General features: G+C 52.7%; 28 protein-coding genes and 1 other RNA gene (1 of these 29 running past the window's edge). 18 read left to right on the top strand and 11 right to left on the bottom strand.

From position 1 onward, the window contains the following. Positions 1–1,382, bottom strand: the 5' portion of a protein-coding gene (locus tag Q0Y46_RS03050) for an NPCBM/NEW2 domain-containing protein (RefSeq protein ID WP_295681679.1). Its footprint begins 1,153 nt before the window's first position; only the first 1,382 of its 2,535 coding nucleotides appear in the window; it begins with the start codon at positions 1,380–1,382; its stop codon lies beyond the left edge, outside the window. Between the two features lie 214 nt (positions 1,383–1,596). Between Q0Y46_RS03050 and Q0Y46_RS03045 the strand changes: the two genes are divergently transcribed. From Q0Y46_RS03045 to Q0Y46_RS03030, 4 genes are all read left to right on the top strand, one after another. Beyond that, a complete protein-coding gene (locus Q0Y46_RS03045; protein WP_297944732.1) occupies positions 1,597–3,672 on the top strand; it encodes a transketolase in 2,076 nt (691 codons plus the stop codon). 134 nt (positions 3,673–3,806) lie between these two features. After that, positions 3,807–4,619, top strand: a complete 813-nt coding sequence (locus Q0Y46_RS03040) for an FISUMP domain-containing protein (protein ID WP_297944729.1) — start codon at positions 3,807–3,809, stop codon at positions 4,617–4,619. A gap of 108 nt (positions 4,620–4,727) precedes the next feature. Further along, positions 4,728–5,171: a transcriptional regulator NrdR gene (gene nrdR / locus Q0Y46_RS03035; RefSeq protein ID WP_290960389.1), complete on the top strand. Its 444-nt coding sequence runs from the start codon at positions 4,728–4,730 to the stop codon at positions 5,169–5,171. Positions 5,172–5,301: 130 nt separating this feature from the next. Then, positions 5,302–6,273 (top strand): class I SAM-dependent methyltransferase, encoded by a 972-nt coding sequence (locus tag Q0Y46_RS03030; RefSeq protein ID WP_297944726.1) that lies wholly within the window; start codon positions 5,302–5,304, stop codon positions 6,271–6,273. A gap of 209 nt (positions 6,274–6,482) precedes the next feature. Here the strand turns inward: Q0Y46_RS03030 and Q0Y46_RS03025 are convergent, their stop codons facing one another. The 6 genes from Q0Y46_RS03025 to Q0Y46_RS03000 all read right to left on the bottom strand — a co-directional run bounded on the left by Q0Y46_RS03025 (position 6,483) and on the right by Q0Y46_RS03000 (position 30,060). Further along, positions 6,483–8,009 carry a sigma-54 dependent transcriptional regulator gene (locus tag Q0Y46_RS03025; protein WP_295681692.1) on the bottom strand — a complete coding sequence of 509 codons (1,527 nt, stop codon included), beginning with the start codon at positions 8,007–8,009 and terminating at the stop codon, positions 6,483–6,485. A gap of 6 nt (positions 8,010–8,015) precedes the next feature. Then, the gene (locus tag Q0Y46_RS03020; protein WP_295681694.1) at positions 8,016–8,387 is read right to left on the bottom strand and encodes a response regulator; all 372 of its coding nucleotides are present in this window, start codon (positions 8,385–8,387) and stop codon (positions 8,016–8,018) included. A 10-nt stretch (positions 8,388–8,397) separates the two neighbouring features. Beyond that, positions 8,398–10,710, bottom strand: a complete 2,313-nt coding sequence (locus Q0Y46_RS03015; protein WP_297944721.1) for a PAS domain-containing sensor histidine kinase — start codon at positions 10,708–10,710, stop codon at positions 8,398–8,400. 69 nt (positions 10,711–10,779) lie between these two features. Further along, on the bottom strand, positions 10,780–16,578 hold the full coding sequence (locus tag Q0Y46_RS03010; RefSeq protein ID WP_297944718.1) for a glycoside hydrolase family 9 protein: 5,799 nt from the start codon (positions 16,576–16,578) through the stop codon (positions 10,780–10,782). A 136-nt stretch (positions 16,579–16,714) separates the two neighbouring features. Continuing rightward, a complete protein-coding gene (locus Q0Y46_RS03005) occupies positions 16,715–23,173 on the bottom strand; it encodes a glycoside hydrolase family 9 protein (RefSeq protein ID WP_297944715.1) in 6,459 nt (2,152 codons plus the stop codon). Between the two features lie 305 nt (positions 23,174–23,478). Then, a complete protein-coding gene (locus Q0Y46_RS03000) occupies positions 23,479–30,060 on the bottom strand; it encodes a glycoside hydrolase family 9 protein (RefSeq protein ID WP_295681704.1) in 6,582 nt (2,193 codons plus the stop codon). 136 nt (positions 30,061–30,196) lie between these two features. On the opposite strand from Q0Y46_RS03000, the gene Q0Y46_RS02995 reads away from it, so the two are divergent. Then, positions 30,197–31,387, top strand: a complete 1,191-nt coding sequence (locus Q0Y46_RS02995; RefSeq protein ID WP_297944711.1) for a hypothetical protein — start codon at positions 30,197–30,199, stop codon at positions 31,385–31,387. Between the two features lie 201 nt (positions 31,388–31,588). On the opposite strand, the gene Q0Y46_RS02990 is transcribed toward Q0Y46_RS02995, so the two are convergent. Together Q0Y46_RS02990 and Q0Y46_RS02985 are read right to left on the bottom strand one after the other, a co-directional pair. Then, a complete protein-coding gene (locus Q0Y46_RS02990; protein ID WP_297944708.1) occupies positions 31,589–33,040 on the bottom strand; it encodes a glycoside hydrolase family 11 protein in 1,452 nt (483 codons plus the stop codon). Positions 33,041–33,318: 278 nt separating this feature from the next. Further along, positions 33,319–33,918 (bottom strand): hypothetical protein, encoded by a 600-nt coding sequence (locus tag Q0Y46_RS02985; protein ID WP_295681712.1) that lies wholly within the window; start codon positions 33,916–33,918, stop codon positions 33,319–33,321. Between the two features lie 286 nt (positions 33,919–34,204). On the opposite strand from Q0Y46_RS02985, the gene Q0Y46_RS02980 reads away from it, so the two are divergent. Genes Q0Y46_RS02980 through Q0Y46_RS02970 form a run of 3 tightly spaced genes read left to right on the top strand, consistent with a single transcriptional unit; the run spans position 34,205 to position 37,076 of the window. Continuing rightward, positions 34,205–35,842 carry a fumarate hydratase gene (locus Q0Y46_RS02980; RefSeq protein ID WP_295681715.1) on the top strand — a complete coding sequence of 546 codons (1,638 nt, stop codon included), beginning with the start codon at positions 34,205–34,207 and terminating at the stop codon, positions 35,840–35,842. Between the two features lie 9 nt (positions 35,843–35,851). Continuing rightward, positions 35,852–36,496, top strand: coding sequence for an ABC transporter permease (locus tag Q0Y46_RS02975; protein WP_295681718.1), 645 nt, complete (start codon positions 35,852–35,854; stop codon positions 36,494–36,496). A gap of 40 nt (positions 36,497–36,536) precedes the next feature. After that, complete coding sequence (locus Q0Y46_RS02970) at positions 36,537–37,076, top strand: hypothetical protein (RefSeq protein ID WP_297944704.1); 540 nt, start codon at positions 36,537–36,539, stop codon at positions 37,074–37,076. Positions 37,077–37,140: 64 nt separating this feature from the next. Here Q0Y46_RS02970 and rnpB read toward each other — a convergent pair. Beyond that, positions 37,141–37,521, bottom strand: an RNA gene (gene rnpB, locus Q0Y46_RS02965) — RNase P RNA component class A. Positions 37,522–37,585: 64 nt separating this feature from the next. Here rnpB and Q0Y46_RS02960 point away from each other — a divergent pair. From Q0Y46_RS02960 to Q0Y46_RS02920, 9 genes are all read left to right on the top strand, one after another. Beyond that, on the top strand, positions 37,586–39,331 hold the full coding sequence (locus Q0Y46_RS02960) for a hypothetical protein (RefSeq protein ID WP_297944702.1): 1,746 nt from the start codon (positions 37,586–37,588) through the stop codon (positions 39,329–39,331). A gap of 15 nt (positions 39,332–39,346) precedes the next feature. Continuing rightward, on the top strand, positions 39,347–39,673 hold the full coding sequence (locus tag Q0Y46_RS02955) for a hypothetical protein (RefSeq protein ID WP_295681726.1): 327 nt from the start codon (positions 39,347–39,349) through the stop codon (positions 39,671–39,673). 124 nt (positions 39,674–39,797) lie between these two features. Next, on the top strand, positions 39,798–40,595 hold the full coding sequence (locus Q0Y46_RS02950) for an FISUMP domain-containing protein (RefSeq protein ID WP_297944699.1): 798 nt from the start codon (positions 39,798–39,800) through the stop codon (positions 40,593–40,595). A 285-nt stretch (positions 40,596–40,880) separates the two neighbouring features. Continuing rightward, positions 40,881–52,781 carry a LamG-like jellyroll fold domain-containing protein gene (locus tag Q0Y46_RS02945; protein WP_297944696.1) on the top strand — a complete coding sequence of 3,967 codons (11,901 nt, stop codon included), beginning with the start codon at positions 40,881–40,883 and terminating at the stop codon, positions 52,779–52,781. Between the two features lie 9 nt (positions 52,782–52,790). After that, complete coding sequence (locus Q0Y46_RS02940) at positions 52,791–53,567, top strand: FISUMP domain-containing protein (protein WP_297944693.1); 777 nt, start codon at positions 52,791–52,793, stop codon at positions 53,565–53,567. A 39-nt stretch (positions 53,568–53,606) separates the two neighbouring features. After that, entirely contained in the window at positions 53,607–54,242 is a 636-nt protein-coding gene (locus Q0Y46_RS02935; RefSeq protein WP_295685179.1) for a hypothetical protein, read from the top strand. A 58-nt stretch (positions 54,243–54,300) separates the two neighbouring features. Next, positions 54,301–54,903 (top strand): FISUMP domain-containing protein, encoded by a 603-nt coding sequence (locus Q0Y46_RS02930; protein ID WP_295685182.1) that lies wholly within the window; start codon positions 54,301–54,303, stop codon positions 54,901–54,903. A 68-nt stretch (positions 54,904–54,971) separates the two neighbouring features. Next, a complete protein-coding gene (locus tag Q0Y46_RS02925) occupies positions 54,972–55,544 on the top strand; it encodes a hypothetical protein (RefSeq protein WP_295685184.1) in 573 nt (190 codons plus the stop codon). 13 nt (positions 55,545–55,557) lie between these two features. Further along, the gene (locus Q0Y46_RS02920; RefSeq protein WP_295682736.1) at positions 55,558–56,352 is read left to right on the top strand and encodes an FISUMP domain-containing protein; all 795 of its coding nucleotides are present in this window, start codon (positions 55,558–55,560) and stop codon (positions 56,350–56,352) included. A gap of 105 nt (positions 56,353–56,457) precedes the next feature. On the opposite strand, the gene Q0Y46_RS02915 is transcribed toward Q0Y46_RS02920, so the two are convergent. Next, on the bottom strand, positions 56,458–57,360 hold the full coding sequence (locus Q0Y46_RS02915) for a PD-(D/E)XK nuclease family transposase (RefSeq protein ID WP_295682734.1): 903 nt from the start codon (positions 57,358–57,360) through the stop codon (positions 56,458–56,460). Here Q0Y46_RS02915 and Q0Y46_RS02910 point away from each other — a divergent pair. After that, the coding region (locus Q0Y46_RS02910) for a hypothetical protein (protein ID WP_297944686.1) at positions 57,359–57,671 on the top strand (313 nt) is incomplete at its 3' end. The two genes, Q0Y46_RS02915 and Q0Y46_RS02910, sit on opposite strands and share 2 nt — an antisense overlap.

Raw genomic sequence — 57,671 nt, 5'->3', positions numbered from 1 at the left:
ACGGTAACGCGCCCTGCGTTCTTGGACTTGGAATCTAGGCTCGTTTTGACGATGGTTTCAACAAAGTGGGCGATGGGGAGTGCTGCGACAAATGCCATGGACGGCAGCATCACCAGGCTGTAGCGCTGGTTGATTTCGATGCCGAAGTCGCCGGAGACGTTCTCGAGAATGACATAGGTCTGCAGGTGGTAGATGACGAGGAAGGCGAGGACTTCGAGGTAGAAGAAATCCTTCTTGCGCAGGTCGTAGAATGCGCGGAACAGGAGGTAGGCCGCACCCAGCGCGAACAGGTAGTTGAAGTAGCTGAGGAACGGGTTGGAAAGTTCGCCGCTGTCGTTGAGCGGCTTCGTCATGATTTCCCAGTTCCTGAGCAAATCTTCGATGAAGTGCCCGTGTGCCTCGTATTCGCCGCCTTGGAAACCGAATCCCTGGAAGTAGCTGATAGTCAGGAGTGCGGGGACCGAGAACAGCGAGAGTGTCACGAAGAACGTGGGTGCCTTGTAGTCCTTGGTGTCGAGCAGCTTGGGCAATGCAAAGATGATGAAGGCGAACAGGCAGAATGCCGTCTCTTGGCGGGTCTGTGCGAAGAAGGCGAGGATGAGTGCGAGCAGGGCCCAATGCTTGACCGTGTTGCGGTCAAACGCCCACTTGAACACCAGGAGCGAAAGAGCAGAGAGGAATATGTAGAGCGGTTCCACCGACATGGCGCGGAACTGGAACAGGACAGTAGGTTGCAGTGCGAGCAATAGCGATGCGAAGAAGGCGAGCAGCGGTTGTCTTGTCCATGCGACGATGGCGAAGAACATCAGCAAGAACGCCAGCGGCAGCATCAGGAGTTCCATGTTGAAAATCCAGTGGAGGTCGCTGCCGAACAACGGCATGCCCAGGTAATACAGGAACGAGAGGCCCTTGGTCTTGAAACTGTTGGACTTGGAGGTGCATTCCAGCTTGCCGTCGGAGAAGAGACCTTGGTTGCAGGTGCCGCTCTCGTGGTTGTAGAACATGTTCTGCGCTACGGCCATGAACACGCTTTCGTCGCTCTGGACGCGGTGACGTGCTTCGATTTGCGTTGCGGCGAAGATGGAAACGGCGACCGCGAATACGAGTGCCATGATGCTGAATGCCTTTGCAGGGAGGATACCGCGGAACCATTCGCGGAAATCCTTGTTCAGTATGATGATCAGTACGATAGCGAGGGCGAACTGTACACAGAAGAGGGGGATGGGGAGGTTCAGGTCCAGCTGGCGGATGGTTTCCTTGTGCCCGATGTTGGGGGCGAGGTAGACCAAGAAGGGGATTGCGAGGGCGATGACCACTCCCGCGATTCCGACAGGATGGGCTAAGTTCTTGAGTATTGCCAAGATATAGTTTTTAATCTTCATGTCTCTATTCCAAAAAACAATTAAAACCGCTCCTTTAGGGGGCGATTCCGTCGTTTACGGCGACTTCGGGTCAAAATATAACTTTTTCTGAAAAACCCGATTTTTATGCAAAAAAAGGCGGGGCATAAATGACTTTTCATCTTTATGCCTTGAGAGAGTGGCGAGAAAAAACTACATTTGGCGCGTAAAAAACAACATCGAGAGAGGTTTTACCGTGCAAGATGCTCTAGTTACAAAAGCAGCCGACAACGTCCGAATTTTATCCGCTGCCATGGTGCAGAAGGCGAAGTCCGGGCATCCGGGTGGTGCGATGGGCGCCGCTGACGCCACGACGCTTTTGTTTGCGGAATTTTTGCGCTTCGATCCGGACGATCCGGAATGGATGGGCCGCGACCGTTTCTTCATGGATCCGGGCCACATGAGCCCGCTCCTGTACTCCGAGCTCGTGCTCACCGGTCGCCTCACTCTCGACGACGTGAAGAACTTCCGCCAGCTCGGTAGCCGCACTCCGGGTCACCCCGAACTGGACGTGATGCTCGGCATCGAGAACTCCTCGGGCCCGCTCGGTATCGGCCACGGCATTGCTCTTGGTGCTGCTATCGCCGAACGCTTCATGGTGGAACGTTTCGGTTCCATCCTCGAGCACAAGACGGTTTGCCTTGTTTCTGACGGCGGCCTCGAAGAAGAAATTGCCTATGGCGTTGGCCGTATCGCTGGCCACCTCAAGCTTTCGAACCTCATCTTCTTCTACGATGCGAACCAGGTGCAGCTGAGCTGCAAGACCGAAGACGTAATGAGCCACGACTTCGTCGGCCAGTACAAGGCATGGGGTTTCCGCGTTATCGAATGCGACGGTTCCAACATCGCCGAACTCCGCAAGGCATTCAAGGAAGCCTGGGCCGAGAAGGAAAAGCCGACGCTCGTGTTCGGCCACACCACGATGGCCAAGGGCGCTGTTGCCGAAGACGGCAAGAGCTACGAAGGCGAAGTTTCTACGCACGGCCAGCCGCTCAACGCTGCCGGTGCTTCCACCACCGCGACGGTCAAGAACCTCGGCGGTAACCCGGACGATCCGTTCCAGGTGTTCGACGACGTGAAGGCTGCATTCGAAGCCCGCGCAAACGAACTCCGCAAGGAAGTTGCCGAATGGAAGAAGGCCAAGGCCGCTTGGGATGCCGCGAATGCCGAAAAGTCCGCAACCCTCAATGAATGGCTCTCCGGCAAGGCTCCGGTGCTCAACCTCTCGAACCTCCCGATCAAGGAAGGTGTGGCTACTCGCGTAACGAGCGGTACGGTGCTCGGCTACCTCGCCGAAAACTTCCACAACATCATTTGCAGTTCCGCCGACCTTTCCAACTCCGATAACACGCAGGCATTCCTCAACAAGACGGGCATCTTCCGTCCGAACGATTTCAAGGGTGCGTTTGTCCAGGTGGGTGTCGCCGAATTGACGATGGGCGCCATCATGAACGGTATCGCATTGCAGAAGGGCTTGTTCCCGATCTGCGCTACGTTCTTCGTGTTCAGCGACTTCATGAAGCCCGCTATCCGCATGGCCGCCCTCATGGGCCTGCCTGTCAAGTATGTGTTCACGCACGACAGCTTCCGCGTGGGCGAAGACGGCCCGACGCACCAGCCCATCGAACACGAAACGCAGATTCGCTTGCTCGAAGACCTTACGAAGAAAAACGGCAAGGCCGAAATGCTCGTGCTCCGTCCGGCCGATGCGTTCGAAACGCTCGCCGCCTGGGAAATGGCTTTCGAAAACAACGACAGCCCGACGGCCCTCATCCTCACGCGCCAGGTGGTGAACTCTCTCCCCGGCGACAATCGCTACGAAGCAGCGAAGGCTTGCCGCAAGGGCGCCTACATCGTGAGCGACAATACCGCCGCCGGCAAGAACCCGGACCTCACTCTTGTGGCGAACGGTTCCGACGTGCTGCTGGAACACCAGGCCGCCGAACTCCTCCGTGCCGAAGGCAAGGCCGTGCGCGTCGTCTCCATGATCAGCCCGGCTCTCTTCCTCAAGCAGGACAAGGCGTACCGCGACCAGGTGCTCGTGCCCTGGACTCCGGTGTTCGCTCTCTCCAGCGGCCTCCCGGTCCTCTTCGACCGCGTGGTTGGCGGGTTCGGCAAGGCTTGCGGCCTGGAACGCTTTGGCGCTTCCGCTCCGGCTGGCGTGCTCGAGAAGGAATTCGGCTACGTGCCCGAGGCTGTGGCTGCGAAGGCCAAGGAATACCTCGCCGAGTTTGCGCAGAACGTCGCTGACTTCAAGAAGGTGAACGGGTAATTTCGCAAGGCGAAACCTGGCGATAAGATTCATAAAAAAAAACGACCGGTTGGTCGTTTTTTTTATTGTATATTTACGAGTAAAAGAAGATGGGCTTGAAGTATGCTCGAAGAATAAGTGGTTAAGGAGTGAATATGTATTCTAAAATGATTACGTCGATGGGATGTGCAACTCTCCTTTTGAGTGCGTTGACGTTCATCGCCTGCGATGCGGAATCAAGTACTTGGCAAGCGGAATGGGTTGAACCGGAACCTCCATGTAGAACGAGTTCTGAAGATAATTGTGAATATGGGACATTGGTTGATGACCGTGATGGTCAGACTTATAAGACCGTAAAAATTCGCGATCAGTGGTGGATGAAGGAAAACCTGAGATTCCGTTATGTAGAGCCTACGTCAACTTTGGATTCCAGTAGCTTTTGTTATAATGATACACTTCAGTATTGCGAAATGGACGGCCGCCTCTACTTGTGGAGCGCTGCGATGGATAGTGCGGGTGTCTATAGCGATAATGGAAAGGGGTGCGGTTATGCTTCTGAATGTAACCATGCCGATGTTGTTAGGGGTGTTTGTCCGCTTGGCTGGCATCTTCCGAGCAAAGAAGACTGGGATATTCTTATGGAATCAACGGGTATTGGTTCCTTTGGTGGGGAAAAACTGAAAGCTGTGACGAGTTGGAATCGGAATGGATCTTCCTGGAATTTGACTGGGACTGACGATTATTCTTTTTCTGCTTATCCTGTTGCTCCGATGTTTTATCTGAATGGACAATATGATTATGGCCGTAGAATTTATTATGGTAATGACGCAGTGTATTGGAGTACCGCGTCAAAAGATAGCCTGAACTCAATCGCGTTGATTCTTCGATCTGGTGATCATCATGTAAGTTTTGGGGTGTATGGTTTTGCGAAGATTAATGCGACTCCTGTCCGTTGTTTGAAGGATTAGTTTTCCCTTTAACTTGGATTTTTACAAAAAAAGCCCTTTTGCCTCACGGATAATGACGAAATCTCAAAAAAAGTGCTTTTTCCTCGCGAAAAAACTTATATTCAAGCCATGATTTGCCCTTTTTGCAAAACCGACAACGACAAGGTTGTCGATAGCCGCGTGAGCGGAACCTCTATACGCCGCCGCCGCGAATGCCTTGCCTGTGGCCGCCGCTTTACAACTCGTGAATATATCGAGTTGCAGCCGCTTACCGTTATCAAGAGGAACGGGAGCAAGGAGCCTTTCCAGCGCGAGAAACTGATGAAGGGCCTTATGGATTCTTGCAAGAAGCGCCCGGTGTCCAGGGAAGACTTGGAAAACTTGGCGACCAACGTCGAGAATTCCCTGCCGGTCAATGATAGCTTCGAGGTGACTTACGACCAGATTGGCAACATGACCATGCAGGAACTCAAAAAACTCGATCCCGTGGCTTATGTGCGTTTTGCCTCCATCTACCGTGAGTTCAAGGAAGTCGGCGAGTTCGTGGACCAAATCAAGAATTTGGACAAGTGATGCTTGACAGCTATGAGCAATGAGCGATGAGGTATGATTTTCGTAGATTCGCTACTCACTGCTGATGGCTCAAAGCTCACCGCTACTAACCCCTAGATCCTAGCCTCTAGATTCTAACCCCTAGTCATTCATGCTTTCCCTCCTCCAATCTGCTTTCGAAAAACGCTCAGCGCTGTTTGAGGTGACCGATGCTTACCGCATTGTGAATGGGGCTGCTGACGGTTTTCCGGGCCTTACGCTTGACCGTTTCGGTGATCGGTTCCAGGTGCAGTTCTTTGGGCCAGAGATGCTGTCGCGTCGCCGCGAGCTTGTCGATGCGGTGTCGCGACTGTTCAATCCTGTTTGCGTTGTGGTGAAGGAGCGTCTCTCGCGCTCGGGCAAGTCCTTGGAAAATGCTCCGATGGAAATTGCTTTTGGCTCGCGTGAGGATGCCGTGGGCGTCGTGCGCGAGGGGCGCGCGCGTTTTCATGTAGATTTGCTCGATACGGTGAATCCTGGACTGTTCCTCGACATGCGCCATGTGCGCCTCGAAGTGGAGGAACGCTTCCGCGCGATGGACGGTGAAGGCCCGCACTTCCTCAACCTCTTCAGCTACACGTGCAGTTTCTCGGTGCATGCGCGCCTGGGTGGTGCCGCTGTCGCGACGAATGCCGACATCAGCGGGAAGATTTTGGACAAGGGCCGTGAAAACTACGCACTGAATGGCCTTGACTTGCGCCCGGGAGAATTTTTCCGCGGCAATGCGCTTGAATACGTGCGCTGGGCTTGCAAGAAAGGGCTCCGCTTCGATGGTATCGTTCTCGATCCGCCGAGCTTCGCCCGCTTCAAGGGCTTCAACTTCAACGTGCGCGAACACTTGATGCCGCTTGTCGCGGAATGCGCTCAAATCCTCAACCCGCACGGGTTCATCATGGTGAGTTCCAATTACAGCGAATTTGCGCTTGACGCGTTCTCTCGCGACGTACTCGATGCCGTGAAGTCGGTACACAAGAATGCCCGCACTGCTTGGAAGCGCGGGCAGGATATTGATTTTGCGGGCAGTGGTTCCACGAAGGATTCTTGCCTTGTCGCAACGCTTGTGGAAGTAGGCAGTAGACAGTAGGACAAATGCGTAAGGCGAGCGGCGCGGTCAAGCTTGCTTGAACATGGCCGAGCCGAGCATTTGGTACTTGAGCGAAGCGAGAGTACAAGTAGGCAGTAAGCAGTGGTTAGTGGTTAGGGATGTGTCATGCCCGGCTTGACCGGGCATCTCCTTTTTTATCTCACTGCTTATCGCTCATTGCCGGCTCCTCGAACCTGGAGCCTCGAGCCTCACCCCTCGTCGCTTTCTTCCATCGCAATCTTCAACTCTTTCAGCTTGCGCCATAGAGTGGCACGGCTGATGCCGAGTCGCTTGCAGACTTCGGTGCGGTTCCCTTTGCAAATGCTGAGCGCATGCAGGATGTGCCTGCGTTCCATTTCCTCGAGCGAGAGGATTTCGTCGGAACTGCTTGCGTCCTTCTTTTCGCCAAGGGTGATTTCTGCATAGCCGTCCTGGGCCTTGCCCGGATAGGGCTCGCTTTCCGTCCCGCCGCGTTCTGCCGAACTTTCCTGCGGGGCGATTGCGCCGCCGTTATCCCAGACGGTCTCGCCGTTCGCGATGGCCGCCTGCTTCATGTGCGGGATGGCGATGGGCTTTTCGTTCGCTTCGTTCTGGACTTCTTCGGGCAGGTCTTCCAAACGGATGACTCCGTTTTCCGAAAGCACGATGGCATGCTCGATGATGTTCTCGAGTTCGCGGATGTTGCCCGGATAGCGGTAGCGGCTGAGCGCATACTGTGCTGCGGGCTCGATGTCGACAATGTCTTTGCCGTGGGCTTCTTTGTACTTGAGGATGAAGTAGCGCACGAGTGCAGGGATCACGGGCTTACGTTCGCGCAGGGGCGGGAGTTGCAAGTGGAACGTGTTCAACCTGTAGTAAAGGTCTTCGCGGAACCGGCCTTCGAGCATGGCGTCCTTGAGTTCGCGGTTTGTCGCCGCGATGACGCGTACGTCCACATAGCGACTCTCGGTTTCGCCCACGCGGCGTATCTCGTGGTTCTGCAAGAAGCGCAGGAGCTTGACCTGCGTTGCCGGGGAAAGTTCGCCGACTTCGTCGAGGAACAGTGTGCCGCCGTTAGCAGATTCGAACAGGCCCTTCTTGTCGGCGGTGGAACCGGTGTACGAACCTTTCTTGCTGCCGAAGAGTTCGCTTTCGACCAGGTTCTCCGGAATGGCGCCGCAGTTGACGGCGACGAAGGGAGCTTCGCTCCTCTTGCTGTAGCGGTGTACAATCTTGGCGAGGAACTCCTTGCCCGAGCCGGATTCGCCGGTGATGAGCACTGTGCTTGTCGTGGGGGCAATCTTGTAGACCGTCTTGAGAATCTTGCGCATTTCTGGCGTGTTGCCGAGCAGGCTATCCAGAACCTGCGATTCCATCAATTGCGCGGTAGACTTGTTCTGCTGCTGTGCCAGGGCCTTCTTGGCCACGTCCTCGAGCTGCGAAATAGAAAGCGGCTTCATGAGGAAACTGCTGGCGCCTCTAGAAATGGCGCTTGTCGCACCGGGCCAGTTCTTGTCGTTGCACAGCACGTAGATTTCGATGCCGGGGTGCCGTTCCTTCAGGTAGCTCACCATGTCCATGTTTTCGAGCATGAGGAAGGGAACCTCGATGAACGCGAGGTCCACCGGTTGGTTCTTGGCCAAAGGCATGAAGGCGTCCTTGTCGCTGCACACGACAAAATCCGTGTCCGGTATGGACCACGAATGCTGGATGTCGCTGATAAAGTTTTTATCTAAATCGGCGATCAGAATTTTCATAGGCTTTTAGTGCTTCTGGATGATTTCCTCGACCTTCGCTCGGAGTGCCTGTAGGTCTACGGGCTTGTTGAATGTCGCCGCGACGTCGAAGTGCTTCGCCGTGATGAGATAGTCGTCGGCTGCTGTACGTCCGCCACCGCTGACGGCGATAATTCTGTCACTCATTCCCATGCGGCGGAGATCAAGGATAACTTCGTAACCGTCGACGTTGGGCATGATAATGTCCGTAATGATTACATCGTAGACGTTGCTCTGGTACAGAGCCTTGGCTTCTTTTCCGTTCGATGCCGTATCGACGTCGTAGCCCTTAATGGTCAGGGCGGACTTGAGCATCAGGTTGAACTGTTCGTCATCATCAATAATCAGGATTGTGGACATGGTCCCTCCATTATTCATTCCTTTTAGGCCAATATAGATTAAATGTGGTGCCTTTGCCTAGCGTAGTTTGTACGTTGAACGACGCTTTTGCCTCTTTTAGGAGCCTTACGGCAGAAGATAGCCCTAAACCGAGGCCTTCGCCAGGTGCTTTTGTTGTAAAAAATGGTGAAAAAATGCGTTCCAGGGTGCCGGCGTCCATTCCGGTTCCCGTGTCCGAGATGCTGATTTTTGCGTAGGAACCTGCCGGAATGGGGGCCGCATAGGGGACATCCAAGGTCTCTTCTAGCGTTTCGGAATGCATCCGGATGGTGAGCTGGCCGCCTGTGGACTTCATTGCGTCGATTCCGTTTTTCACGATATTCGTGATGACGCGCTCGAACGAGGCGACCACGCCCATAATCTTGATATCCTCGTCGAGTTCGGTGGAGACGATGCGCATGCCCTTCGGGAGGCTCTGCGTGAACCGCACGACAACGTCCTTGATGATGATGTGCGGAGAGAACTCTATTGGCGGGATGGCGGCGGAGGTATTGCCGCGAATCGTGCTGAGCAACTCTTCGAGGGATTGCTTGCCGCGTTCTGCAGCCTTGCGCGCTTCGCAGATGAACATGTAGGCCGGATGGTTCTCGTCGATGGATTCCTTCGCGAGGTCGCAGAATCCGATCTGTGACCCGAGGATGTTGTTGTAGTCGTGTGCGAAGGCTCCGCACAAGGTTCCCAATTCTTCGAGGCGGGAGTGGATGTATTTTTGCTCGCGCAGCATGTCACGTTCTTTTTCGAGTTTGCGCTGCTCGGTCATGTCGATTTTCAGGCCGATGACCTTGTAGGGCGCCGACTCCGTGACAATCGGGATGAAGAGGTTGTCGAATATGAAAACTTCCTTTCCTTCGCGGAAAAGGACGTTTGCTTCGTCTTGGGTGATGATTCTTCCGCTTACCGTCTCGTAAGAAATGAACGATTTTGAGACGCCTTTGGTGCGCGCTTCGATTTCGTATTCTGTGATTTGCGATGCTTCGTCGAACGAAGAAGACTTGTTTCCGCGGTTTGCGATATCTTTCTGATTCTGCATCACGTAGACACCCTGTTCGTTCTTGGACCAGAACTGGAAGGGCAGGGCGTTAATCAAGGTGAACAAGAAGTTCCTGTTCTCGTCGGAGCGCTTTTCGGAAATGTTCAAGCGGTCTTGGTAACGGATGAGGTCTTGCTTGTATTCTACGTACTGCTCGTTCAGGTCTTTGATGCGCTGTTGGTAGTATAGCGTGTTCGTGAGGTCGCTGAACTGGATCACGAACTCGCTGGAGAGCATGTTCAGGTGGCTCTGGTAAATCTTTATGTCGAACTTGTGGATTTCGTTCTTGATGGAAATTTTTTGGCTCTTGTAATGGGATTCGCGGAAAAACTCCAGGTTCTTCGAGAAAATTTCCTGGATGTATTTTGTTTGCAACTCGTCGATGGTCGTCTGGAACATCTGCAGTGCAATCGGGTTGGCAGACTTGATGCGTCCATCTGAATGGTAGCAGATGATGCCGTCGTTGATCTGGTTGATAATTCTGGTGAGCAGCCAGTAGGAACTTTTGTTCTTGTACGTGATGGATGTGAAATATTGAATAGCGAGGAAGGCGATGAGTATGCAGCAGCACTGGTTCCAGAAAAGGAAGTGCATCTTGTCGGGCTTGAACGAGGTCGTCTGTATAATGGGCAGGATGAAGTCGAACGAATAGGCGATGAGGAATATCGTGATGAAACATGCCAAAATTTTTGTGTTGACCTTCACCATGTTCGTACTGCTTGATTGCATGCACCTCTTGAACAGCTGGTACATCGTCGCGATGATGGGCGGGACAACAAATAAAATGAAAAACGTCGAGAAAATGATGGCGATAGGGTAGTTTTTCAGGGGATAGAGCCCCATGACGCGGAACTCGGTGAGTATGCGGATGTCGAAGAGGGCGAATATGGAAACGAGCAGAACAGCGCAAATGGCAACCGTGTTCCAAACCTTTGAAAATTTTGATTCCGAGGAATCTGAATCCAGTTTGCCAATTCTATAGATTGTCGTTCCGGTCTGCACCCAGGCTAGGGCCTGGATGGTGAACAGGCCGAGCTTGATTGTTGAAGTCTGCGGCTGAAAGAGGAATAGAGAACCCGTGAGAGCGCAGAGGTTCCATACGATGTTGATATGGATGAACTTCAAGATGGGTTCGGGAAGCTTTTTCGCATAGGTCTCTTTCCAAAGCAATTTCTTGAAGCCAAGGGACAGGACTAGCGCTATTGCGGACAGCGCTATGATGTATGGCGAATGGGAGTACAAGACCTCGTGCATGCTTGTAATGAAAACTAAAAAAAAAGCTCGCACACGGCGAGCTCTTTTGGGAAAAAATACAGGGTTCTTTTATTTTATGCGCTTTAAGCCGAATTTCTTGGTCTTTTCGTAGCTGCTCTTGAACTTGAAGCGTTTCTGCGTTTCCTCGTCCGTGTTCTGGTTGGGCGTGAAACGGTTCTCGATTTCAAGCTTGTAGATGTAAGCTCCCGTGCCGGCAATGCGGCCCTTTTGCGAACGGACTCCCTTGCCGTCGAGGGTTGCCCATTCCACGAAGATCGTGACCTTGTTATCCGAAGAGAGGTACGTATTTGGGGTGATTTGGTAGCCACCTTCGATGATGTTCACGAAGGAACCGAGGTTGGTGTAGATGGGAATCCTGTACTTGACGGACATCGTGTCCCAAGCAGGAGCTTCGTCGAAGGCGGCCCCTCTCGGGATTGTCATGTCGATAGTCCAGATGGCGCCTTGCAGCGGCGTGACTGTCGTATCGATGGAGGCGACGACCTTGCCGTTTTGGATGGCGTCAAGTTTGTGCGTGGTCGGGTTGTAGACATATATGCGGAAATCCGAGTTTCCGGGGACCGGCGGCGAAACTTTCTTGGGATCGATAGTAACGACCGGGCTCTGCAGGTTGACATTGTACTTGACTTTGGGCTTGCCGTCGCCAGAGATGGTGACCCAGGGGTTCCCTGTCACGGGCCTGTTCCCGCTCTTGTCCATGAATGCGCCTTCATTGAGCGGTGCGAGGCGAATTCGGTCGCCTTCTATGACCGCTTTTTCCGATTCGTTGGAGAAGTATACGTCAAGCGCAGCATTCTGCTTGGCGAGGTTCCAACGCATCAGGTCATACGAGAAGACGCTCGCTTCGCCACGTTCGCGCAGGTATAGTTTGTATGCGGTGTCTGCGATGGCCAGCGGTTCACTTACGTAGATGTTGAGCTTTTCGAATTCGGATGTGGATTTGATGATGGCCGACGTAAAGACGGGGCCCACCTTGTCTTCGGCGATGACGTTGTTTGTTTCGTAGGCAGCACCCGAACCGAGGTGCTGCATGACAAGCCCGGCTCCAACCAGTTCCTTGCCGTTGTAGGCGCCCGAGTAGTTGCCATTGGTGTTACCCAAGCGGAACGGCTCCTTCAGATTCAGTATAGCGGTCTTGCGGTCGTCGCTGAAGGTGTAGCTCGAAGTCCATAGAGTTTCGGGGTAGGCGCTGCCGAATTCAATGGAAATGCTGTCGGGTTTGTGGCGGTCGTCTACAGGCGAGGCGAAGGTGGCTTCTACGTATTCGGCGAGGCCGTCTTCGTTCTTGTCGCCAATGTAGGCGTATGTCATCGGGACGGGGAGAATCTTGAGCGTGATGGTGTGGATGGGCTGTTTGCAGGTTCCCACTCCGTTACCCGCTTTGTCTATGATGGAGCTGGTGAGCAGGAGTTGCCCGCCCATGCCTTCCTTGACGATGGAAGAACCATCTTGGGCAAAGCTTACGGTGAATTCCCAGACGTTCAGAGAATCGTTGTAAATCCTTGCGTTAGACACGTTGATTGGTGTTGGCACGGGGTTGTTGCCGTTATAGAGCTGTAGCGGCCATTCCAGGCTGGGGACCGAGATGGGCTCGCTGAACTGCAGGTAAACGCGGTCCGCCGTTGCCGTGTCGAGGCGTTCCAGTACAGATACAGACAGGAGAGTCGGAGAAATGCCGTCGCCATAGAAGTCGTTGGATTCCTTGGGGCTGCCTTCGACGGTGCTGACCAATGTGATGCTGCCACTCGGTGCCGTGTTGGCACGGGTGTCCTTGAGGTCGATATTGACGACGAGTTCAGTCCCGTTCAGGCTTTCCACCTTGTCCGAAGTCAGCGTGTCGCTGCCGTAGGTGAACCGGATCATGGAGAATTTAGTGTTTTCCATGTAGGCGTTCGAAAGCGTGATGGCCATGGCGTCGGGAACGTTGTCGCAGTTGCGGTCGATCATCTTTGCTACAGTGATGATTGGCCATGGCGGAAGGTCTTCGACGATAAGGATTGCCTTTGCGTTTTCGTAAGCGACAAATTTGGTCGAGTTGGCCATGGCGTGGATCGGTGCCGTGAGGGCGGAATCCGCTTTCACGTAGAATACGGCTTCGCCGTTCACGATGTCGATAGTCGTTGTCGGGATAGTGGCTGTCGTGCTGGTGAAGAACTGGACAAGCGGGTTGTCGGAGGTCAACATGACAGACATGTTCTCGGAAGACATTTGCTGCTTGAGGCTGTCCTTGAGAACCAGGTGGACTTCGGCAAAACGGCCTGTGTAGACGTTGATCGTGTCAAGGTTGAATTCCAGGTAGCGCTGCTCGGGCGGTTCCGTGATGGTGTCGATTTCGACGTTGCTCCTCACGACATCGCAGGCGCAGTCGTACTTGTTCGTGTTGTTCTTGTTGGCGAAGTGGTTATGCCAGGCGACCCATTCGATATAGTTGTTGCCATAGGCGAGGGTCGTGTCGATTTGGAACGCGACCGCATCGGTCCTGCCCATGACGAGGGGCACGATGCTGATGGATTCGCCGTTCTTTTCGACATCGTCGAGGAGACCGGTGGGCGAGACTCGGGCGGTTGCCGAGTATGTTGTGAACGGGTCATCCTTTTCGATGGAAACATAAGGTGTGACAAACGGTTGGTCGAATGCCAGCTTGACATTCCTGCGGACTTGCGGCCCGTCGTCGTTGTCGTTCGGACCATAGCCGTAGATGTGTTTGCCGTGGTAATAGACCGCAATGTATGGGTCTTTGACAAATGCGGCAACTTTTTGTCCGGAAATGTCTCTTTCGATGAATTCGCTTTCGTTTTCGACAAACGCTGGACCTTGTTTCAAATCGACACCCTTGAAGTAGACCGGGTCGGTGGGATCGGTATGTGCACGTAGCGACCAGGAACCCTCAAGTTCCCCGAAATTTGTTGTGGTCAGCTTCAGCTGGAATACAATTCTTCCAGAGACTTCCAGTTGGCCATTGACCTTGATAGGCAAGTAGTATCCGCCCATTCCGTCAGATTGGGGCTTGTCATAGGAGATGCTTGATGACCCATTGACTATACCGCCACCACCATATTTCTGCGCGATATAGGTGACAGGGGTAAGCGAATCTTGATTGACGTAGAAACGCATCTCGAAATCTTCGAAGGGAATTGTGTCGTTATTCGTGATGGAGATGATGAACTGCTGGCAATCTTTCCAGTTGTTACATGGAGTTTGGTACGAAGAAGGCTTAATGATAATGTCGAGGTCCGCATAGACGTTGTGTGCCTCGGTCGTGAAGGAATATTCAGTGGATTTCGTGGCTCCCGAAGAAACGGTGAAGTAGTAGGTTGTCCCGGACTTGAGACCGGTCAGTTCAGCTTCGTGGAAGAGTACGGCTCCGCCTGATGCCACCTGCGATTCCGTGGGGGAACCGGATGACGTTCCGTAGTTGACGACGCCGTTGGCGCGGCTGCTGCTCCACCAGTAAATCTTGGCGCTGCGGTGGTCTACTTGGCAAATGGTCACGCCGCTAATGGTGATGGGTTCAAGAGTCATCGTGAAGCTGTACCATTGACCATGGTTGTCGTCCTTGGCCGGGTTTCGTTTGGTGTCAACGCCTTCCAAGTAGAAATAGTACGTGGCCCCAGGCGTAAGGTCTTTCAGTGTCAGGCTGCCGTCCTTGGTCGGCTCGGTCTGTTGCTCGCCCATGAGTTCGGTGCTGTTGGGCTGTAGTGCGTAGAAGACTGTCGTTAGGGCTACTTCGTTAGTGTTCCAGCTGATGATGGCCTCCGTTTCCGAAATCGGAGTGCCTATGATGTTGCTGAACAACGGACCTTCGTTGTCGGGGGGCAGCGTGTTCGCGAGGCTCTGTGCCGGGAACAAGAACTGTGCCGAGAAGTCGACGCAAGTTTCGGTGGAGGTGTACTTTTCCCAGTCCTCGATTAAGGTGAGGTTGGGGGCCCTGCCGCCCATGAGTGCGCCCTTGGGGCACTTGTATTCGTAGGGCATGCCACCGGCGTTGTAGCCGTCCGGGTTGGCGGCGCGGTTATGCGGGTGCTGGGGGTTCTTTTCGCCGGCACCGAGCAGGAACGAGATGTCCCACGGGTTTGCGCCAAGTGCATAGTACATGTTGTCGAGGGCGACGCGGAGGTAGCGTTCGTCGCCGGTCAACTCGTACATCAGGAATATTGCGTTTGCCGTACCGAGGTTGTAGCGGATGACACCCCAGTCAAAGGAAGTCCAGACAAGGTTATAGGGGGTGATTACGTGTAGTTTGGTAGCTCCTTCGTGTGGTGTGCCCTGCGGAATGCCCGGGTTTGTGAGCACTAGGGAATCGCCATCGTTGGTGCTGTCATTGATGAGCTTGCGGAACGAAGCCATGACACGCATGGAGAGGGAGTCCCTTTCGATGTCGGACAGCCCGAGCGAACGGGCGACATCTTCTTTACTGAGAATCAGTTTTTGTAGCGCGAACAATACATAGGCATGGACGTTCTCGTAGTCGGTCGCCCATCCACCAGGGTGGAATCCATAATTGTTGCCGAGGTAGCCGGACTTGAAGTATTCCAGGTTGTCAACTGCGTTTTTGTTGTTGTTGATTTTGGTATCCCTGAATAGGTCATCGGCGTATTTGGATTCACCGGTTGCATACCAAAGGGCGAGTGCCGCAGCAGCGGCGTCGTCAAAGCAGACGCCAGCACCAGGGTAAAAACCCTTGAGCCCATCGGTGGACTTGCCTCCACCGACAGAACATCCGTTCCCGTTCAAGAAGGTGGGAGCGACGATTTTGGCATAAATATCCTTTGCAGCTTCCAGAAGTTCATCATGGTAATCCGGTTTCAGAATTTCGAAACCCTTGGCGACGTTTGCCATGGCTGCGGCGAAGATGCCTGCCGTGTTGGTGCCGATGCCCCTTGCGACTTCACGGTCGGGGCCGCCCTTTTCGAAAGACTGCTTTTCCTGGCGTTCGGGAAGGTCCCAGTATTGGTGGTCTTCGGTGCCAACGCCGACAGAGTGGTACATGTCGCCCTTGTCGATCAGGCCGTCTTCCTTGGAGGCTTTGTAGAGCTTGAGCAGGTAGTCCGTACCGATTTTCGCTTCGTAAAGAATGTCGGGGATGCCATCGGTGAATACGGTGTCGGCATAAGATTCGCCATAGCGATCTTCGGCTTTGTCCTCATAGACGAGGTAGACCATCGAGAGCACGTAGGCCGTGTATCCCAGGGTCTCGGAAACCTTGAAGTGGTCACCGCAGTCGTGCCAGCCTCCGCTCAGGTCATGTCCGACAGCCGAGCCGTCTTTCAAGTGGCAGGGACCGTGAAAATGCGATTTTGTGTCACCGCAACGCTGCACTCCAAAGAACTGGAGCGCATTTTCGAGAATGGCGTTGTAGATATTCGGATGGATATGGAACGTGGCGGAAGTGTCCTTGTTGATGACAAGGAAATATTCGCCTTGCTTGGAAAGTTGCGTGAATTCCGCGCGGGTAAGAAGCTCGGTTTTGTTGCTTATGGAATCCTGCGATCCGAACTCGTAGATGCTGGCCGTGGATTTGAACGCTCCGTTAATCCAGATGTTTGGCTTGACGGCCTGGCCGATGTTCGTTGTAACTCCGCTGAAGGCCTCGGTGCCGCTGTTCGCGTCGATAACGGAGAACTTGGTCCCGACGGGAAAATCGGCCACGTAGGCGTACTTGTAGTCTTGCGGACGGAAACCGGCCTGGTTCAAGCGAATCGGGCGCCTGTTGTAGACGTTCAGGGAATCAAGATAACGACGCTCGCAATTTTTGCAAGTGCGGTCGATGTTTGGAAGAGCTTCTGCTGAAATGGTTTGCGAAACAAAGAGACAAAGCAGAAAGGCTATGGCAAATAAATGTTTCATAAGTCGATATGTATAGTTTGATGGAACACAAAAGAATCAAGTTGCGTAGGCAACTTGATCCCCTTCCTGATGGGAAATATACCTTTTTTTCTTGTGAAATAAAATAGGGCGAACCTCCAAAAAAATTGCTTTTATACTATTTTACGCGTTTAAATCCGAATGTTTTTGTAGCCTCGTCACTGGTCTTTTCTTTGGCCCCGATTTTGCATTGAATTTCGCCATCTCCTTCGGTATCTTCGGTGCATGTTTGTGTAGCGTTGAAGTCGAACTTGGCGATGTATGCACCCGTGCCGAGGAATTTTCCTTTTTCGGAACGGGGGGCGACCTCGTTGTGTACGAGCCACTCTAAATTCAGGTACAGAGTTCCGTCTTCGGCAATGGCTTCGCGCCAGGCCGGATTTTCCCCGAAGTCTATATTGAATTTCTTTTGGGCGATGTATTGCCCGATATTGTCGTAGATGTGCGCATCGACAGAAAGCTTTATGTCGTAAAGGTATTTTTGTTTATTGCCTCCTGTTTGGGCAGCCGGAACGAAGACCTTGATAAGGAACAGCGGCCCTCCATGAACATATTCTGCGCCAAGGCGCATGCCTATCGTATTGTTGTTCAGATTGACTATAGATTCCGTGTTGTCTGCATTGAGCACCGTGAGGCGGAAAATATCGTTATGCGCAGGTTGCGTTTCGGGTGTGTACAGTGGTATCCCTTTCTTTGTTTGGGCAACCGGCTGTACCATGGCAACCGAGAAGCGCGTTTTTTCGGAAGCATCCCCAATGACCTTTACCCAAGGGTTGTATCGGGTGGGGTAGTTCCCGGCTTTGTCTTTGTAGCGGGATGTTGCGGCGTTTATGTCGAAGCGGATGAAATCGCCTACATTGACACCATCGTCGCTCGATTCGTTATAGAAGAATGTGGCCTTGCTGTCGCCTGGAGTTACATTTTGAGGGGCGGGGTAGACGTCCGCTTTGGATCCGCGTTTGCGTTCAATATAGTGGAGCGTTTCTACGTTGAGGTCTGTTAATGGTTCGGAATAAGTAACCGTAAGAATGCTCATGTCTTTTTTCATTTCTTTTCGTGCCCGGAGAATTATGGGCGGGCATGCGTCAACAACGGGGTAGTCCTTGTCGAAGAATCCACCCTTTGGCCCTAAGCGGGGTGTGATGGAGCCATAGTAGCCGCTTTCGTTCCCGTTCGCACCGGATGTTGTTCCAAGCGGATAACTCATCGATGAGGGAATGTGGATGTTGACAATAGAAATTGTGCCTGTTGATGTCGTAGAATCCTTGATAGTCCAGAAGTCGTCTGTGGGTTTTATAGAACCTTTAGAAGAATCGAATTTCGTGATAAAACTCTTGATGATGGAAGGGCGTCCCCAGTCTACGACAAAACTGTCTAGCATGTCTATCGGGCGTAGGTGTTTCTGGAACCGGATGTAGAGTTCGTCGGGGTAGCCGTCGCCTTCGAGGTCTCTCATTTCGGCAAGTGTTACCGGTACTGGTTTCGGAGTCTCGACAATTGTCACGCTGGGATTGCAACCACCGCCAGGGATAAGGCGGTTCAATGCCTTGTCTGTAATCAGGGCGTTTTGCGCAATCGTTGCCATGCCCTTGACCGGGATGACTTTGCCTTCGGTGTTGCCGACGACGACGTAGAGCCAACTGAGTCCGTCGTTTGCCGTGGTTGGCTTGGTTACAAGCGTGATTGTTCCTGGGGCTCCATCGGTTGCGATGGGGAATGTCGTCTCGTCGGTGAGGATGACCGGTTCGGAGAAGGCCACCATGAGGGTGTCTTGTTCCGATTCGTGGTTCGGATTTTCGAGGAGTGTCACACTCATGAGTGTCGGCGGAATCCCGTCGGTTACTTTGATGCTTTGATGGGTCGCCGTGCCGTTGTTCGAAATGACTATAGTCGCTTTGCCCGATGGAGAGGGCGTGACGGGCACCCCTATGCCTGTGAGGGGGAGAATGACTTCGTCGTGTCCTAGATAGTCTATGTTGTCTAGAGCGACATTTACTGTATCGGGCATTCCGTCCAAGAACAGCCGGATAGAATCAAGGCTGTAATCTTCGTTGAAGGCGTTGCTGAATTTGATGCTCAACTGGTCTGTAACGCCGTCGCAGTCGGTGTCTTGTGCTAGCACCGTTTGTGGGGCCGGGTCGTGGCTTTCGGCGAAGAACATTTGCTTGGATATGTCTTCTTCGTCATCGGGGTCAATGTAGATGACTTGGATTGTGTCTCCCGGGAAGAATGAAATTTCATCTTTCCCGTGCGATTCCTTTGATTTGCTAACGGCAGAAATCAAGTTTGCGCTATGGAAATTCCCGGGGGTACTTGGGTCGGGCTGCAATTCGACCACGAGCGTGTCGGATTTTTTGGAATTGATGACCAATACGGTGAGGGGCTCGGTATATTTGGCCTTGTCTAAGTCCCTGACAAAGATGTTGAACTGCGTGGAACCTGGGGTTGCCGGGCTTACGATGGGGTTTCCGTCCTTGTCTTTTATTGTGAGCGCCGACGGAGTCAGATTCCCTCGCGTAAAGTGAACGTAGTAGTTGCGGTTTTCGAATGCGCATCCGCCATTTTCCTGGCATTCTTCGCAAGAGGGGTCTGGCCCTGCAAATACGGTGATGTCCACCTTGTTGCTGCCTACGCCCATCTTCACAGGAATCTTGAGATCCCACAGGCCGGTGGCAAGGTTGTACTGGGCGACGACCGATGTGCCCTTGTCGTCGAAAATGAGCTTTTCGTTGCCAAAGATGGTCGACGTTCCCGTTACAAGTTGACCGTTTGCCCATATTTTCGTGATATAGCCGCCTTCGGTGATGTGGGCGTGCCCTGTTACGTAAACGGTGCTGCTTGTTTGATCGAGTTCGATATAGGAACCGTTCGAGACGTTGAAAGGCGGATCCAAGGTGATGTCGAGCTTGTAATCGGCACGTTTTGTGTTCATCTCGGATTTGGAAGGGCTGAAACCCCACACGAATTCGTCTTTGCGATATACGGAAACATAGGGATTGACGGGGGCTGCGTCGAAATCGACGTCTCCGACGTTTTTATCTTCGCAGGGCATGCCGGGGTAATCGATATCTTCGGCATTGTCCGTGGAATGGGGCATCCAGCTCCAATCGCCCGGATTTTTGTCTATTGTTTCTGTGGCTTGGATATTGGTTACCCAGTGCCAAGTGTTTCCAGAGCGGCAGTACAATCTCTTGTTCTGGGGCGGAGTATCAAGCGGGTCGTCTTGCCCTGGGGAACGGATTCTAGCGACGAACAAGACATCGATACGGAACCGGCTGGAACTTTTGATGACGGTGGAGCCAAGGGGAATGGGATAGTACCATTGCCACGTTTTGCTTTCGGCGTCGTAAGTGTCCTCGATTTTTACAGGGCGCACATGGCGGAACCCTTCATTGAGTACGGCGAGAGTGGATGCGTCGCACGCTTTGTTGAATCCGGCCTCGTCGTAGGCTTGGCAAATGTCGGTACGGATGGCCACGTCGTCGTAGAGGTCGTCGTCGCCGCGCATGTACATGCGTATGGTGAGGCTGTCAAATGCTCTGGATTCGTTGTTGACGATGTTTATGTTGATAGCCGGTTTCTTGTCCCATTCGTACTGGAGCGTTTTCACGCTGAAATTGTACTGCGTGACCGGCGTCGTGAATTTTAGAGGCGTATTGGTTTCGCTGTTTGTGTTGACTTGTTTCCCGTTGCTTTCGACCATGTAGTAGTAGGTGGTCTTTTCCTTGAGCCCGCCGATTTTTACGTAATGGAAATTAGTGGGGATGCCAGAAACATCGGCATTGCCGTTCCCGGTGTTGTATGCGTATTCCGAGGCGTTGTTATGTGGTGCCACGTCCCAATAGACTTTGGATTCGTATTCGCCATTCGGGGTGTACCACATGATTTCGGCGCTGTCGGCACTGACATTGCAGACCGTTATGTTCTGTATGTCGGCTGCTTCGAGCATGTTGAGCGTTGTAAAGCTGTAGGGCGTTTTTGTGCTGTCCACCATGTATTTGTCTTTGCTGTTTGTCGGCTTGTAGGCATTGTACCCTTTTACATAGAAGTTGTACAAGGTTCCCGGAGTCAGGTTTTTCAAGACGATTTGGTGGAAAACTCCCGCACTGGCCGAAGAGGCTTTTTCTGTAAAGGAGTTGTCTTCTTTACTGTACATGATATCGACTGTCCCGCGTTGGCTCAGCTTGACGACGACTATGGCGGAATCTACGCTCACGTGGCGAATTTCCACGCTGATGTCCGGTGCGATAGTCTTGTCAATTTTTTTGGAAGCAAGGCTTACTGCGCTTAGGAACGATGCCGTGGCATCGATGCAGATTTCGGACATCTGGTAATATTCCCAGCTCAAGTTATCGGGGAGTCCCAAGACTCCGTCGCCTAAGTCTCCGCCAAGTGGAGGGGCGGCTCCGTAAAGGCCTCCTACGGGCGGCTTGTACTTGTAGGGGGTGCCTCCTGGTACATTTTTACCTTCGGGGTTTGCTGCGCGGTGGTGCGGGTGGGCGTCGTTCTTGTCGCCGATACCCATGACAAAAGATACGTCCCAAGGATTGACTCCGAGCAGGTAGTTCAACTGGTTGATGGCGAACTGTTTTGCTTCGGCGGCTTTCCAGTCTGGTGTTCCCATAATCGGGAGAGAAATCCCTTTTTTCTCGATGTCCGAGGTGATGTCTGCATAAGCGAGTATATCGAAGATGTTTCCGGCAAGGTAGCGGTTGTAAATCCAGTTCTGGTCGGTCAATGTCATGAACCAGAGGTTGTCATAAGTGATCTGGCTTTGTTTCCATATATTTGGCACTGTCGGGAATATAAGTGTTTCGGGAATGCCGATGTATTTGCTCATGTCGCTAATATTTGCAATCATGTTAGCGATGCAGTCCTCTATGGCGTTTAACCATTCCTCTTCGGTGAGGCCGTATTCCTTCAAAGCTTTGTCCTTGTCGCTAAGGATGAGTTTATATAGTGCATAAAGAGCATGGGAATAGGTGTTTGCCCAGCTTGTGTTCGTTACGTTCTTGAAAAATCCCTTGTCACTGGTGACGAACCAGCCACCTTGGAAAAAACAGGGGCCGTCGCCGAATTGCTGCCCGTCGAACATGTCTCGGGTGCGTATCATGTCGTCGGCATATTCCTTTTTCCCGGTCGCGTAGAGGAGCGCCACGGAGGCGAGGGCAATGTCGTCGATATAACTCTGGTTCCCTTGGTAGGCGGGGGATGAAATTGCCAGCAGACCGTTGTGGACGAAGGGTTTCCCACCGTCGTAGGTGTTTTTGCCTTGGATGAGTGACTTTGCGAAGTCGTACATTTTTTCGGCGACCATCAAGCAACTGTCTGCAAATTTAGGGTCGTATTCGGCGTACATCTTGCTGAGCATGGCGAGGCCTGCAGCGGTTTCGCCACCGACATTCGCACCGATTTCGCCTTGACGGACTGGCCTTGAACCGGGGCCCCCGCGGTCGGTTGCCGCGGTGGAGCCGTCAACGGGAATGTTGTCCTGGTCTTCAGGGCGCCCCCACCAGGCATGGTCTGTACCGCTGTTCCCTATCGAAAGGGCCATGTCGTCGATGACTCCCTTTGCGCGGACGAAGGAACGGAGGACAAAGTCGGCGCCGTGTTTGGCCTCTCTGAGGATGTCCGGAATGCCGTCTTTGTTAATTGTTTCTTTATGGTTGTAGTCGTAATGGTCTTCGTCGGCATTGGGGTTGGTCGCGGCAATCAAGGCGGTGACCATAAAGGCGTACATTTGCGTCTGGGATTCTTTCAGGTGGTCTCCACAATCGTAATACCCGCCTTGCAGAGTTCCGGCTTGGCTCGCATCGAAAGGGGATCTCACGTCTATGGGCCCTTGGACGAGGGGGCCGCCGCCATCTTTGGTATGGCTAGCCTCGTGAAACCAGGATTCGCTGTTTCCGCTGCGGTTGATTCCGTAGAACTTGAGCGAGGCATCCCTAACCATGGAATAAACGCGTTCGCTGACAATGAACGTGCTCGAAATATTTTTCCCGACTTTGATGCGCAAGCGAGTGTCCGTAGGGACTCCTTGGGGAATGTTTCCTATCATCAAGTTGCCCGAGGGGCCTGTTGCTGTGACGGAATAACGCCACTGGTCGCCAGTTGCGGCATTTGTCCCTGCGTTGATATGCCATTTCGAAGATGTTTTTTGCCCAGAAGCGACCAAGGTTCCCGTGATGGCCGGAGAGAATGATTTGCCGTCGATGTCGACGATTTCAAAAGAAGTTTCGTCGCCTACATAGTAAAATTGCCGTTCTGGGTCGCTTTCCAAATATCCCGACTGGTTCACGCGAATGGGGGAAATTTGGACATTCATGGCATCTCGATATGCCTGGTTCACTGTATCGATAATGAATGCGTTCGGCTTGTAAGTGTCTGGGGTGCGCTCCTTGGGGACCATGTTTTTTTTGGAGGTGACCGTTGTATCAAAATTATCGAAAACGGATTCGTCCCATGTGAGAGGCCAAACGGGCCTTATTAAATCGTATGGTGTCGGCTGTTCTTGCCCTGCCGCAAGTAAAGCAGTGGCCGCAAACAGAAACGATGTAATCGATGATCTGATAATCACGATGCCTCCTTATACCAAGAACAAGGGCCTTGCGGCTCCCTTGAACAAGTTTACCCCTAATCACCTATAAACTATGTTTAAAAAAGGAGGGGAGAAAGCGCCGGTATCATAAACTGTTCCCTGTCTGTTCCCTATATTCAAAGTTGCAAAAACAGAAAATTCAAATCACTCTTTTTTGTCAAAAGATTTTTTGAAAAAATCGCATGTAAGAAAATTGTAGACTTGAGGATGGAATTGGACGAGATGTACAAAAAAAAGAAAAGGGCCCATTGGAGCCCTTTCTTTATGAAAATTTTTGATAGCGCTTATTTCTTCGGCTCGCGACGGAACCCGAACGAAATGGTCCCGGTCTCGTTCTTCTTCTTGGCCGATGTCTTGTCGCCATCATCCGGCTGCTTTGCCTTGTAGGCACCCTTCGCCGTGATGTCGTAGCGGGCGATATAGGCACCCGTGCCAATTTTCTTGCCCTTGTTGCTTGCCGGAGAACCGTCGATCGAGCACCATTCCAAGTACATGGTCATTGTGCTGTTTGCGCTGATGTATTCCTTCAAATCGTTAAGGTCGAAGTTGTACGTTACCTTGTTGACGAATGCGCCCAGATTGGTGAATAAGTCGATTTCCAGATTGATCTTGTATTCACGCTTTGCCTCTCCAGAAATGGTGTTTTCGAGGACTTGCGGCAATGTAAGGTCTATCTGGAATACAGGGCCACCGTGGACATAATTGTTGATCGGGAGCGACGAAACGGAATGGAGCTTGCTGTTGCCTTCGGCAATGATGATTTCGGCATCGCTCTTGTTCTTGACAGAGAGCCTGAACGACTGGTCTTTGGTTAGGACTGCCCCGTTGTAGGCGAATTCCTTTTTGCCTGTGACGAGATGTTCCGGCATGGACACCTTGATCTTCACGTTGCTCACGACACCGACCACCGGAACCCAGGGTGTTTCTTCGCCGGCGAACAGGCCTGCGGCATCCTTGTAGAAGCTCATGCTGTTTTCTGGTACGAGCCTTACGTAGTCACCGATGTGGACTGTTGTCGTCTGGTTGTCGTCATCGTTGTAGTAGTAGATGAACGTTGTCGAGTTCGGCTGGTGCTCGATTCGGTTGAGGTGAACCTTTTCGATGTAGACTCCCGCCTTGTCGTCGCGTTTCCTTTCGATGAGGTAGGGTTGTTCTGGCATAGTGTCCAGCGGTTCAGACATGGTGAGTGTCAACAGGTCTGTCTGGCCGTCTTCCTTCATGTCGATACCCTTCCAAGAAGCCTTCAAGATGATGGGCGGGCACTTGTCGGAGAGCGGAGCCGTGTTGTCGTCGAAGAATCCGCCCAGCGGGCCTTGTCTCGGGAGAATCAAACCGTTTCCGTTGCGGCTGCCGTAGGTCGCATTCTTGAATGTTCCTTCGGGGACCTGGATGCGGATGATGGAGTACTGGCTTTGTACCTGTTCCTTGACTTCGGTTGTCGCCGGGATAAAGGTGGAGTCGATCGTCGTCTTACAGGTGCTCATGTCTTGCACGGTCTTTTGACCGATAGACTGGATTTCCTTATGCGTGACCGTTTCGCCAGTCGTGGAGTCGATGGTCTCGACCGTCTTGTAGATTGTATCCGGGACGTTGACTGTTTCGCAGAAGGACTTTTCCTTTGTAGACCAAGTACCCTTGGAGGAATCGGGGTCGACTACGTAGGATGTCTTTTCGACGATGTCGCCCAGCAACGTATCGAGCGCCCATCCACCTTGCGGCTTGGCGAATGCCTTGTAGATGTCGGGATTGCCCCAGTAGACGTCGATGGTGTCGAACATGTCTTTTTCGCGGAGAACCTTGGCGAACTCGATATAAATTTCGTCGGGCTGTCCGTCTCCGGTGACGTCGGTAATCGAGGCGTAACGGGCCGGTACCGGGCGGACCGATTCCACGATGGTGGCAGGGCCGTTACAGGTAGAAAGTGCGTTGCCGATTTGGTCAGTGACGTTGAAACCGGACGCTATTTCGGCCTTGAAACCTTGTTTGATAAATTTGCCTTCGTTGTTGCCTTCGATGACATATTGCCAGCTCTTGCCGTTATCTGTCGTCGTGGCTCCGCGAACAACGATGGTCTCTTGCGGAATCTCGGCGGCACCGTCTGTGATGCGGAATGGCCAGACTGTTTTAGAGGCCAGGTTGACCGGTTCGGAGAAAATAACCTTGAGCGTATCCTGCGTGTACATGTGGTTTTCGTTTTCCAGGATGGTCACGCTCGTAAGCATCGGTGCGACTCCGTCGGTAATCTGGATGTCGGATGTCTTGACGGAACCCGTTTCGGTCATGTAGATGGTAACCTTTCCGCTCGGGTCAGCAATGGCAGGGAGTGCATCGCCTAGAGAGATCTGGACTTCGTCGCCGATAACGGCTGCCGTGGGCTTGGCTGTGAACGTGCTGGCGGCTTGGTCGTCTAAGGTGATGACAACGCTGTCCAGCTTGACCTTGTCGTTGTCGAACTTGCTTCCGGTGAAGGTCATGTTGATGACATCAGCGGCGGAATTGCAGTCCGTGTCAACCAGCTGCGCAAGCAGCGGAATCGGGGTCGTTGGCTTTGCATAGAAGTATTGTGCCGTGGAGTCTTCATCGTCTCCGGCGTCAATGTAGATGACCGTGACGGTGTCTCCGCCCAGCAAGGCGACATTCGGGATGCTCGCTTCTTCTTGCTTTATAGCGGAGAGCCAATCGCTTTCGAAATAGCCGAGCGCTTCGTTTGTCCTTTTCAATGTGATGCTCGAGGATTCGCCGGTTCTGGAGTTGTGCAACGAGACGCTCACGGTGGAGTTCTTCGCGTTGTCCTTGTCGCTTACGATAATCTTGAACTTCAACGGGTTGTCGGTCACCGGGCTGGTGACGGAGCTTCCGTCTTCGCGGACGAGCTGGAGCTTGCCTGCGGTGCGGTCGCCCTTGCTGAACTGGACGTAGTAGGTGCGGTTGTTGAACGCACAGCCACCGTTCTCCTGGCATTCCTGGCATTCCGGGTTCGGGCCGGCGAACACGGTGATGTCTACCTTGTTCGTTCCGATGGTCAGCTTCACCGGGATGTCGAGGTCGTACTTGCCCGTTTCGTAGTTATATATGGCCGCATTCTTCAACTGCTCCGGAGTGAGTGCCACGCCGTTGACCCAGATGTCGGTCACGTAGCCGCTTTCGGTGATGAGCGCCGTACCGCGGACGTGCATCGTGCTGGTGGAGGAGTCGATCTTGATGTAGGATCCGTTGGATACGTTGAACGGCGGGTTGTAGGCGACCGTCATCTTGTAGTCGGCCTTCTTCGTCACCATTTCCTGGTAAGACGGGCTGAAGCCGGAGATGAATTCATCCTTGCGGTAAACAACGATGTAGGGGTTGACCGGCGCTTGTTCATAATCGCCCTGGTTCTTGTCCCAGACCGGGACGCCGTCATAGTCGGCTCCGTCTTCGTCACGCTTGTGGGGCGACCAGGACCAGTCCCCGGAAGTAGCAGAAAGGCGCTTCTTGGCTGGGGTACGGAGCGTTTCGCAAATTCCGTTCTGGTAGATACCCGACGAGACGCCGATGTCGATACGCATACGCGAAGACGACTTGATCGTGGTACCGCCAAGCGGAATAGGAATGTACCAGTCGTATGTTCCTGTCGCGGGGTCGTAGGTGTCTTCTAGCTTGACGGGGACTGCGTGTCTCAGGTAGTAGCGCAGGGAGTCATCAACGCTCTGCCCGTTCTTGTTGACGCAGGGTCTGTTGAAACCGGCTTCGTCGTAAGCTTGGCAGATATCTTCGTCGACGAGCAGCGGGCAGGTGCCCGGTAGGTTGTTCTCGCCCGGTACAGCCTCGATTTCTTCGGGCCTTGCGGTGACGTAGAAGCGCAGTGTCAGGTCGCTGAAGGGTTTGTCTTCGTTGTTGACGAGGTTCAAGTTCAAGAAGTCCAAGCCAGTGAATTCGTACTGGTAAACGCTCACGTCGAAGTTGTAGCGCCGTACCGGAGTCGTAAACTTGAGGGGCTGGTTCTTGTCGTTGTTGCACCTGCGGACTCCGTTGCTTTCGACACAATAATAATATGTGGTCTTTTCTTCGAGCCCGCCAATCTTTACATAGTGGAAACTTGTCGGGATGCCGGAAACGTCGGCGTTTGTATCGCCGGTATTCCACTGCATCTTGTCGTAGGTGGTCTGCACGGTATCCCAGTACATCTTGGACTCGTACTGGCCGTTCGGGGTGTACCACATGATTTCGGCGCTATCGGCGGTAAGGTTACAGACCTTCACGTGCTGGATATCGGCCGGGCCCGGTTGGCTTACGAGTGTGGTGAACGAGAACGGGGTGCTGGTGCTATCCACGAGCCACTTGGTGGCGTAAGCTTCGCTGCGTGCGTTGATGGCGACGACCTTGAAGTAGTAGGTGGTGCCGTTCTTGAGGCCTGTCATGTGAATGTCGTGCGCTACGCCGGGGACGGAATCCTTGACGGCGACATTGAACGGGCCCGTCTCGTTGGTGCTGTAAAGAATCATGGCAGGGCCACGGACATCCTGCGAAATTTTCACGATGGCCGAATCGTAGCCCACGTAGCGGATTTCCACGTTAATCTTGGACGGTGCGCGGTTGCGGTCTTCTTCCTTGATGGCCGTTGTCGCTGCGGCGAGGAACATTGCCGTACCGTCGATACAGGTTTCAGACTTGAAGTAGTCTTCCCAGCTGAATGTACTCGGTATCCATTCGTTGTTGCCCTCGGGCGGAACACCACCAAAGATAGCGCCGGTCGGCGGGTTGTACTTGTAGCCAGCACCGGGCATGTTCTTGCCTTCGGGGTTGGCGGCACGGTGGTGCGGGTGGTTATCGCTCTTGTCGCCCACGCCAATCAAGAAGGAAATATCCCACGGGTTCACACCGAAGAGGTAGTTGAGCTGGTTGATGCCGAGTTGCTTCATCTTGGCGGAATTCCAGTTCTGCACGCCCTTCTGAGGCAGCCTGACGCCTTCCAAGTCTTTGGTCACGTCGGCATAGGCGAACACGTCAAAAATGTTGCCCGCTTGGTAGCGGTTGTAGATCCAGGCCATCTGGGTTTGCATTTGGAACCAAAGGTCGCTTGCAGAAACGGTTCGGGTACCATCGCTCGGGTGCGGGATAGTGATGGCGGTAGAGCCCGTTCCCGATCGGGCGGACACGTTGTTTGCCAACATGTATGCCACGTTTTCGGCGTACCAGAGCCTATCGTCCTTGCTGATGCCGAAACTGGCGGCTGTTGCCTCGTCCCTGAGCAGGAGTTTGTAGAATGCGTAGAGGGCGTAAGTCTGGACGTTGGCCCAGTCCGTGTTACTGGACTTGCGCATGCCGTCGCGGGAACCGGCGAACCAACCGCCGCGGAAGAATCCCACGCCGGGTTCCTGTTCAACGCCAATGGTCTTGTCTTCGACGGCGTCGTTCAAGTACTTCATGCCGGAATCCGGATAGGTGCCGAAATGGAGGGCAATGGCGGCGACGCTGATGTCGTCGAGGTAGGAGTTGCTGCCGCTATAGGCCGGGGTTCCCCAGTCGCCCTTGTACTTGTTGTTGGCGTAAGTCTTGCGGCCGAGGGCGAGGTCTTTTGCAAATTCATAGAGCTTTGTGGCGAGCATCTTACAGGAATCCGCGAACGCCTTGTCGTAGGTGGCGTACTCGCGGCCAAGGATAGCGAGACCTGCGGCAATTTCACTTGAAACGTTTGCGTTGAGTTCGCCCAGGCGCACGTCACGTTCGTGCGGGCCGCCGCGGCGAGCGAGCGTGGTCGGGAGTGCGTCCTGGTTTTCCGGGCGGCCCCACCAGCTGTGGTCGGCACCGAAGTTACCGATAGAAACGGGCATGTTGTCGATGACTCCGTTTGCGGCGCGGTAGGCCCTCAGGAAGAAATCCGCCCCGTGCTTCGCTTCGCGCAGAATGTCGGGGATACCGTCTGTGTTGATGGTTTCGCCATGGTTGTAAGCGTAATGGTCGTCGTCACGGTCTGGGTTGCCGCCTGCGACAACGGCCAAGACCATGAATGCGTAAGCTTGCGTATAGGATTCCTTCAGGTGGTCACCGCAGTCGTACCAACCGCCCTGCAGGTCGCCTTCCTTGAAGGATACACCGCCGGCAACGGCTCCGCCGATGTCGTTCACGACCGGGCCACCGCCGTCTTTGGTATGGCTCGGCTTGTGGAACCAAGATTCCGAGTTGCCGCTGCGGTTGACGCCGTAGAACTTGATCAAGGCGTCGCGCACCATGGAATAAACACGCGGGCTGATGATGAATGTAGAAGAAAGCTGTTTGAGAACCTTGATGCGGTAGCGGGTTTCCAGGGAAAGGTTGCCAGCCAACTGGACGATGTGGCCTATACAGACTGTACCGGAGGGAGCGTTGGCTGTGGCTGAATAGCGGCCTTTTTTTTCGGTTGCGGCGTCTGTGCCCGCCTTGATTTCCCAGTGTGCCGATGTCTTGAGCCCAGATGACTTGAATGTTCCGCCGGTAGCGACTTCGTTTCCGTTAAGATCGACGATAGAGAATGTTTCGGAGCATGAACCGTCAGAAACATAGTAGAATTGCATTTCCGGATCGTCGGGGAGGTAACCGGCCTGGTTTACGCGGATACGCCCGATGCGGAGGTTCTGCGCGTCACGGAAAGCCTGGTTCAGGGTGTCTGGAATAAAACCGTTGGCGACGAAGTCCTGCGGCATGGAGCCGACTGGGGGGACCGTGTTGTGTTTTTCCTTGTCGGGTACGTATTTGCTGAAGCTTTCGACTGTGCCACCTTCGTCAGTTGCAGCCGTGTCCCACTTCATTGGCCAGATGGGCCGGATGAGGTCGTAGGGAGTCGGCTGTTCCTGTTCCGCTGCCGCAGCGAATACTACAAAAGCAAAAATACATACAATAAAAAACGGCATAAAGCCTCCTAAACTGGGTTTTCCCAATACCATAGTTTCCTATTCCCCTAGAAAATAGACAATTTAATCACGTTTTGTTGTCACGTAATCTTTTTTTATGCTGAATATGCACTTCCTTTTATATATTTTTGTAATCATGATTCGTTTGAATAGACTTTTTGTTCCTGCTGTGGCGGGTGCTTTTGCGCTTGTGCCCTTTTTTTCCAGTTGTAGCACCTCGTCGTCGTCTGGTACTGACGATGACGATTCGGTGGTCAGTTTTGAAAACGGCCAGAACCTGCTAGGTTCATCGTCTTCTGGAGAAGCGTCCGATGGCCAGGGTGGCGATAACGGAACCCCGGATAAAGATAAGCCGGGGGACGATAAGCCCTCTGATTCCGGGACGTCATCTTCTTCTCCGTCGGGCGATGATAACAAGCCTACGCCGCAGTCGGCTGCAAATGCAGACTGGATGCCGGCATCTTCTGCTGCGACAGAAACTGTCAGCTCCGAAGAAGTCCTTGCCGAAGCCAAAAAGGTGGTGAACGGCTCCTGTGCTCCGATGACTACCGAAATAGAAAAGGGCGGAATGGCCACTTGGGCGTTCTATCGCCAGAATGGTGACGTGTTCGATCAAATCATGTCCCCGTTTGTATGGACTTTCGACGATGGAAAGGTCTTGAAGGGCAACGGAATGGACAAGGTGAACAAGACCTACGAAACGTCTGGTGTCTACAAGGCATCTTTGAATGTCGATGGCAACGATATTGAATGTGATCCTCTGCGTGTGCAGGGTATTCCTATTACGGTGACCTCCTGCAAGGCGGCGAAGAATTCTGTCAATGCAGGCGAAACCATTACCTGGACCGTGGTCGCCGAATCCGAAGCGGAAATTACCGGGTACTCCTGGAAGTCGAGCGATGCAGAGGTCTCGGGTAGCGGGACTTCGGCGACGATGGTGGCTACCGGCGAAATGCACAAGAAGAACGTGAGCGCGACGGTCTCGGTGACCAACAGCGACAAGACGGTTTTTGACTATACTTGCGAATCGGTGTCCGTTGTGGATCCGGAACAGGTCGACGTGGTCATTCCGTACTCGGTTCAGGACGACACCAAGGCCTTTACCGGCGGGCAGACTTTAGTGGCCCAGTATCCTCCCAATGCGGTTAACTGCCAGATGGTTTGCGGTGCCCAAGGCGATGGCGTCATTCTGGAAATCGACGGCGAGGAACATAAGATTAACTGGTCCGCGAATATTACACCTAAGAGTTGTAAGGACGGTTCTGCTGCCGGAACGAAAATTACCGTGAAGGCTTCGATGCAGGTCTCTTGCTACGTAACGTACTAATTCCCCTTGGGGGCGCCTCTAAGGAGGCCTTGAATTAAATTAGAAAGGTCCTGCGTTAAACTCGCAGGCCTTTCTTGTATCTATGCTTTAGGTTTGCTGTTGTGTTGAAAATCTTCTAAATAGTAAGCCTTTGCAAAAAGAAAGGCATCCCGGTTGCCCGGGATGCCAACTTTATAAGGAGTAGTCAGTATAAAGAATCGTTTAGTGTGCGACCTTGACGGTAACCGTCTTGGCGCCACTTCTCAGCATGTAGATGCCGCCTTTGCCAAACTTGGCGAAGAGGGCGTCGCTGAGGCTCGTTCCGGCGTTGGCTTGGATGGTGCCCAGGTAACGTCCGGTAGAGTTGAATACCTTGTAGGTCTTGGAGGTGTTGACAGCCTTGATTTCGCTGGGGAGGGCTGCAAAGCCACCATTGTCGGCCGGAGTGATGACCGGATTCGTTGTAACAGGGGTCGTTGTGGCCGGAGTGTCAGAACCTTGGTTGGCGCCTGTATTTGTTCCACCCCAGTCAAAATTGCTGAAGTCGGAGTTGCCGCCTTGGCCAGCACCTTGACCGGCACCTTGGCCACCGCCAAAGTTAAATCCGCCCATGCCGCCGCCCTGACCGAAGGAACTCCAGTCAAAGTTGCTCATGTCGAAGCCGCCCATGCCGCCTTGGCCACCGCCTTGGCCGCCACCCTGACCGAAGGAACTCCAGTCAAAGTTGCCCATGTCGAAGCCTCCCATGCCCTGGCCAGCGCCCTGGCCAGCGCCTTGGCCAGCACCCTGACCGGCACCTTGGCCAGCACCCTGACCGGCACCAGCGTCGCCGCTTGTGCTGCTCTGTGCGGATTCGCCGCCGCCAACCGGGCTTGCTTCGCCATTGTCGCTCATGTTGAAGTAGGTGTAGTCCACAGAACCCGTAGCGCCGCCACCGGCTTCGGTCATGAGCATCACTTCGGTCACGTTACCGAACTTGAGCTGAGCGGAGGCGCCGCCCTTGGAACCGCGGAGTTGCTGGTTCTGACCTGTGAAGAGTTCGTCCCATTTCTTGAAGTGGGCAGAAATGTCGATGTGGCCGCATTGACGCGGCGTTTCGCGAATGCTGAAGAACTGCACGAACGTAGAGGTTCCCGACTTGGAGGGTTCCTGCTGACGGAGGAATGCGTGGATGGTGTACTTGGCGCCGTCCACGGTGATTTCGCCGAACTTTTCGCCGACATACTGTTCGCTCGGCTTGCTGTACCAGTCATCCACGATGTAGTATTCGGTTTCGGGGTTCTTTGTCCAGCCATACACGCCGATGTAGCCGTAAGAGGCGTTACCCGTCTTAGTGTACTTGTAGTCGACCGTGAAATGCTTTGTTGTGTGGCTAATGCCGTTTCCGTTGTACTGGTAGCCCACACGAGTCAGGTAGTCGTTCGAACCGCTCCAGTTGGCCTTGAACGTACCGTTGTTGTAATAGGTCATGGTTGCGTTGCCACCCTGATACCACTGCTCGAAGCCCCAAGGTGTGCCGCTGATGCCTCCGACTTTGTTGCCGCTCACGTTGGTTCCGTTCCCCGGATGTCCCATATCTTCGTTACAGGCGTCTACGGCAAATGCGTTGCTTGTTGCCAATCCGAATGCGAGTACCGCACCGAATTTTACAGCTTTAGAGAGATACTTTTCCATTTTGCCTCCTCATATGGAAATAGGTATAATTGTCTAATATGTGAAATTAATCACACGTTTATAACCATTATTATATAGGGGGCGTTTTTTGTTGTTAAAAAAAACAACGTATTTCCGTTGAGTGAAAAACAACATTGCGAATGTGCTCTAAAAACCGCAATTTGCGGTTTTTTGCATAGTTTTCAAAATGTGTAAAAAAAACGACAACAAAAAAACGACAACATAAAAAAAGGCGTCCGGCTGGTGCCGGACGCCGAGAAAGTCGATTGCTTTAGGAATTAGTCCTTGCCGGTGAAGATAATCACGAGCACGGAGGCCACGAACGCGGCAGACACAATCAGGAATTCCCACGGGTTTTCCATGATGGTGGTCTTGGCAGAGCCCATGCTGCTGCCTTCAAGAGCCTTCTGTTCTTCGGCTTCCTTGGCGGCCTTTTCTTGGGCGGCCTTCTTGTCGGCTTCGGCCTGGGCGAGAGCAGCGCTGTCAACTGCGGGTTCTTCGGCCTTGGCTTCGAGAACTTCGGCAGCGGCGGTGTCCTTGGCCGGTTCTTCGGCTACAGCGGCTTCGGCCGGAGCGGCGGAATCAGCAGGAGCGGCTTCGGCGGTAGCTTCGGCGGCAGGTGCAGCAGAGTCGGCAGGAGCAGCTGCTTCGGCAGCAGGAGCTTCGGCGGCGGGGGCTGCTTCAGCAGCGGGTGCGGCGGCTTCGGCAGCAGGGGCTGCTTCGGCAGGAGCGGCTGCTTCAGCCTTGGGTGCTTCGGCGGCGGGTGCAGCGGCAGGAGCTGCTGCGGGTGCGGCTGCGGGAGCGGCAGCAGGGGCTGCGGCTTCGGCAGCGAAGACCATTGCGGATGCAACCAAGGTTGCCAACAGAATCTTCTTCATAGTGATATTCCTCTCTGGGGTTAAAAACTTTTATGCTCAAAAAATAACACTTCTATAAGCGGATAGTCCGAAAAAAGTTAAAAAAAGTTAAAAAAATCCGTCTATTTGACCTTTCATCGGCTTTTTTGGCAAAAAAGGTCCCTCTGTCGGGCGCGACCGCTCCATCTAGTCAGGGATTTTTTCGATGAAGGACGTGGTTCGATTGGCTCACCAACTTAGACGAAAGATTTATCTTTGAAGAAAAATTCAACCACCAACCACTAACCACCAACCACTAACCACTACTATGGCATTCAAATACGAAGCGACCGTGCAGCACGGCGAAGACAAGACTGAATACGTGAACCTCGGCAAAGAAGGTATTTCTGTTGCCGAATTCGAAGGCAAGAAAATTTTGAAGGTCGCCCCCGAGGCGCTCACCAAGATTGCCCAGGCGGCATTCGAGGAAGTGAGCTTCAGGCTCCGCCCGGCCCACACGCAGAAGGTTGCGAAGATTCTCCAGGACCCCGAAGCGAGCGATAACGACAAATTTGTCGCCCTCACGCTTTTGAAGAACGCCTGCGTGGCCGCCAAGGGTATTCTCCCGTTCTGCCAGGATACCGGCACTGCCATCTGTATTTGCCACAAGGGCCAGCAGGTCTGGACCGGCGCAGATGATGCGAAGGCCATTTCTGAAGGTATCTACAACGCTTACACCGGCAAGAACCTGCGCTACAGTCAGATTGCTCCTTTGACCATGTACGAAGAGAAGAACACGGCATGCAACCTCCCGGCCCAGATCGACATCCACGCCGAAGAAGGCGCCGACCTCAAGTTCCTGTTCGTCGCCAAGGGCGGTGGTTCTGCTAACAAGACTTACTACTGGCCCATGACCAAGGCGCTCCTCAACCCGAAGTCCCTTGAAAAGTTCATCAGCGACAAGGTGAAGACGCTCGGTACTGCGGCCTGCCCGCCGTACCACCTGGCCATCGTGATTGGCGGTACTTCTGCCGAAATGAACACCCACACCGTGAAGCTTGCGAGCTGCGGCTACCTCGACGACCTTCCGACCACGGGTTCCGAAGGCGGCCGTATGTTCCGCGACGTGGAGATGGAAGAGAAGGTTTTGCACATCTGCCAGAAGACGGGCATCGGCGCCCAGTTCGGCGGTAAGTACTTCGTGCACGACGTGCGCGTGATTCGCTGCCCGCGCCATGCGGCTAGCTGCCCGGTTTCCATCGGCGTGAGCTGCTCCGCCGACCGCAACATCAAGGCGAAGATTGACGAGAACGGCCTCTGGCTCGAGAAGATGGAACACAATCCGGAACAGTACCTGCCGAAGGGCGACGCCGTGAACATGGCTCCGGCTGTGGAAATCGATCTCGACCGCCCGATGAAGGACGTGCTCGCCGAACTCACCAAGTACCCGGTCAAGACCCGCCTGAACCTCAAGGGCACGATGATTGTGGCCCGCGACATGGCTCACGCCAAGATTGCTGAAATCTTCGACAAGCAGGAAAAGGGCGAAACTCTTACCGATATCGAGAAGACCGTTCTCGAAGTCGTGTCGAACCACCCGATTTACTACGCCGGCCCGGCCAAGACGCCGGAAGGCATGCCCACCGGAAGCTTCGGCCCGACGACTGCTGGCCGTATGGACCCGTACGTGATGCGCTTCCAGAGCAAGGGCGCCTCGATGATCATGGTCGCTAAGGGCAACCGCAGCCAGGACGTGACCGACGCCTGCCACAAGTACGGCGGCTTCTACCTCGGCTCTATCGGTGGCCCGGCTGCTATCCTCGCCGAGCAGAACATCCTGAGCAACGACATCGTCGCCTTCCCGGAACTCGGCATGGAAGCCATCCGCAAGATCACGATCAAGGACTTCCCGGCGTTCATCCTCGTGGACGACAAGGGCAACGATTTCTTCAAGGACTTGCTGTAATCCTGCGATATGCTCCATGTGTTTCGTCACGAGATACGCCTGATATTTAGGGAACCCCGGTTCTGGATTCCCTTTATCATCCCTCCGGTCATTCTGGCCGCATCGCAGGGAATCGCGGTGTCTCGTTACGGCGGACAAATCATGGAGGGCATGGAAGGTTACATGATGCTCCTGCTAGGGTGCATCATGGCCCCGATGGGGGCGCCTTTGGCTGCCGACAGTTTTGCGGGGGAACGTGAGCGCGGTTCGCTGGAATTGCTGCAACTGTCGCCGGTCGCTCCCGCGAAAATTTTTTGGGGCAAGCTATTGGCGGTCATTCCGTTCCCGGTGGCGTTTTCTCTGCTGGTGCAGATCGCCTACTGGTTTGCCCATCCCGCAGTTTCTACCACGGAGGCTGTCGCCTCCATCTTTGGGGCAATCTCGGCAGTGCTCATAACGAGTGCTTTTTCGCTGGTGCTTTCGCTGCGGGTCAAAACGGTGCGCGCGGCAGCACACCTTTCCCTGTTCGTGGTGGTCCCGCTGCTGTTGCTGGTCCAGTTGGGACATGATGTTTTTTTGCAGGGGTTGCTAATTCCGGTGGTCGTCCTTGCCCTGTCTGTGTTGCTCTGCGCTTTTGTCGCTTTCGTAAGTTCGCGAAAGTTTGTAAGTTTATAAGTAAAAATCAAAACAAATAAACTCCAAAAAAGAGGGACTCATGAAAAGAATAATGGTTGCGTTGGCTTCGTTGGCGATGGTTCTGGCTTTTTCGGCCTGTGATGGGTCGGCTTCGACTACGAGTGGCTCCGGAGACACTTCGGATAATTCCGGAACGACTTCGACATCTTCCAAAGGAAGTTTCCCTTCGAATGGCGACCCCGACTTTTATTGCACGGTGAGCAAGGGCGAAGGCTGGGTTCAGCTTAAGGTAAATATTCCGAACTACAAGGGCCGTGTAAAAAAGCTCAGCTATGATTCTTCGACGGATAAGGGATCGCAGTATTCCGAGGTGTCATACTACGGGCTGACTTCTGCCGAGAAGAAGGAAATGTGCCTGGAATATGACAAGGATGCCAAGAACGATAAGGACCTGAATATTTCTGATTATTACTGCGGTAACGGGGTCTTCTATATGCTTACGTCTGTCGAGAACGCCTCCCTTTATATGGAGGAGTTTACCATGGCTGAGGATGATTTTGAAGAAGATTGCAAAAGATATGAAAGGGAATGGGAAGATGGCGAATACGATGATTTGTAATGAAGGATGTAAGTAAAAATTCTTGTCCCATTATGGAGAATGCCCCCGCTTTTGGCGGGGGCATTCGTGTAGGGTAGCTATAAGCCGGGTTCTGTACCTTCGGAAGAAGGCGATGACCATCTCTCTGGGTCAGTCGTTACCGACCGCCTCAAGCGACCTACCCGGATATCCAGCAGCTGCGGGCCGCAGCCGGTCCTTGCGGACGGATTCCTGCTTGGTCTTGCACCGGATGAGGTTTACCATGCCACCCCTGTCACCAGGAATGCGGTGAGCTCTTACCTCGCCATTTCACCCTTACCGGACACAGGCCGAAACCTATGCCAGGCGGTTTGCTTTCTGTTGCACTGTCTGTCGCGTTACCGCGCCTGGACGTTATCCAGCATCCTGCCCTGCGGTGCCCGGACTTTCCTCCAGCATTGCTGCCGGCGGCCATCCGCTACCCAGCGCAAATATAGGTTTTTTGACACGCATCTCCAAGGCTCGTATTTTTCTATATTGGCAAGGTCATTATGTCTAAACTGCTAGCCTGCATTGTCATTTTTGTTTCCCTTTGTGCCGCTTCCGATTTTTCGGAGGATTCCACCGCGCTTTTCCGCGTAGATTCCATCCGCTACGATATCGGTGACGCCTTCGATGATTCCAAGAGCCATACGAAGTACGACAAGTGGGCCTACGATATCTTGAACTGGTGGCATATCGAGACGCGCGAAATGACCGTGCGCAAGTTGCTCCTGTTCGACGAAGGTGATTCCGTGAACTTGGATTACCTCCTGGAATCGGAACGTTTTTTGCGGAGCCAGATTTTCTTGAGCGATGCGAACATCACGATGTCGCAGGAAGACGGCAAGAATATCGCGACGGTACACACGAGCGACAACTGGACGCTGACGCCTACCATCGGCGGCAGCTTCTCGGGCAAGGAGTGGACTTACGACAACTTGAATTACATCGTCGGCATCCGCGAGAGTAACTTCTTGGGATTCGGCCAGCAGCTGGGTTTCTATTACGGGCACAACGAGTACCGCGATATGTGGCAGGTGGAGTACGGCGACCCGCATTTCTTGATTCGCTACAACCGCCTGGACTTTTTGTATAGCTACAACAGCGATGGCTACATGGCCTACTGGAAAATGTACCGGCCGTTCCTCAGCAGGAGCGTGAACCAGTGGGCGTACACGCTCGAGGGGCTGAAGAACAAGCGCGTCGCCTATTTCTACGGGAGCGGGGAACTGCCGCCCAATACGGTGGCTTTCGATACGACGGGACGGAAAATCAAGTCCCTGGAAACCTACAACGGCAATGACCCCGATGACCCCGTCAAGCTCCTTAAGGTAGAAGACTTTATTGACGACTCGCTGAGCTTCCGCTTGAGCCGTTCGTTTGGCGGTACCCAGCGCAAGTTCTACCTCGGCGCGACCTACGATTACCAGAGATTCACGGCGGAGTACGGCAGCGTGAGCCGCTATCCGTTTGTTGACGGGGACGAAATCTATATCATCGATTCCCTGGCAGCCAGGAATGAGTGGGTGCCGGAACGCAAGGATTCCCGCCTGGGTGTGTACCTGAAGTACGCGAACCTGCATTACGAGAAGATCAAGAACTTCCGCAACGTGAAGTGGACCGAGGACATCAACAAGGGCGCCGTGCTGGAGGCCCACGTTTCTAAGAATTACGAGCAGTTGGGCTCCGCAGACAACGACATCCGCCTGGATTTCTTGACGAACTTGTATTTGGGCCGCGACTGGAACCACCTGAACCTGGCGACGGTGATGAATTTCTATTTGGACCACGGCCACCGCCGCGACTTTTACGGGGCGCTTGCGGGGGAATACATTTTCCACCCGAACAATACGTTCTCCACGGTGCTGAAGGGCAAGGCTGATTTTTACCGGGATGCCCGCTATGGCTACCAGCTGTCGCTGGGCGGCGTAGACGGAGGCTTTGCCGGGTTCCATGCGGGGTACTACGCAGGGCAGGCCCGCGTGTTCGGCAACTTGGAACAGCGCTACTTCACGGATTTCGAAATCGCGACGCTCATGCCCGTGCTGGTCGTGTTCGGCAGTGTCGGCGAAACGGCGTGGGAGTTCAAGGACATCAACAGGAAAGACTTGATTTATGTGCTGGGCTTTGGCGCGCGTTTCGTGCAAACAAAGTCCATCAGCCACCTGGTCAACAAGTTTGACGTGAGCTTCCCGCAGAACGGGGTAGGCAAGGGCGAACCGCACTACTCCATAACGGTAACGAAGGAACTGTAAAAAAGGCGAGGCGAAATGACGAACGAAGAGAAAATCGAGCTCAAGAGAAAGTGGAAGAACATCTTCCTGCGCATCGAAATTATCATCGGTGTTATCGCCGTGATATTTGGTATTGGGTTGACCGTGATGGTGTGGAAGGAAGGCTACTTTATCGGGGCTCTGATGCTTGTGGTGACTGGAATCATCAGCATCTTCCTCGGGTTCAAGGAACTCGTCGTGCCAAGCGACAACATTTTCCATTGGCAATCGTTGTTCTTCATGATCGTGCGCCGCGCGTTCTTCTTCTTGAACGTCGTGCTCACCGCGCTCGTGTTCGGCACCATGACGCAGCTGCTAGGATAGTGCAGATAACGTTTTTTTTTTGCTGAAGATAAAGCCTGCGAGAATCTGCGGGATTGAAAGTTTGCCTTAAATTCGCTTTTTACGCCAATTTGACAATTTTGTTCTTTAATGTTAGATTTAAAGAATGCTTATGGACGTTTCATTCAAAAATTTACTCTTTGCTTTTGCCTTGCTTTTGTTTGCTGGGTGTATTTTCGATGATGACGAAGAAGGGGAAAAGTGGAATGCGGAGGCCGTGTGCCCTGCGGAGGGAACGAATGCCTATGGCATGCCTAACCGTGGAACATTCGCTGATGAAAGAGATGGACAAGTTTATAGGTACACGACCATCGGAAATCAGGTGTGGATGGCGGAAAATCTGAGGTACGATGCACCGTACAGCACATGTTGTACAGATGAACGTCTTGTGAACCAATATTGCACTACTATTGATCTTAGCTGTGAGACAGAATCTTGTTGCCGTGAGAGTATGTGTCAGTTGTTTGGTAGGTATTATTCTATAATAGAAAATGGTAAAGAAATGGGAACAATAGATGGGACTCTAGCAGATACTATTTGTCCTAAAGGGTGGCATATACCTACGAGAGAAGAATGGGAAGAATTGGAAAAAGCAATGAAAGTTGATGGAGAAAACGGACATGACGTGGCGAATAGGATGAAACATTCGGATTCTGTCTACTTTTTGATGTCGAGTAATCCTGAGTATTATCCTAATGTTATGCTAGCTGGCTCAGATGATTGTTCAATGGCAGTGATGTCTTCTGGGTATTTGTATGGAGAAAAAAAAGCAGATGAAATTGGAGCTTCATTTTTGAGTTCATCGCAGGAAAGTGTAAATTTTTTATCGACATATCGAGTTGGACAGGCGACTGGTTTTTGGATACAACATTATAGGGATCCCGTTCGCTGTGTAATGGATTAATTGCAAATTAATATTGATTCTTTTACAAATAAAGAAATTTTTTACAAATTAATATTTGACAAAAATCCTACATTTTGCTAAGATAACATTGACATGGTTTCGCATTGTAAGGTGCATGACTTTGGGCTTTAGAGTATTCTGCTCTTATTTTTTTGTTCTGAATCTACCTTATTCAATATCTGCGAGACTAAGTCGACATTTTTGGTAAGTGCAGACGATGCCACGCTTTTTTTTGCGAAAAAAAGGCTTTTTTCTTGGTGAATGGGTGTTGAAAAGGATGGGATAATGAAAAAAGGAATGGGATTCCTGTGCAAGGTCGTATGCTTTGCGGTGGTACTTTTGTGTGCGGGTAATATATCAGCTGCTCCAGTTGAACCTGCTTCGGGGACTATCTATATTCTTCTCGGCACATCGAGAGGTGGGCAGAATGTCACGGATTGGCGGGGTACGGGAATCAAAGGCTTTGTCCAAAATAACATTCTCGGTGCTGCTGGCGATACCTCGCTTGTCTACGAATATTATTATAACCTTTCATCGGGAACTCCGGCTGACTTTGCGAGGAATCGCCTTTTCCGTTCTTCAGGGACGTCAATTCTTGATTCTGCGCAACTTAAATGGTTTAAGAATTCGAAGAATTCCGTTGTTGTGTCACAACGAAACCATTACAAGAATTTGTCTGCGTTAAAGTCTGCTCGTCCAGACTCGGTGCCTTCCCGCTTTGTCGTGATTGCCGATGGTGCTGCGGGCCTTGCTGTACGTGAGTATATACAAAGCAGTGCGTATAAGGGTGAGATTGCCAACGTACTTTTCTTCAATACCCCTCATGAGGGTACAGGCCTGGCGGACCAGGTCGTGCTTAGCGGGACGAACGGTTTGGATCGTGATTCTGATAACTCGAAGTATGTTGCACTTGTCCCGCTTGCGCTCGCAGCGTACATTGTGGGCGGTGTTGACGGTTTGCAGGACCTGATGATTTCTTTGCTGAAGGATGCTGTGATGGCGATGGCGTATAGTGTTGCCGATGTCGGCGATGTGCTTAGTGGCGACAGTCTGTTAGAGGGTTACGCTGCTGGTAATGCGTCCACATGGTACTTGACACAGGACGCCTCCGAACGCGACGATAAGTATAAAGATGCCTTGTCAAGCAATACCGTGGGTGCCGATTCGCTTTTGGGTAGCGTCCAGTTGTTGAATTCGTACTCAATGAACTCCGGGTTTAACCATCCCATGTACAATGTTGTCTATTCTTACGGTTTGCCCAGCGTGGGTAACGGCCGCCGCACCCTCCCGGATTTCGTGGAACAGGCGAAGTCACATGTGTCGACAAAGAAATTGGCGCGAGTGCTTGCTGATTCGCTCGGTAATACGCTCGGAGTCGATTTGTCGTCGGCATCCGATGCGGTTCGGGCTCGCCTGGATTCAATGGCGCGAGACATTCTTTCGGGTACGACAGCCTCAACGCTTTCACAGAAGTATGGCGAATATTCGGGAAAAATCGGCACGGCGCTCAAGGTTGCGGAAGGGGTCAACGAAATTCGTAACATGAAACTGAACAAGGACGATATTCCCGGCAGTCTGTACAAGTTGCTCCGTGTGGTGGACAAGTTTATCCCGGATTCGTACAAGTCGGAACTCTATCTCTTGTTCATGAAGTATTTCTCGCCGGAGGTGCGCGATGCTCTTACTAGTACGAGTGATAAAGTTCATGAGGGACTCAATTTTGCGGCCAACAGCCTCGCAAACTACTCGCTGAACTTCTTTGACGAGGGGACGTTCGATGTGCCGTATTACAGCGCGATAGGCGAGAGCGTGAAAGCCTTCCGTGAGGCGGGAGCGGAACGCCGTGGTTACGATTTTGGCGACATCTTGGATAAGCGCTCCAGCTATGCTGCTGCATTCTCGAGCTATCAATCCAAGCTCAAGGATCTTGACGAATATCGCGATATCCTCGCCGATATCGGCGAGCTGGAAGCCGACCGTCAGGTGGTTGACCTGGCGTTAAATGTGGGTTGCGAGGTGGTGAATAGAATCAATCCTGCTTATGGCAAGGCGTGCAGTGCGGCCGAGTTCGCGACGAACGTGGCTCTCGTGGGGGCAATTTCGTCGAAGACGGCGAAACTAGCCCGCAAGTCCGGGGCCCTCGCGCATACGCGTTCCCTCGCGTTGATGGCTTCCGTGACGGAAAAGGAGAACTTCTCCGCCCGCGATTATCATGACACAACCTTCTCGGTTTCTGTTGCCAATTTGGAACAGATGCTCTCGGCGTCCCCGCATGTCCACATTGCGTCGGAACGCACAGTACAGGGCAACGACACCTTGATAGTGCCGCAACTCGTCGACGACAGCGGAAACGGAATGACAAAGATAAACCTCCGCAATTTTGAACCCGCTGGCAATACGGCCTCCAGCATCCCGCCGATGGAGGTGAAGGACGTTAGCTACGACGCTGCCGGCAACCGTATTGTCCGTTACGGCGAACTCAAGAGCTTTCATGCGACATCCTACCTTTCGGAAATCGTGTTCCAGATAGACGACTTGCATCCGGACAGCATCCGCTCCTTCAGTGTTGACTTCAACAATCGTGGCCAGATCATTTTCGATAGGGGTGACGGTGCGTGGAAAGTTTATTTTGAGATTGCTTACAGCCGCATGGAACCTCTGGATGTGCTGTCTGCGAGCCCTGTTTCTCCTGACGGTCGGTTTATATTGAACATTAAATCTGTTCTGGACCTTTACGAACAAAAAACAGGTAATACCATTCCACCTTCGGCGATTCTCGGCGACGGGACGAACGTGCTCTATGTGTCCGTGGTGAACAAGTTGGGCAAATCTTGCAGCGCCCGATTCTCGTACCTGTTCCAGGCGACGAAATTGAAGGGGGATCCCGGTTGGCCGCTCAAGTATACGGAAGTTTCCCGTTTCGGCAATGCCTATGCGACTCTTTATAATGTTGCCTACGACTACATAACTGTAGATTCAGCAGGGCTCAGGGTGACGCAACTTTCTACCGGCAAGAAGGATTCCGTCGCGGCCAAGGTTAGCGTGGATCACGCGTCTTCGGACGGCTCGGGCTGGCGCGCGGATGTCAATACGGACTCCATTTGGAACAACATAGATACGCTATCGTCCGGTGACTATCTCTTTGAATGGGACTTTGCGATAAAGGTGACGACCCAGAGCGGTACTAGCGTTTCGCATCATGTTGTCCCTTCCCGTGCACGGCTGGATGCCACGCGGCCGGGGCTCAAGTTGCAAGTCCCCGACCATGTGGTGGGCGGAACCCTTGCGGATGCGAACTGGGCGAACGTGCGCGATACGCTCCGCGACGGTGCCTTGCGCGCTATCCGCGCCTTTGCCGTCAATCTTTCCTTGGGTACCGTAGATACTCTGTTCTACAAGGCTCACGTGAATGCGGAATTCCAGGATATCCGTTGGAAACAGGCGCACGTACCCATGGCCGAGGGGCGTTACGCTGTCGTTGTGCAGGCGTACGATTACGGTGATCCCGATGCGGCCACGATGGACTCGCTACAGCATGTCGGCCTGGATTCCGGGCGTACCTCCTGGTCGAAGGTGATAGATGCGTCTACGGGCAAGTTTATCCAGGGCATCAACGGCGTGACGCTCAAAGATACGATTTGGGTGGACCGTACGCCTCCCGCCATCGTGGCTGGCTCGACAAGTGTCCGTTCCGTTCCTGATTCTTCGCGCATAGGCTGTCTTGATTCGTCGAAGGTCACTTCTATCGGTTATCCAGTGTACAATTCGTGTAACAGGCTCGCGCTCTCGTTCAATGTCCGCGACGTGCTCCCCAATCGCTCTGATGCTCAGGTACGTGTGAAACTGCTGTTTAAGGATTCCGTCACCGAGCACGAACGCTTGTTTGACGACGTGCTCGAATGGAATGGCAATACGGGTCATTACAACTTTATTGAGCCCGCTACGGGCCGCATCCGTGACGGCGTGTATTCGCTGACGGCCGAAATCCGTGACATGGCTGGAAACGTTACCAAGGAAAAACTTGCGGACAAGGTCGTATTCGACAGGAGGGCGCCCTCGGTGAACCTCCGTGCGGGCGCGTTTTTCCCGACGGATTCGTCCGTTACCGATGCCGTGGCGGATATTTCGCAGGCGGCTGACGATTTGCGCAACGTGTCGGCTGTTTCCTGCTACAGGATGCTCGAGACCCCGGATTCCACGTTTGCCTGGACGTTTGTCCGCAAGGATTCTGCCTCGGCGACGGCAGACTTGTACGGCTTTGCTATTCCTGTCACCGACTGGGCGCGCGGCAGGGCCGATGGACAGTGGTACCTGCATGCGCACTGTTACGATGCCGCGGGCAACCCGGGTTACGGCATGGACTACTTCGGTGTGGGGGCTCGTTACCCGCGCATCACCTACCCAGGTGACACCGTGAACTCGTTCTACTATGGCACGGTTTTGATTAAGGGTGAGACGCCGAATCCGTCGGTACAGGAACATTCCGATTTGGGAGTGTCTTTCGATGTGGAATGGAAGCTTGACACCGCCACGACGTGGCGTACCGACGGGATTGAACGCATTACGGTCGGTGCGGGTTCGCAGGTGAGGGATCTAGCGCTTTGGCACATCCCCGATTCGGTTTCTGGTATGTGTATGTTGCGTCTCTCGGTGCGTGCCTGCGACACCTGTGCTCCGGTAACGGACGAGAAAGAAGTGCCCGTGTACGGGTGGTACAATCCGCTGCTCGATACTGCTGCCGTGAAGGTTCTTGTCAAGGCTCCCTTGGGCCAGTCCGTCGGTGTTTGGGACACGATTGGTGTCACGCTCGACAAGCCGGGCGATACGGCGCTCTGGAAACTGGATGCCCGCCTTTATGTGCGCTCGCAGTCGGATACCTCCCTTGTCGAGGCGATGACCTATTCTGTGCCGCGCATGAGCGTGCCGCCGTTCTCCGGGGAACCCTCCGCGCTTTTGAACGGGTTGCACGTATGGCAGAAGGGTGACGCGTGGACGCTGCGCTGGTCCGGCACGGCGAAGGGCGCCGTTGCCGATACGGCGGTGCTTGACTCCTTGCGTCGCGATTCCACGTACACGGTCCCTGCGAATGTGAAACGTATGGTTCCGAGGCTTGTGCTCAAGTATCGCGAGGGTACGTCCGTTGTAGGAGGCGTTCCGCCCCGCGCGCGTCGCGACACTGTTTCTGCGCCTGCCGTGTCGCTTGATTCCTTGGGCTTGGTGATTCCCGCTTACGATAGCGTTTTGGAATGGAATCTGGACAGCCTTGATGGAGACACGCTCCGCATCACGTTCAATTCCGATTCCGCGTTTATCGTGGACCTCTCCACTGTCCAAGGTGCTGATAGTGTAGTCTATTGCGGAGCCGCGTCAAGGTTCGCCTATGATGCTGTCGCGGGGGCGTCCGGTGTCGGGACCCTTTATGTGCATCCGGATGAGTATGGTGTTCGTCTGCCTTGGAGGGGTGTCGCCCGTACGGGGCAGGTTCCCGGCAGCGATACGGTGTTTGCGAAGTTTATCGTGTATGCGCTCTCAGACCCGTCGCGCGTTGTCACCATAGACACGTCGTGGCTCTTGGTACGCGCTTCTGTGGCTATGGTCGCTGTAGACACGCTTGCTCCCGCCCCGGCGGATATCTATTCCCCGAACACCTCAGGGCAGAAGAGTGTGTTCCGCTACGGGATTGCGGGCCTTGGCAGCCACGTGCGTACCGAAGTACTTTATGCCAATGACAGCGTCGCGAAGACGTTGGATGCAAATCTGTTCGTGAAGGCGGGACTCTCTGATGCGACTTCCATGGCGTCGTGGGACGGGAAACTGGCTGACGGCAATATGGCTCCCCTCGGCGTGTATCGGTTCCGCGTCTGCATTCTGGATTCTGCCGGGAATACGCTGTCGAGTATGGAATCTAAACCGTTCCATATACTGGACGGGAGCGGCGTAATTGCCGTTGGCACGGGCGGTGTAGGCGGTACGGCTGCCGAGTTGCTGATTGACGAAGTGTTTGAGGATTTGGGCGAGGCCCGTTTTGTAGGGAGTATCGACTACCTGATGAAAGTGCGCGAGCAGGGCGAGTTCTTGCCGGAACAATACCGTACGTTCAATTACCGCTGGAAGGTGCCGACGGGCGCCATGCAGGCCCCGGCGCTCTGGCGCAAGACCCGCTTTAGCCTCGGCATCCAACGCCAGAGGGACAAGTTCCCGGTGACGATTGCTGTGCTGCTTGCGACGGAGGGGTATGACTTGGATGGAGACTACATTGATTGCGATCCCGAAACGTCCCAATATCCGTACAAGATTGCTGTGTTGAGACGAACTCTTGACAGAAACAACCCGACTACGGAAAACGTCTACCTGAATTCCATTTTCGACGTTGTCGCCTTTGATACAATCCATTCGAGTACGCAGACAAATCGACACTATCTCAAGCCAATTATCATGGGTGTCAAGGTATTGCCGGAAGGGGTGTTTGGGGATATACGCGAATTACTCAAGAAAGCCTCGGATGCTTATAGTGCAACCATGGCAAACTTAAAATGGAAGAAATACAAGGATTTATATGAGACCACGTACACGAATTTTGACGACTCTACATTTGCTGTTGTGGGTAATGCGGCGTATGACAAGGGCGGACTAGATTCAATAGGGGCTTATGGTAATGGGCCCGTTGTTTGGTGGTATCATCCCAAGAAGTCATTGAACATCAATGACGTGTGGAAGGATTGGTGCGATAGCGTTGCTTGTTCGGTTGAACAATTGAAGAATTTTTATCCCGATTCAACGAATCTTGGCCTATGGTTTCGCAATTTTAACGACAAATCTATCCTTTGGGAAACTGGCAAGTACGTATTCCTTGATTCGGATGCGATGTTTAATATGTACGGCACTGATGTCCGCAACGGAACGGCTGATCAGCGTGCTTGTAACTGGGACACGTCTGCTACTGCATTGGTTGCGTCGTCTATTTGTGGCCCTTCTAGTCCCAAGGTTGCCTTTGACCCTGATACGCTAGCCTTGACAAAACCTCATGCTAGAATGCTCAACATTACTGTCGGTCATGGGTATGGTTCGCATTTCACTGATCGTTCCCTGAATGCACCGAGTGGCTGTGGCGAGCATGACAAGTCGGGCAAAGAACTCATGGTAAAACTCACCTTCAACGTGGATTCCACCTACTGGGAACCGCCCTGGGGCTACACAAACCTCGCCAACACCTTCGTACGCTTTGATCCGACGAACTCTACTTTGTACGGGAACAAGGGCTACTTCTTTGCGAATGCCAGAAACAATGCTGCTGGTTCGTTAGGGAGTGAATTTGCGAATTTCTTTGGTCCTTCAGGGTGGACATTCTCGTATTCCGAAGATGATGCTATGATTACGGCGTTCGAAGCGCAGCGCTTCACGATGGTCGGTTCTATTGCGAATCCGCTCTGGTTCCCCGATGAAAAAGACGACTCGGTCAAGATAACGTACCCGTCGACATTCCGCTGGCACTATTTTGGAAGCAGCGCCGGGACGCCATTCGGAGCCGTGGCGGAAGGTGTTCGCAGCGATGGCTCGCGATTCCGTGCGCAATTGACGAGCAATATGCCGCATAGCCAGCAACAGTCTATAGGTGGGGGAATTCCGATAGACCCGTTGGACATTTGCTTCACGATTGCTCCTGTACTTGCGCCCAATCAAGCGATGGTGCAGGATACGGCGATGTTTGCTGTGCCTTATCCATATCCGTACCCGGACATTCATGGTGCTGGTTTCTTGAAGATTCCTGATAGCCTTGCATCCGATTTTAAGTTTTACCAGTCGGAGCGTGCTCGCATCCACTTCGCCGTGGGTGATTGGAACGATGCTCACTGGGATTCGCTCTATGTCGTGGATGGACTGAATCTTATCCGCAATCCCTTTACGGATGCATCATTGCGTCCTGACACTGTTGTTTATCAGGATTCTTACGTGGTCGGTGGAAGCGTAGGAATACTCGACACCTTCTACAGCTATTCCATCGACACGTCGGATTATGTTCCTGGAGGTTGTCCTCGTTACGTCGGAAGCGCTCCAGGTTGCTGGATGGTGCCGCATGATTCCCTGCACATTCCAAGGATTGATCCGCTTGAGTACGGCGGATCTCATGGCAATCCCATAACGACTTTGGTTCTTCTCGAAACGGATAGTGCCGGCAATGTATCGCACAGCCCGGAGTGGCTTTTCGAACGAGATTCTTCTGGAAACCGCTGGAATGTTGGCGTGGAAGGTTTTGGCGTGACAGATACACTCGGCTACGTGTATTCGCGTGGTTCGGTGAAGTATTCCGGTACCGACCGGTCGCATGTTGTGCCGTTGGACAGCGTCTTGTCGCAGAACAAGGATGTCCGTAGGCACCATACGGAGGATATTCCGTGGTATAGGGACATGTCGTACTCCGTTGCGGGTATGTACCTGCGCGACACCTCGATTTCGGAAGACAGTCTTACTACGCATCCCTACCTGAGTGCCATTATTGATTCGTCTTCGAAATATTTCATTGTGGATTGGAATAAGCTTTCCCCCGATTCCCGTATGGCCGAAATCGCGACGTTCCGTGGCCGCGTCCCCGGTGATTCCGCTTACTGGCGGTTGCAATACGTGGACGGTGCTGGCATCCGCGAGGTGATTGAAGAGGGCGTTCAGGATAGTGTCGTAGATTCGCTTCCGCTCCCCGTGCTCGCTCGTTATGATTTGAGCCATTTGCAGGGAACGATCACGTTTGAACTCCTGTACGGCAATCCTAACGGGACATTGTTCCGCATTGATAAGGTTGTCCATGTAGGGAATCGTGTAAATCCGGGTGACAGCGCCTACGTACAGGCCATGTACGGCAATGCGGGCGTACAGTTTGGCGAGGGGGCGTGGGGCCCGGATCCGGTCGATGTGACCGTGCGTGCCGTCGCTCCAGATGAATACCTCTACGACGCCTTCGGGAATCTCGATATCGTGGGCCCGGTGGTGGAGGTTCTGCCGTCGCACAACTTTGGCGACTCTTTTGTCCAGTGGCCCGAGGTGCGAGTGAAACTCCTGCGTGAGGAAATTGGAAATCGGAATGTTTCCGAACTCAAGATTTACAAGCCCGATTCCTCGATTCGAAAGATTGTGCCGCTTGATGCACAGTGGGCCGAATGTTTCATAGAAAAGTCTTTCCCGGTGCTTGAGGATTCCTCTGTCTCTTGTGACACGGCCAATGCGTGGAGTTATGTCTATCTTAAGGCGAAAACGTCCTCGTTCTCGGATTTTATCGTACTCGACTCGGCCACGGCAGCGTCGTTTGAGCCTGTCATAACGCCCGTTCTCCCGGATACCTTGCTCTGTGCGGAGCCTGCGCTCGATACCGTTTGGGCGGGTACGTTCAACGGAAAACTGGAATTTGCAAGCCCGTGTGTAGGCCGTGGCAACTATTTGTTACAATTGCGTACCGACAATGCTGTCGCTGCCGAACATAGGGGCATGTTGGCAGGAACCACCATTGCGTGGGAAATGCGTAGCGATGACATTTGGCTCCCTGCGGATATCTACACGTCCCGTATCGATGTCTATGGTGTGGACGGTTCGTTGGAGTATTTGCGCGGCCCCATGGTTCGCATTGACTCGCTTCAGCCTATGCTTTATGATATGGATGTATCCCTTGCTGATGGCGATAGTGGTTCCCGTGTGGTGACTGTGTCTGCATCACTTGCGGATTCTGTGAGCGGGGTCGACCGGGTGGTGCTTGACGTACGCTTCGGTGGAAGGGTTGTGGAAAATCGCATTGTGTCGTTCGGTGGAGTGCCCGATACGGTACTTTATGAGCAGTTCGTGATTTCGCCTGCGTTGTTGTATGGTTGCATGGGGTGCCGAGTCAATGTTGACGTTCGCATTGAGGATATGGGGCACAATTATGTTGAGACCTCTTGGCGTTCAGGGCAAATTTACCCGTTCCCGTCGTCGCTCGTGCTGTGGTACCCAATGTCGGAGGGTGGCGGGAATATTGTTCGTGAGGTAATCGGTACTGGGTTGAATTTATCAACCAGTTTATTGTCTGACCCGTGGGCTTATGGAGGCAGGCTGTCGTTGCTAGATTCGGGAGACCGGTGTAGAGCTTCAGACGATCTTCATGTTGATTCCGTGACTCCGATGAGTGTTGAGTTTGATGCAATCGTTGGCGAAATCGATGGCCTCGTTTTTACGTGGGTGGAAGATGTGGATACGCTGAATCTCGGGGTGCGAAACGGGCGGCTTTATGCGAATGCGGGTTCGGGACCTGTCTCGTTTACTCCATTGCTCGGAACGGGAGCTTCTGCCCGCTACGTATTTGTGTTTGACAGTTCCGATGTTTCCTTGTATGTAGATGGAAACTTTGTTGAGCGAAAGGTTCTTCCCGGAGGTTTTGCGATGCGGGGTTCCGGCAAACCTGTGTTGGGTAGACTTGGTAACAATCAACTCGCTGCCTACTTCCGTATGTCGGATCTTCGCATTTATCGTTCTGCACTCACCGCGGAACAGGTGCACGACTTGTATGTCGGAGCCCCTCTGCCAGATGAACCGGACACCTCCGTGGTTGATACCACTCCGGTCTCGCTCGCGGTCCGTGCCGTGGAACTCGATTCAGCGCCCGGCCTCGTGGTGGACCAGTCGTGCGCGCTGCCCGGCAGGTCGTACCTGCGCCAGGGCTCGGGGACTTCCGGCAAGGCGGTCTGGAACGTGGACGCTCCGCGCGCCGGGAACTACGCCCTGTACGTGTTCGGTCGCGGTTATTCGTCCGCCAATTCTCGTGTGGAAGTTTCCGTGAACGGAGTAGATGTCGGCACGTATGGTCTGCGGCCCTCCGGCCTGTGGGAGAGTGTACGCATGGGCGACTCGCTCCTGTTCTCGCTCGACTCCGGCATGAACCGCGTCAGGCTGCGTCCGCGCGGCGGTGCCGAAATCGCGGGCATCGCGGCGATTTCTGGTCCCTCTCTCCCCGAGGCACACCTCGTGGATTACGGCCAGTCCGGTTGGGCCGCTCCCGAGCCGAGCGTCGAGGCCCTCATCCATTACGACAATGTTTATGACCTCACTTGGGCCCGCCCGAGAATAAAGCTGCGCAATCTCACTGGTCAGTACATATATGGAGTGCGTATCCGTTATTATTATTCGGGCGAAGGTCCTGCGGTGGCTGCGACGTCATGGTATCCGCAGGGTCCGATGTCAGTGGTACACGATGCCGGTGATGTCTACTATGCTGAATATGCGCTCGCCCAACCTATTCCTCCGCATGGTTACGCAAATGGCGGTGATGACATCCAGATTGGACTGTATCGTACCCCGGACTACAAACCATGGAATATCCATGACGACCCGAGTTACGAGCACGGCTCGACCCGCGGTTACGTGGAGGCGAAGGGACTCGTCGTGTTGGATTCGAGGGGCGTGATGCTCAATGGCTGGAGCTGCGTGGACGATGGCATGCCCGCGACGACACCCGCGTCGGGAATCCGCGCCCTTGCCGCCGAGGAGTCCAACGAGCCTTGGAAGAACAGCACCATAGCGGTCTATGTCGAAAACAACGGTTTCGACACTATTTCCGGCTTTGAGGCGCGGTACTACTACCGCGATGCCACGGGCACCATGGAACCGCCTGACTGGTACTACCTCGGACCGGATACTGCCTCTGCGATACCTTCGAAGGTGGCCGCAGGCGGTAACCTTTACTATGTTTCCCTAGTGTACAACAACGTAGTTCTCAAACCGGGCAAGCGTTCGGCTGCCGTGAAGTTCGGACTCCATGCCCGGGGCTGGTCCGAATCCGCGTACAGTGTATCCGACGATCCGTCACATCACGGGATCGGTACGGGCCAGAATCTGCTCGAGGCCGACTCGGTTGTGGTGCTTGACCGGAACGGGAATTTGCTCTGGGGTAAAGTGCCTCGGCCGAACTTCCAGAACAACGTTGTTGTAAGCGATTCCGGTGCAAGCCGCTTGACCCGCGTGGGTGACATGGTTTACGTCAACATCGACCAGACCGGGTATTATTACCTCGAGGTCGTGGACGCCTTCGGAACGCTGAAGAACCGCCTTTTCGAAGGGACATGGAATGTCGGCGAGCATATGGTGCAGATTCCCGCATCCGCGATGAAGGCCGGCCGTTACATCGTGCTGAGGCGCGGGAACACCATACTTAATTGGCAGTTGCTGAAATAGGAGCATGTTATGAATAAGCGTTTGTTTTTATTCTGCCTTTTTTTGACATCTTTGATGATTGCTTGTTCCGACGATGAGCCTGAATGGAATGCGGAAGAAGTGTGCCCGGAGGCGGGAATAAACATTTATGGAATGCCTAACCGAGGTACGTTCACTGACGAAAGAGACGGACAGGTGTACAGATATACGACCATTGAAAATCAGGTATGGATGGCGGAAAATCTAAGGTATGATGCGCCATATAGTATGTGTTGTAATGATATAGAATACTTGAAAAAATATTGTGAACTGATTGAACATAGCTGTGAAACAACTGAATGCTGTAAAAAGAGTATGTGCAATAATTTTGGACGATACTATTCGCTAATGCAAAATGGTGATAGATTTGGGAATATTAACTTGTCAATTATAGATACGATTTGTCCTAAAGGATGGCATGTACCAACAAGAGAAGAGTGGAACGAGTTGAAAGCGTCTATGGTTGTTCAGGGAGAATCAGATTTTGATGCTGCTATACGGATGAAAAGTAAGGATTCAAATCTTTTTGCAATATCAAAGGAGTATCTAAATGAATATGATAGAATGTATGTTGGTTCAGATGCTTGTGCCTTGATGTTGGAACCTTCCGGATATATGGAAAGTGATGGTCATTTTTTTAAAACAGGGGCCCATTTTGTTTTATTGAATAATTCTAATGCGTATGGTGTAGAGACTGTTCATATTGCCAGTAGCATTGATTTTTTTTCACATGGATTTAGAGATGCTGTCCGCTGCGTCATGGATTAATTATGAAGTTGTTCCTTCTTTCATTAAATAGAGGTTGATATGAAAAAACTTGTCATTGCTCTTTGCCTTCTTGTGACTTCCTCTTTCGCACTTTCTCTTGATCAGGTCCGTGCGGAGCTCAAGAAGTCTGCTTTTGCCCGTGATTCCGTGGAAATGAGCATCAGGACTACTGTCAACACTCCTGCGGGCAAGCAGGTGGTCTCCATCTACATGGTGCAAAAGGGATCTTCCAAGACCTATACCGAGATGAAGTCCCCCCTCCTGAACCAGCGTAGCATCGTGAACGGTTCTCGTATGAAGGTGATTGATTTGAATACGAAAAAATCGCAGATACTGCCGTATAACGGCGAAGCTCTTGAGACGCAATCCTATACGAAATTCAATCCTCTTGATTCCGGCGACTGGCAGGAACCCGTTCATGTTTCGGGCAACCTGTATTCAATTGTTGGTGATAAAGGAACGTTGTATTACGATTCTGCTAAAAAACGCATAGAAAAAATCGAGAGCAATGATGCCGAAAAGAATACGCTGACCACATTTACCTACGATGCCTCGGATAACCTCAAGAAAATGGAGGTCTCGGTAATTGTGTCCGGCATCGAAACTAAAGTGACGACGGAAATCCTTGCCCTGCGCAGTTCTGCAAAGTTTCCGGACAAGTTGTTTGAATTTTAAATCCATGGGTGTTGCATGAAAAAAAAGGTTACTCCTATTCGCTTTGCTTTCCACGAGTTTGTTAACGGCTTGTATATTTGATGACGAAGATGAAGAATGGGAAGCCTCCAAGGTGTGCCCCGAGAGCAAGCGGGGTACATTTACCGATGACCGCGATGGACAAGTGTATAAATATACCACTATAGGCGACCAAGTGTGGATGGCGCAAAATTTAAATTATGACGTTGAACATGATGCGTGCTACTATGAGGATGATGATTGCCAAGTTATGGGAAGGGTATATTCTTCAGATTATCTCGTTGAATGCCCTGCGGGTTGGCATGTTGCAAGTTGGGGCGAATGGAAAAAATTGTTCAATAGCATGGATGGAATGTCCTCTGCTGGAAACAAATTAAAAAGTACAAATGGGTGGTCTGAGTTGAATCCTGAAGATGAGCCGAATGGGACGGACGATTGTGGTTTTTCTGTTGTTTCGGCTATTAATGGTAGAGATAACAGAGGCTTTAGATCGGTTTATTTGACATCGACAAACGATGAATGGTTGAATTCAACTTGTTGTGCGCCTATTTTTGTCACATTCCAATCATATCAACCAATTCTTACAGCGGATAATAGAGTCTTTGGCAATGTCAATGGTTACATCCGCTGCGTAAAGGACTAGATTTTTAGAAAGAGAGGGAGGGGCGTTGAACTTGGGTGTTCGCTGGATTGTTAAGTTCTTCATCTAATATGGAACCGCCTGACTGGTACTACCTCGGGCCGGATACTGCCTCTGCGATAGCTTCGAAAGTGGCCGCTGGCGGTAACCTTTACTATGTTTCCCTAGTGTACAACAACGTAGTTCTCAAGCCTGGTAAGCGTACTGCTGCCGTGAAGTTCGGACTCCATGCCCGGGGCTGGTCTGAATCCGCATACAGCGCGAGCGACGACCCGTCGCATCACGGGATCGGTACGGGCCAGAATCTGCTCGAGGCCGACTCGGTTGTGGTGCTTGACCGGAACGGGAATTTGCTCTGGGGTAAAGTGCCTCGGCCGAACTTCCAGAACAACGTTGTTGTAAGCGATTCCGGTGCAAGCCGCGTGACCCGCGTGGGTGACATGGTTTACGTCAACATCGACCAGACGGGGTATTACTACCTCGAAGTCGTGGACGCCTTCGGAACGGTGAAGAACCGCCTTTTTGAAGGAACATGGAACGTCGGCGAGCATATGGTGCAGATTCCCGCATCCGCGATGAAGGCCGGCCGTTACATTGTGCTGAGACGAGGGAATACTATACTCAACTGGCAGCTGTTGAAATAAGGGCTGAGATTATATGAATGGACTTGTCAAGATTGTTCTTCTTTTTACCATTTCTGTCATTCTGTCTTCGTGCATTTTCGATGATGACGAAGAAGAGGAAAAGTGGAATGCGGAGGCCGTGTGCCCAGCCGAAGGAATGAATGCCTATGGTATGCCCAATCGTGGTACTTTCACTGATGAACGCGATGGACAAGTTTATAGGTACACTACTATCGGGAATCAGGTATGGATGGCTGAAAACTTGAGGTATGATGCACCGTACAGTATGTGCAGCAGTGACACAAGTTTTATTAGGCAATACTGTGAGCTAATTGAACATGAATGTGAAACAGAAACTTGTTGTAAGGAAAGTTTGTGCCGTACTTTTGGCAGGTATTATTCCATAATAGAGAATGGTGAGGAATTTGGTCTTATTGATAATGCTTTAGCTGATACAATATGCCCGAATGGGTGGCATATACCTACAAAAGAAGAATGGGAAATTCTTGAGAACGCAATGAAGGTGTCTGGAGAAACTAGTGCTAATGTTGCTAATCGGATGAAAAGTGCAGATTCAAATTATTTTGCTGTTTCTAAACTGTATATAAATGAAAGTAAAAAAAGAACATATGAAGGTACGGATAATTGTTCGTTTGGTATACTTCCTTCTGGTTTTATGTTTGTGAGCGGAAGAACTTTGAAATATGAAGCCTCTCTTTTGAGCTCGTCGCAAGAGATGGCAAAATCTTTGGTGACTTTTGTTGTTGGAAACGAAACGGGCTTTTGGTATCAAAATTATCGGGATGCAATCCGTTGCGTAATGGATTAATTGCAAATTAATACTGATTTTTTTTACAAATAAAGAAAGATTTTAGCATCCAAAGAACGAACAGAAAAAAGCCCTGTCTTTGGGACAGGGCGGTGAATATATAAATTACAGATTGCGAATTTTCTTTTCCGAAAGTCCGGTTGCTTTAACAATAAAGGATATGTCGGCACCCATATCGCGCATTTTCTTCGCGATTTCCAGCTTTGTTGTATACTCAGCCACGGCTCGGTCAAAGTCGCTCATGTCTACTGTCATAAGATACCTCGAACTGAAATTACATAATTTTACTTCGTTTTGCAATACCCTGAAGATGGGGTCGTTTGCAAATTCGCTGAAATCGGCATCACGGTTCAGTATATCGATGGCCCGGAGCCACTGGGCCAGACGGCAGTTGTCGCCAACAAAACGTGCGGCATCCTTGAAGAACTTTTCCACCTCAATCAGCGTGACTGTCTGCTTGTCAAAATACACCTGCATTTCCTGGTTGCGCAACTGCACCGTGTGCCGATAGTTAGTCGACTTGGGAAACGCGTCGAAAAACTGGAAGCTGACCACGTTCAGGTTTTCAAGTTCGGGATCGTTCCCTTTCCTCGCCATGTTGCTTGTAAGGCGTGCCACGTAGAGGACCAGACGGTCTTTGAACAAGGAATTGTTATCCTCGTGCTGGACCTCGATAGATATCCGGTCTCGAGGTACATCGCCATCGCGGTCATTCGTCAAGAGGATGTCCGGTTCCACGCTGCGGTAGCCCAATTCCCCTGGAATGAACGGGTTGACGAGCTTCGGGTTCTCGATGCGGTCGGAGCCGATGAGGCCCAGGGCCGCATTCACCAGGTCCGTTGTGAGCATGATGTTTTTCTCGCTCGCGAGAATCTTCTTGATGCAGCCGTCGTTGTAGAAGTACACGTTCTTGTACTCGTGCCCCTTGACGAAGGCGTCTATATCACCTCCGTTGTCGTTTATTTTCCTGAGTTCCTTGAGAAATTCGGCAAATTCTTCTCGAATCATGTGTTATCCCCTTGCCGGAACGCGCCGGTTCGCGGACAGGCTCTTGCCCGTCTGTTTCTATAGACGTTTTTACGGCAATTTTTGTCCGAGGAAATGTGGAAAAAAGACGCTCGCCCTGTTTGCTCCGCCGATAGACCCGGCCATGCTCGTGAAGGCCAGAGCGAACGGTGTTTCCATCAGCGACGCCCTTGCCGACGCCTCGTCTGCGTTGCCGTACTACCGCTTCAAGGTGATGGTCGCCAAGGCGATAGAGATTGTGCGCGACGTGCAGCGCGTTGGGCAGGAACTGATGGACGCCATCGAGAAATTCG

Source organism: uncultured Fibrobacter sp., from assembly GCF_947305105.1.
In the GTDB taxonomy this organism is placed as follows: Bacteria; Fibrobacterota; Fibrobacteria; order Fibrobacterales; family Fibrobacteraceae; genus Fibrobacter.
Note: the sequence above shows the minus strand (reverse complement) of the source record. Positions and strands in the feature narration are given on the sequence as shown.

Excerpts from the sequence above, each read along its gene's own strand:
- Q0Y46_RS03040 (WP_297944729.1), top strand. The coding sequence starts at position 3,807 with ATGTATTCTAAAATGATTACGTCGATGGGATGTGCAACTCTCCTTTTG.
- nrdR (WP_290960389.1), top strand. The coding sequence starts at position 4,728 with ATGATTTGCCCTTTTTGCAAAACCGACAACGACAAGGTTGTCGATAGC.
- Q0Y46_RS03030 (WP_297944726.1), top strand. The coding sequence starts at position 5,302 with ATGCTTTCCCTCCTCCAATCTGCTTTCGAAAAACGCTCAGCGCTGTTT.
- Q0Y46_RS03025 (WP_295681692.1), bottom strand. The coding sequence starts at position 8,009 with ATGAAAATTCTGATCGCCGATTTAGATAAAAACTTTATCAGCGACATC.
- Q0Y46_RS03020 (WP_295681694.1), bottom strand. The coding sequence starts at position 8,387 with ATGTCCACAATCCTGATTATTGATGATGACGAACAGTTCAACCTGATG.
- Q0Y46_RS03015 (WP_297944721.1), bottom strand. The coding sequence starts at position 10,710 with ATGCACGAGGTCTTGTACTCCCATTCGCCATACATCATAGCGCTGTCC.
- Q0Y46_RS03010 (WP_297944718.1), bottom strand. The coding sequence starts at position 16,578 with ATGAAACATTTATTTGCCATAGCCTTTCTGCTTTGTCTCTTTGTTTCG.
- Q0Y46_RS03000 (WP_295681704.1), bottom strand. The coding sequence starts at position 30,060 with ATGCCGTTTTTTATTGTATGTATTTTTGCTTTTGTAGTATTCGCTGCG.
- Q0Y46_RS02995 (WP_297944711.1), top strand. The coding sequence starts at position 30,197 with ATGATTCGTTTGAATAGACTTTTTGTTCCTGCTGTGGCGGGTGCTTTT.
- Q0Y46_RS02990 (WP_297944708.1), bottom strand. The coding sequence starts at position 33,040 with ATGGAAAAGTATCTCTCTAAAGCTGTAAAATTCGGTGCGGTACTCGCA.
- Q0Y46_RS02985 (WP_295681712.1), bottom strand. The coding sequence starts at position 33,918 with ATGAAGAAGATTCTGTTGGCAACCTTGGTTGCATCCGCAATGGTCTTC.
- Q0Y46_RS02980 (WP_295681715.1), top strand. The coding sequence starts at position 34,205 with ATGGCATTCAAATACGAAGCGACCGTGCAGCACGGCGAAGACAAGACT.
- Q0Y46_RS02975 (WP_295681718.1), top strand. The coding sequence starts at position 35,852 with ATGCTCCATGTGTTTCGTCACGAGATACGCCTGATATTTAGGGAACCC.
- Q0Y46_RS02970 (WP_297944704.1), top strand. The coding sequence starts at position 36,537 with ATGAAAAGAATAATGGTTGCGTTGGCTTCGTTGGCGATGGTTCTGGCT.
- Q0Y46_RS02960 (WP_297944702.1), top strand. The coding sequence starts at position 37,586 with ATGTCTAAACTGCTAGCCTGCATTGTCATTTTTGTTTCCCTTTGTGCC.
- Q0Y46_RS02955 (WP_295681726.1), top strand. The coding sequence starts at position 39,347 with ATGACGAACGAAGAGAAAATCGAGCTCAAGAGAAAGTGGAAGAACATC.
- Q0Y46_RS02950 (WP_297944699.1), top strand. The coding sequence starts at position 39,798 with ATGCTTATGGACGTTTCATTCAAAAATTTACTCTTTGCTTTTGCCTTG.
- Q0Y46_RS02945 (WP_297944696.1), top strand. The coding sequence starts at position 40,881 with ATGAAAAAAGGAATGGGATTCCTGTGCAAGGTCGTATGCTTTGCGGTG.
- Q0Y46_RS02940 (WP_297944693.1), top strand. The coding sequence starts at position 52,791 with ATGAATAAGCGTTTGTTTTTATTCTGCCTTTTTTTGACATCTTTGATG.
- Q0Y46_RS02935 (WP_295685179.1), top strand. The coding sequence starts at position 53,607 with ATGAAAAAACTTGTCATTGCTCTTTGCCTTCTTGTGACTTCCTCTTTC.
- Q0Y46_RS02925 (WP_295685184.1), top strand. The coding sequence starts at position 54,972 with ATGGAACCGCCTGACTGGTACTACCTCGGGCCGGATACTGCCTCTGCG.
- Q0Y46_RS02920 (WP_295682736.1), top strand. The coding sequence starts at position 55,558 with ATGAATGGACTTGTCAAGATTGTTCTTCTTTTTACCATTTCTGTCATT.
- Q0Y46_RS02915 (WP_295682734.1), bottom strand. The coding sequence starts at position 57,360 with ATGATTCGAGAAGAATTTGCCGAATTTCTCAAGGAACTCAGGAAAATA.